At 44.8% G+C, this 45,563-nt stretch carries 30 protein-coding genes and 1 pseudogene (1 of these 31 running past the window's edge); 4 read left to right on the top strand and 27 right to left on the bottom strand.

Annotated features, from left to right (window positions below; translation table 11 throughout):
• From G636_RS0102470 to uxuA, 7 genes are all read right to left on the bottom strand, one after another.
• On the bottom strand, positions 1-2,191 hold the 5' portion of the coding sequence (locus tag G636_RS0102470; RefSeq protein WP_026506729.1) for a hypothetical protein. The gene continues 983 nt to the left of window position 1, outside the view; the window shows 2,191 of its 3,174 coding nt (coding positions 1-2,191); its start codon is at positions 2,189-2,191; the stop codon falls past the left edge of the window.
• A 159-nt stretch (positions 2,192-2,350) separates the two neighbouring features.
• The gene (locus tag G636_RS0102475; protein WP_026506730.1) at positions 2,351-3,310 is read right to left on the bottom strand and encodes an AraC family transcriptional regulator; all 960 of its coding nucleotides are present in this window, start codon (positions 3,308-3,310) and stop codon (positions 2,351-2,353) included.
• A gap of 170 nt (positions 3,311-3,480) precedes the next feature.
• Complete coding sequence (gene uxaC / locus G636_RS0102480) at positions 3,481-4,890, bottom strand: glucuronate isomerase (protein ID WP_026506731.1); 1,410 nt, start codon at positions 4,888-4,890, stop codon at positions 3,481-3,483.
• A 79-nt stretch (positions 4,891-4,969) separates the two neighbouring features.
• Positions 4,970-6,067: a sugar kinase gene (locus G636_RS0102485; RefSeq protein WP_026506732.1), complete on the bottom strand. Its 1,098-nt coding sequence runs from the start codon at positions 6,065-6,067 to the stop codon at positions 4,970-4,972.
• Between the two features lie 27 nt (positions 6,068-6,094).
• Positions 6,095-6,769, bottom strand: coding sequence for a bifunctional 4-hydroxy-2-oxoglutarate aldolase/2-dehydro-3-deoxy-phosphogluconate aldolase (locus tag G636_RS17025; RefSeq protein ID WP_051226414.1), 675 nt, complete (start codon positions 6,767-6,769; stop codon positions 6,095-6,097).
• A 232-nt stretch (positions 6,770-7,001) separates the two neighbouring features.
• Positions 7,002-8,663: a mannitol dehydrogenase family protein gene (locus tag G636_RS0102495; protein WP_026506733.1), complete on the bottom strand. Its 1,662-nt coding sequence runs from the start codon at positions 8,661-8,663 to the stop codon at positions 7,002-7,004.
• Between the two features lie 9 nt (positions 8,664-8,672).
• On the bottom strand, positions 8,673-9,746 hold the full coding sequence (gene uxuA / locus G636_RS0102500; RefSeq protein ID WP_026506734.1) for a mannonate dehydratase: 1,074 nt from the start codon (positions 9,744-9,746) through the stop codon (positions 8,673-8,675).
• Positions 9,747-9,972: 226 nt separating this feature from the next.
• Here uxuA and G636_RS0102505 point away from each other — a divergent pair, with 226 nt between their 5' ends.
• Positions 9,973-10,872, top strand: coding sequence for an AraC family transcriptional regulator (locus G636_RS0102505; protein ID WP_026506735.1), 900 nt, complete (start codon positions 9,973-9,975; stop codon positions 10,870-10,872).
• 8 nt (positions 10,873-10,880) lie between these two features.
• Here the strand turns inward: G636_RS0102505 and G636_RS0102510 are convergent, their stop codons facing one another.
• The 16 genes from G636_RS0102510 to G636_RS19285 form a co-directional block, all read right to left on the bottom strand.
• Positions 10,881-12,482 carry a Na+/H+ antiporter NhaC family protein gene (locus tag G636_RS0102510; protein WP_026506736.1) on the bottom strand — a complete coding sequence of 534 codons (1,602 nt, stop codon included), beginning with the start codon at positions 12,480-12,482 and terminating at the stop codon, positions 10,881-10,883.
• A gap of 221 nt (positions 12,483-12,703) precedes the next feature.
• Positions 12,704-17,074: a family 16 glycosylhydrolase gene (locus G636_RS0102515; protein ID WP_026506737.1), complete on the bottom strand. Its 4,371-nt coding sequence runs from the start codon at positions 17,072-17,074 to the stop codon at positions 12,704-12,706.
• A 291-nt stretch (positions 17,075-17,365) separates the two neighbouring features.
• Positions 17,366-18,073 (bottom strand): SGNH/GDSL hydrolase family protein, encoded by a 708-nt coding sequence (locus tag G636_RS17030; RefSeq protein ID WP_051226415.1) that lies wholly within the window; start codon positions 18,071-18,073, stop codon positions 17,366-17,368.
• A 103-nt stretch (positions 18,074-18,176) separates the two neighbouring features.
• A complete protein-coding gene (locus tag G636_RS17035; protein WP_051226416.1) occupies positions 18,177-18,824 on the bottom strand; it encodes a PBECR4 domain-containing protein in 648 nt (215 codons plus the stop codon).
• A gap of 520 nt (positions 18,825-19,344) precedes the next feature.
• A complete protein-coding gene (locus G636_RS0102530; protein ID WP_026506738.1) occupies positions 19,345-21,387 on the bottom strand; it encodes a methyl-accepting chemotaxis protein in 2,043 nt (680 codons plus the stop codon).
• Between the two features lie 381 nt (positions 21,388-21,768).
• Positions 21,769-23,010: a DUF1015 domain-containing protein gene (locus G636_RS0102535; protein ID WP_026506739.1), complete on the bottom strand. Its 1,242-nt coding sequence runs from the start codon at positions 23,008-23,010 to the stop codon at positions 21,769-21,771.
• A gap of 187 nt (positions 23,011-23,197) precedes the next feature.
• Complete coding sequence (locus tag G636_RS0102540; protein ID WP_026506740.1) at positions 23,198-24,367, bottom strand: phosphoglycerate dehydrogenase; 1,170 nt, start codon at positions 24,365-24,367, stop codon at positions 23,198-23,200.
• A gap of 28 nt (positions 24,368-24,395) precedes the next feature.
• On the bottom strand, positions 24,396-25,478 hold the full coding sequence (gene serC / locus G636_RS0102545) for a 3-phosphoserine/phosphohydroxythreonine transaminase (RefSeq protein WP_026506741.1): 1,083 nt from the start codon (positions 25,476-25,478) through the stop codon (positions 24,396-24,398).
• 1,007 nt (positions 25,479-26,485) lie between these two features.
• Positions 26,486-27,856: a TrpB-like pyridoxal phosphate-dependent enzyme gene (locus G636_RS0102550; protein WP_026506742.1), complete on the bottom strand. Its 1,371-nt coding sequence runs from the start codon at positions 27,854-27,856 to the stop codon at positions 26,486-26,488.
• A 262-nt stretch (positions 27,857-28,118) separates the two neighbouring features.
• A complete protein-coding gene (locus G636_RS19280) occupies positions 28,119-29,606 on the bottom strand; it encodes a L,D-transpeptidase (protein ID WP_026506743.1) in 1,488 nt (495 codons plus the stop codon).
• 7 nt (positions 29,607-29,613) lie between these two features.
• Positions 29,614-31,296, bottom strand: coding sequence for a biosynthetic-type acetolactate synthase large subunit (gene ilvB / locus G636_RS0102565; RefSeq protein ID WP_026506744.1), 1,683 nt, complete (start codon positions 31,294-31,296; stop codon positions 29,614-29,616).
• A gap of 130 nt (positions 31,297-31,426) precedes the next feature.
• On the bottom strand, positions 31,427-33,100 hold the full coding sequence (gene ilvD / locus G636_RS0102570) for a dihydroxy-acid dehydratase (RefSeq protein ID WP_026506745.1): 1,674 nt from the start codon (positions 33,098-33,100) through the stop codon (positions 31,427-31,429).
• A gap of 96 nt (positions 33,101-33,196) precedes the next feature.
• A complete protein-coding gene (gene leuB / locus G636_RS0102575) occupies positions 33,197-34,288 on the bottom strand; it encodes a 3-isopropylmalate dehydrogenase (RefSeq protein WP_026506746.1) in 1,092 nt (363 codons plus the stop codon).
• Between the two features lie 434 nt (positions 34,289-34,722).
• Positions 34,723-35,070, bottom strand: coding sequence for a preprotein translocase subunit YajC (gene yajC / locus G636_RS0102580; RefSeq protein WP_242826902.1), 348 nt, complete (start codon positions 35,068-35,070; stop codon positions 34,723-34,725).
• Between the two features lie 112 nt (positions 35,071-35,182).
• A complete protein-coding gene (gene tgt / locus G636_RS0102585; RefSeq protein WP_026506748.1) occupies positions 35,183-36,364 on the bottom strand; it encodes a tRNA guanosine(34) transglycosylase Tgt in 1,182 nt (393 codons plus the stop codon).
• Between the two features lie 272 nt (positions 36,365-36,636).
• The gene (locus tag G636_RS19285) at positions 36,637-37,791 is read right to left on the bottom strand and encodes a M15 family metallopeptidase (protein ID WP_081668231.1); all 1,155 of its coding nucleotides are present in this window, start codon (positions 37,789-37,791) and stop codon (positions 36,637-36,639) included.
• A 413-nt stretch (positions 37,792-38,204) separates the two neighbouring features.
• On the opposite strand from G636_RS19285, the gene aroC reads away from it, so the two are divergent.
• Together aroC and G636_RS0102600 are read left to right on the top strand one after the other, a co-directional pair.
• Positions 38,205-39,314: a chorismate synthase gene (gene aroC / locus G636_RS0102595; RefSeq protein ID WP_026506749.1), complete on the top strand. Its 1,110-nt coding sequence runs from the start codon at positions 38,205-38,207 to the stop codon at positions 39,312-39,314.
• A gap of 178 nt (positions 39,315-39,492) precedes the next feature.
• Complete coding sequence (locus G636_RS0102600; RefSeq protein WP_026506750.1) at positions 39,493-41,175, top strand: methyl-accepting chemotaxis protein; 1,683 nt, start codon at positions 39,493-39,495, stop codon at positions 41,173-41,175.
• Positions 41,176-41,359: 184 nt separating this feature from the next.
• Here the strand turns inward: G636_RS0102600 and G636_RS0102605 are convergent, their stop codons facing one another.
• The 4 genes from G636_RS0102605 to nadA are packed head-to-tail and all read right to left on the bottom strand — an operon-like array spanning position 41,360 to position 44,969.
• The gene (locus G636_RS0102605) at positions 41,360-41,887 is read right to left on the bottom strand and encodes a transcription repressor NadR (protein WP_026506751.1); all 528 of its coding nucleotides are present in this window, start codon (positions 41,885-41,887) and stop codon (positions 41,360-41,362) included.
• Between the two features lie 11 nt (positions 41,888-41,898).
• Positions 41,899-42,750: a carboxylating nicotinate-nucleotide diphosphorylase gene (gene nadC, locus G636_RS0102610; RefSeq protein WP_026506752.1), complete on the bottom strand. Its 852-nt coding sequence runs from the start codon at positions 42,748-42,750 to the stop codon at positions 41,899-41,901.
• The gene (locus G636_RS0102615; RefSeq protein ID WP_026506753.1) at positions 42,750-44,057 is read right to left on the bottom strand and encodes an L-aspartate oxidase; all 1,308 of its coding nucleotides are present in this window, start codon (positions 44,055-44,057) and stop codon (positions 42,750-42,752) included. Before G636_RS0102615 ends, nadC begins: the two co-directional genes overlap by 1 nt.
• Positions 44,058-44,060: 3 nt before the next feature.
• Entirely contained in the window at positions 44,061-44,969 is a 909-nt protein-coding gene (nadA, locus tag G636_RS0102620) for a quinolinate synthase NadA (RefSeq protein WP_026506754.1), read from the bottom strand.
• A 379-nt stretch (positions 44,970-45,348) separates the two neighbouring features.
• Here nadA and G636_RS0102625 point away from each other — a divergent pair.
• Positions 45,349-45,563, top strand: a pseudogene (locus G636_RS0102625) (IS21 family transposase); the annotation flags it as partial.

Below are 45,563 nucleotides of genomic sequence, written 5' to 3' on the forward strand. Positions count from 1 at the left end.
CCCCTTCTGATCCATCTGTTATATCGCCGCAGAGTATAGCATTCTCCACACCAGTGCTCATAGGATCCAATCTTAGCAGCAGGCTGTCATGCTCATAGCACTGCCTCTCCAGGATAGTCCTGTCCCCTTCATATTTGCAGCTAAGAGGATATATCTCTCCTGTCAGAGTATCATAATAGGTCAGCCTGTATAGACCCTGCAGGATTATAGTGATCTTCTCCATTCTGGGAACATCCTTATTTCCGGGTTTCTCTCCATGGGCTATAAAGAGCCAGCTACTTTCACCGTCGTCTCTTAGCTGGTAGATGAGATCATCGGTCCTGGTGCCATTATCCCTTCTGATATCTATGCTGCGGCATGGATCAAGGGCTCTTAGTATCTCCATTTTCTGATAAGGAACATTCACTGCCAGCTCAGCCAGGGCAGAGGGTCTGTATGAAGGCCTGGCATCTACCAGCTTTGGTACAGCACCGGCTATTATCACCTTCCCGCCCTCTGCTGCAAAGGCTTCAAGTATGTCCAGGGTAGAAGACCTGACAGTAATAAGGTCAGGCATAAGGACCATATCGTAGGTCATTTCTCCCACCTTAAGGCGGGCGTCCTTAGTCACCCTGATCTCCAGGCTGGGAAGCAGAGATTCTGCCAGAAAATCAAAATCCATCAGGCCAAAGAGCAACCATTTGGTCAGGTCTGTGAAATTCTCATCCCTTTGTCTGCGGATATCTCCTGTCTGTTCATCATTGCCCCAGCATAGCCAGAAGGATTCGATAGGATGGATCACAGCTACTCGCACCTTGGCTTTGCCCCTGGTCATAGCAGTAGCCACGCGTGCAAAATGATCTTCCACTCCTTTATATTCCCTGTACCAGGGTGACTGATAGCTGATAGATGCAGGATAATCCCTCTTGGCTTCACCTGCCATGGAAGTCCAGGATAAATGCGGCACCCTGACTGTCACTCCCAGAGCTGCCTGCCAGTCTCCCTGCAGCTTGTGTCCTCTAAAGTCAAAGTTATAGCCTGTAACACCATATAGCTCACTAAGTACACCGGGAGCTCCAAACTGCCTGGCTGCACTCTGAGCCTGCTTTGCAGTAGTATACTCTCTAAAGTCGCAGAGCATATCTATTCCGGGCATGCCAAAGGATCTGTAGGAACGCATGGCTTCACCAAGAGCTGCAGTCTGCGAGGTCAGGGTAGGCTCTTCCATCATGTGTCCTGTGAGCAGTATCCCGTGCTCTTTGCACCAGCTGCCAATATTGTCAGCAAAAGCTTCTGTAAAGCGTTCGCTCACAAAGTCATGATATTCGTATCTGATCAGGGAATAAACATCTTTTCCTTTTTCCCAGAAGAGCTCAGGAAGTCCTTCAAGGAGGCTGTGACCGTATCTTTTTGTAAAATCTTCTTCAAAGTCATCTGAAAAAGGTATGGTCACATCCTTTTCATCAAGTGCATAGCCCATCCTACGTTTGAAGGAAAACTGAGGTTCATCTGTAAAAATAGCAGGAACATCTCCACCAAAGCTATCCCCCAGGGTCTTGTAATATCTCTCGTGAGTAGTTTCTATAAAGCAGTCTATAGCCTTCTTATCCAGGGTATTCACATAAGCCTGATCATTAAACCAGGGGCTGTCTCCGGACACCTCAAGATATGCATACCACTCTTTGCCGCTATCTGCGGCGCTCTCCCCTTCTTTTAGAAGCCTGTAACCCTCCAGATATCCATCTGCCAGCTTAACTTCATATCTGGCAATGAGCTTTCTCTCACCACCTGAGACCACCTCTGCAGATGTGCAGTAGTTATTTTCTTTACTGACAGGCACTTCCGGAGCCTTTCTGCTAAATACCAGGTACCTGCTCCTATTGGCATGATCCCTGGTGACCAGGCCCCCTGCTGCCCCTGAGGGCCATCTGTCCTCATCATAGAGCCAGGTCAGCATATCTTTCTTTGCAAATTCTTCATGAGCAGTCCTGACCAAGTCCATATATTCTTCGCCCAGATATTCATTGGCCATTCCCGTCCTGCAATGTATGTGAGCTCCTCCCATACCCATATCCTGCATGACAGAGGTCATAAACTTAACATTATCCTTTGTCATTTTTGTATTCCATGCCCAAAATGGCGCCCCTCTGTACCGGGAAGTGGGATTCTCAAATAGCTCTTTGGTCAGCTTCTTTCCTTGATGATATAACATAATACCCCCCATTTCTTTAACGTTCCATGACTTTGTCATCCCTTAATTCTCCAAAGATATCGTATCAAAAAAAGAGCATAAAAAAAGGACGCTTTTTGTTCAAAAAACTGTCCTTTTTTGCCATGGCAAACAGAAGAATAAACCGGCTCTTTACCGCGCTTATTTTCGGTCTCTGTACTTCTTGGGAGTCATCCCGTACCTTTCCTTAAAAATCCTATGAAAGTATCCCATATTCTCATATCCAACCGCAGCACCTATATCAGCAACAGGCATTGAAGTGCCGGTGAGAAGATACGCAGCCCTGGATAATCTTTTGTTATGCAATAACTCAGTATATGTGTGACCGCTGCGCTTTTTGATCTCCTTGGAGAGCCAGTAGAGATTGTAATGAAGCCTCTTTGCCAGATCATTTATGCTGCCATCTCTGTAATGCTCCTCTATATATCCAAGTACTGTCATAACAAGCTTATGTCCCTCATCCTCCGACTCTATGTCAGAAGCTCCTGTATATTCCAGAAGTTGGAGGAATAATAGCCCCATGGTGATCTTATTGATACTGTTATCAGAATTCTGCCTATTCATAAGTGTCCAGATCAGATTCTCCACCAAATTCTGGACAGGGAGTATATCAGCCACCTTGAAATGTATATAACTACTGCTGGCCTGCTCCCCTCTAAGGCACTCTATCACAAAATTCCTTAGAGGATTCTCATCCATATCTATCATGGGAAGGACTGCATCAAAGAATTCGGGAAGAATGATAAAATTCACAGCCAGGTCATCCCGACCAGCCTCCTCTATCTCCTGCACGGCATTCTGACTCATAAACAGAAGCTCACCTTGTCGAAGATACAGATCCCTGCCATTGATCCTGTGATGGACCATGCCGCTGCATACATACATAACTTCCACATAATTGTGTGTATGTGCAGGAAAAGCTATAAATCTGGTATGCTTTCTGATGGATATCAACTCCCCCGCTTCCAGGAGCCTTGAGGCTTCATATATCTGATCCCCTCCGCTTTGATAAATGGTATTATCCACCTGCCTGCGCCCTTTAAGGATCTCTTCTTCCTCTTTGGTAACCTTCTGAAGTTCTGATATGATCAGCTGATGCAAATGCTTGTCCCCTCTTTCGCCTTCAATAGGCGTTTATCAGACTGCCTTCCCCCATTCTACAGCTTTTTCATCAATCTTTCACCATATACGGTTAGTACCGCTGCGCTGGCGTGCAGAGCGAGAGCGTCCCCGTATTGGACACATAAGCCGCCCCCGTCTTAAGAGTATCTTCACTTATTACAACAGAAGTCAAAATAATTTTTGGCATTATAGTAGCTGATACCTTTTACTATTGCTTCCAGACGTTTCTCGTCTGCAGGATACTCTCCATTTTCAACCCAGACCCCTATGAGGTCACACATGATCCTACGGAAGTACTCATGTCTGGTATATGAAGTAAAGCTTCTGGAGTCTGTGAGCATACCAATAAAATGTCCAAGAAGGCCCAGACTGGCCAGGCTCTTTAACTGCTCTGTCATCCCCTCCTTGTGATCATTAAACCACCAGGCAGCGCCGTGCTGGAGCTTTGATACAGAAGAGCTGTCCTGGAAGCATCCTATGACAGACCCTATAGCAGCATTATCATTAGGGTTAAGAGAATAAATAATGGTCTTTGGCAGTTCTCCCGTCTCCTCAAGGGAATTTAGAAAGCGCCCCATTTCCACAGCAGATGAGCTATCGCCTATAGCATCTATGCCTGCATCCGGTCCCAGTGCCCTGTATATCCTCTTATTAAGGTCCCTCTGGACTCCATAGTGAAGCTGCATCACAAAGCCTCTTTTATGGGCAGCCCTTCCCTGATGGAGCATAAATGCCGCCCTGTATTTTCTGATCTCCTGATCTGTAAGAGCCGAGCCTTCAAGACGTTTCCTGATGATGGCATTTACTTCAGCATCTGTATGATCTTCATAGTGTATCCCGGAAAGTCCATGATCGGATACCTTGCAGCCATTTGCTGCAAAGAAGTCCATACGCTTATCCAGCGCAGTCAGGAGGCTGTCAAAGTCTGTGATATCAACTCCTGACACTTCACTAAGCCTTGCTATATAATCCGCAAAACCCTCCTTGTCTATATTCATAGCCTTATCCGGGCGCCATGCAGGTAGAACCTGCACCTCAAAAGCATCCTTCCTGATCTTCCTGTGCCATTCCAGGGAATCTATAGGATCATCTGTGGTACATATCACCTGAACCTTAGATGCCCTTATAAGGTTCCTTGCTGACATCGAAGGGTCCCTTAGCTTCCCTCTGGTAAGCTCCCATACCTGCTCAGCGGTATCGGTATTTAATATGTCTTCATAGCCAAAGTATTTTTTTAGCTCCAGATGAGACCAGTGATACAAAGGATTGCCTATGGCCATTTCAAGAGTCTCTGCCCATTTTATAAACTTATCTTTGGCCGGAGCATCTCCTGTGATATATCTTTCTTCCACTCCTGCCCAGCGCATCTGGCGCCATTTATAGTGATCGGCACCCAGCCAGAGCTCTGTGATATTGTCATATCGCACATCCTCATATATTTCTCTTGGAGAGAGATGGCAGTGATAGTCTATGATAGGCAGATCCTCGCAAAGATCATGATAGAGGTGCCTTGCAGTATCATTAGATAATAGAAAATCTTTATCCATAAACTTCTTCATTTGAACATCCTCTTTTTTTCTATTATTCCACTGACAAACAAAGCCAGGGAATTAATTTATTTCCGCATAATGATCTATACTATCTCTGTACCCTGGCACCGGCGCCGCCCATCAAAGCTTCAACCTCTTTGCAGGAAGCCATAGAGGTATCACCGGGAGTAGTCATTGCCAGTGCTCCATGAGCAGCACCGTAGTTCACAGCTTTCTCCGGATCAGCTGTAGTCATGAGTCCGTAGAGCAGACCGGATGCAAAAGAGTCTCCTCCTCCTACCCTGTCCATGATCTCCAGATCCTTATAGTCCCTTGCCTTATATATCTCACCGTCGGCCCAGCACAAAGCGCTCCAGTCATTGACAGTAGCAGTTTTAACAGTCCTTAAGGTAGTAGCTATACACTTCATATTGGGATAGGTCTTTACAACTTCACCTATCATCTTCTTATAGCCCTCTACATTGAGCTCTTTAAGGTCCGCATCATTGCCCTCTACCTCAAAGCCAAGGCATGCGGTAAAGTCTTCTTCGTTACCGATCATGATATCCACGTAGCGTGCTATCTCTTTATTGACTTCTCTTGCTTTATCAATGCCTCCGATAGCGCTCCACATAGAAGGACGATAGTTAAGATCATAGGATACCAAAGTGCCATATTTCTTTGCAGCCTTTATCACGTCGATGACTGTCTGCGAGGATGTCTCTGACAGCGCAGCATATATACCGCCTGTATGTAATACTCTTACACCCAGCTCTCCAAAAATATGATCCAGGTCCCAATCCTTAGCAGTCGCTTTAGATATAGCTGTACCTGCTCTGTCAGAGCAGCCCACTGCTCCCCTGATGCCAAAGCCTCTCTCTGTGAAATTAAGACCGTTTCTGCAGATACGCCCAATTCCATCTGTCTTCATCCATTTGATAAGAGAAGTATCAACGCCACCCTGGAGTATGAGATCCTCCATGAGCCTTCCCAGTTCATTATCTGCAAAGGCTGTAAGTACGCCGCTCCTCATGCCAAAGCATCTTCTAAGGCCTCTGACCACATTGTACTCTCCTCCGCCTTCCCATACCCTAAAGCTTCTGGCAGTACGTATCCTGCCTTCACCGGGATCCAGGCGCAGCATCACTTCTCCCAGTGACAGCGCGTCATATCTGCACTCCGATTTATCCTTAAACTGTAAATCCATCTTGATCCTCCCTAGAATAACTATTTATTATGCTTTCAGGCACATACATTCCTGCTTTTGAACACAGCCCCTGATCTCTCTGACAAGCTCCGCTGCTTCTCTGGTCAGCTCTCTTATCCTGTCATAATCACCGGATTCTATAAGCTCCCCTTTTACCATCCAGCTGCCACCGCAGGCCAGGATACGGTCATACTCCAGATACTCCCTGACATTTGACGCATTTATGCCGCCTGTTGGCATGAATCTCACACCGGTATAAGGCGCAGCCACTGCCCTTATATATTTCAGACCACCTGCTGCTTCTGCAGGAAAGAATTTGACCACATCAAGGCCATGCTCAAGCGCTTCTTCGATATTAGAGGGATTACAAGTGCCCGGGATTATAGTGATCCCTTTTTCCATGCAATGATCCACAACCTTGGGATTAAGACCGGGGCTTACTATAAAGCGTGCGCCTGCTTCTACTGCCCTGTCCACCTGTTCAGTAGTGAGCACTGTCCCGGCACCTACGAGCATCTCAGGATAGTTTTCGGACAAGCTCCTGATAGCATCCTCTGCAGCTTTTGTCCTGAAGGTCACCTCTGCCGCAGGAAGACCTCCATCTATAAGCGCTCTGCCCAAAGGGATCGCATCTTCTGCATCCTCTATTACCAGGACCGGGATAATGCCTATCTGTCCTATTCCTTCTATTATTTCATTCATCTGTTTATATTCCTCTCTTGTAATACTGATCGTTAAACTCGCAAACGCTTCGCTTTTTGCTCGTTATAAAATCACTGCTGACGCAGTTCTACGGGTACGGGGCTTATAACCCCGCACCCGTAATCAAGATATTCCCACCACCTAAAGGTGGTGGGTTATCTTGATTATTTTATATATAGATCTTTTGCCCCATATGAATCAGGTAAGATATTCTCCTGGCCAAAGTATTATCTCAGCTGAGCCACTCTCTCAGCACAGCTCTCACTGCGCCTTTCCCCCGTGTCATCTTTATAAACAGCTCTGTCACTGTATCAGCCATACAAGTAGCTTCAAGATCAATGCCAAATATCCTCTCATCTGTCAGGATGCTGCTAAGCCCGGCCCTTGCATCAGCTAAAGCTTCCCGAGATACGACGGCTTTATCTCCTTCCGGCGAATAAATGGCCTTGTCATCTACTGCAAATGCTGACATATGATCGGTAAGCTCTTCCAGCATAGGATCCGGGGACAGTTCAAAGCTACTGCCCTCATCATCTACTGCCATCAGATATCTGAGCCAGCCTGCAAATACCAGAGGTATAGCCTTTAAGCCTGTAATATCCCTTCCGTCTTTTATGTAATTTTTGATAGTCTCACCATATCTGATAGAGAGCTTTTGGGAAGTATCCGTTGCTATCCTTTGTGGAGTGTCAGGCATGAAGGGATTGGGTAGCCTTACCTTTACCACAGTATCTATGAATTCCCTTGGAGAGAGGACTCCCGGATCTGTAACCACAGGCAGGCCTTCCTTATAGCCAAGGATATCTACAAGCTGTATCAGGTCATTATCCTTCATTTCATCAGATATCTTCTTGTAACCCAAAAGGCAGCCAAATACTGCCAGTGCAGTATGCAGGGGGTTGAGACAGGTGCAGACCTTCATCCTCTCTACCTTGTCCACAGTCTCCCTGTCAGTCAGGATAAATCCTGCCTTCTCCAGATCAGGTCTTCCGTTTGGAAATGAGTCCTCTATGACCAGATACTCTGTCTCCTCTGCATTTACAAAGGGCGCCACATAGGTATTCTTTGATGTGACCTCAGGCTCTAGGCCTTCAAGGCCGTCGTCCCTTAGCATTTTTTCCACTTCCGGATCAGGTCTTGGTGTGATCTTATCGATCATGGTCCAGGGAAAAGACACCTTGGAGCTGTCATTAACATACGCAGCAAAGCCCTTCTTTGCCTTTCCGCCACTCTCCCATTTATCTGCAAATTCTGTCATAGCCTGCTTTAACTTATCTCCGTTATGGGAGCAGTTGTCTGTACTTACCATGGCAATAGGCTTTGCACCAGCCATAAAGCGTGCATATAAAAGCTCTGCCACCTTTCCCATATAGCTGACGCAGTGGCTGGGTCCATTTTCAAAGTCTTCTAAAACCTCAGGCTGATAGGCACCAGCGGACCCCTTTAGGCAGTAGCCTTTTTCTGTGATGGTAAATGTGGCAAGCTGCAGAGAGCCTTCTTCAAATATCTCTTTTAATCTGCCCATCTCTGCGACATTTGTACTGTCCAACTTACAGGACTCAGCTATAGCCCCCACTACTGTCTTATTGACGGCGGCGTCTGACTTTAACGTAACCAGGATGGAATAGTTGTCCGCAGGCCTGTATGCCTTATCTATGATCTCATAATCATAGCCCTCGACCACAGTGATACCCCTGTCTATGACGCCCGCTTCCAAAAGCCTGTCAGCTGCCGCAGCATGGAAAGCCCTGAAGATATTACCTGCTCCAAAGTGCACCCAAAGGGGGGCTTTAACCGTCTGATATATCATTTTCTCCCTGTCATAGGAAGGGAGCTTATAGCCCTTCTCTTCCCAGAGATTTCTTTCCCTTATACTTTTCTCATTAAGCTTCATGACCACCTATCATCCCCTCTTATGTGCCTTATCTATTGCTTCCCAGAGACCGTTCAGATATGCAGCTCCCAGTGCTCTGTCATAGAGGCCGTATCCCGGCATAGCCTTTTCTCCCCAGATCATCCTGCCATGATCAGGGCGAATAGGTCCGTCAAAGCCTATATCATAGAGAGCCTTCATGATCTCATACAGGTCAAAAGAGCCATCGGAAGACAGATGAGCAGCTTCCTCAAAATCATCAGTCGAGTTGAATTTCAGATTTCTGACATGGGCAAAATGTATCCTGCCCTTAAGGGAACGGATCATATCCGGCAGGTTATTCTCCAGATTGGTACCATAGGAACCGGAGCAGAAAGTCACGCCATTATGAGGGTTATCCACCATCTTCATCATGCGCAGGATATTCTCCTTATTGATGATGATCCTGGGCAGCCCAAATACGCTCCATGCAGGGTCATCAGGATGAATAGCCATGTTGATGTCGTACTTGTCACAGGTAGGCATGATGCGCTCCAAAAAGTATTTCAGGTTAGCAAAGAGCTTCTCATCATCCACATCCTTATACATCTCAAAGAGTTCTTTGACATGAGCCAGCCTCTCAGGCTCCCAGCCAGGCATGATAGAGCCGTTCATATCACCTGCAATGGAATCAAACATCTCTTCCGGTACCAGCGCATCTACAGCCTTTTGTGTATATGCAAGCACCGTTGAGCCGTCCCATCTCTTTCTTGCCAGTTCAGTTCTGGTCCAGTCAAAAACAGGCATAAAGTTGTAGCAGACCATATGTATATCTTCCTGGCCAAGATTCTCCAGGCATTTGATATAGTTTTCGATATAACGGTCCCTGTCAGGGCTGCCTATCTTGATCGCATCATGAACATTGACGCTCTCAATGCCTGCAATATGCATACCTGCAGCCTCTACTTCATCCTTAAGAGCGCGAATCCTCTCCCTTGTCCATACATCTCCGGGCTGAGTATCATAAAGCGTTGTGATCACACCCTTTACCCCGGGAATCTGCCTGATCTGTTCCAAAGTCACAGTATCAAAGCCCGTTCCATACCATCTAAGTGTCATCTCCATAAGATTTCCTCCTCTTAACACGCCTTTGATATAACAGATAAGAGCCTTATCAAAGGCAGTTCATTAACGTATATGCTAATAGGAGTATATTAAAGAGAATCAGGAAGCAGAATTGCAGAGATTGTTGTACACATTGCAAAACTTGTGCCAGTAAACTATTATTATATATACGCGGGACTGTATGACAAAATATCCTTTTAACCAGCGGATGGAAAGAGATAGGAATATGAAGAAAAACCTCCAGACAACCTTTAGCACACGCCAGTACATGCTTTCTAAGGATTTCGAGATATATTATTACAGTGACAGAGACCTCCAAAATGTACGATACCATGCACATGATTATTATGAGTTTTATTTTTTCCTGGAGGGTAATGTGGAAATGGAAGTTGGCGGAGCCAAAGTAAGACTGACTCCCGGAGATATGATCCTGATACCTCCCCACCAAAAGCACAGACTAAGCGTGATATCAGCGCCCGATAATAAAGGACAAACTACTGTTAGTCCCTATAGACGTTTCGTCTTTTGGATCAGCAAAGATTATCTGACAGACCTTATGAAATTGTCAGGAAGCTACGGCTATGTAATGCAGCAGGCATCTATCAAAAAGAAATACATTTATCATTTTGATATATTCACCTTTAATGAGCTTCGAAGCCGGATTTTCAGCCTCATAGAAGAACTCAGGTCAGACCGCTTTGGCAGGGATGCCCGCTCCTGCCTGTTGGTAAATGATCTGGTTTTTAGCATCAACCGCTATGTATACGAGCTGGACCATCCAAACAGTCCTAAAGAAGAGCACTCATTATATCAGAATCTCCTGTCATATATCGAAGAGCACATAGATGAGGACATCAGTCTGGATGCTTTGGCCGCTGCCTGCTATGCCAGCAAGTTCCATATTGCTCATATTTTTAAAGACAATCTGGGCATCTCTGTCCATCAATATATATTAAAAAAGCGTCTCTCATTATCGAGAGACGCCATAATGTCAGGCACTGAGATCACCAAAGCATATCTCATGTGCGGCTTTAAAGATTATTCAGCTTTTTTCAAAGCCTTTAAAAAGGAATACGGTATGTCCCCAAAGGAATATAGGGATATTTATACCATGAATATGGAATAAAACAATTATTAATTCTGCTTGTTCCTACTACCCATAAGGATGCAGAAGCCTACTGTCAAGATAATTCCCACAGGAAGAGATATCCACGCCGACCTCGTAATACCAGCCAGCAAATAAGTGATAAAGGAAATGGCTGCACAAGTCATAGCATAGGGCATCTGAGTGGATACATGATCGATATGATTGCACTTGGCACCTGCAGATGACATGATAGTGGTATCGGATATAGGCGAGCAATGATCACCGCATACAGCGCCTGCCATACATGCAGACATGGAGATGATCATCATAGTATCATCCACACCTGAGAAAATAGTAACTACAATAGGTATGAGAATACCAAATGTACCCCAGCTGGTACCTGTAGCAAAGGCAAGGAAACAAGCTACAAGGAAGATAATGCCGGGCAGGATCACCAGCATACTGCCTGCAGAATGCTCTACCAAAGCTGCCACATACTCTTTGGCTCCAAGAGAATCTGTCATAGACTTAAGGCTCCATGCCAGTGTCAGGATCAGTATGGCAGGTACCATTGATTTGAAGCCCTCAGGAATGCATTCCATACAATCTCTAAAGCTCAGTACTCTCCTTATGAAATACCAGCTGATGGTCAGGATCATACCTGCAAAGGAACCATATACAAGACCAACAGAAGCATCACTTCCTGCAAAAGCATTGATAAAGCTCTCGCCTTCAAAGAAGCCGCCGGTATAGATCATTCCAAATATACAGCATACGATCAGAGCAACAACTGGCAGGATCAGATCAAGCACAGTTCCTTTTCCCTTGATATCATCCTCAGAATCTGCACCCTCTTTCTGCTTGCCATGACCAAATACATCCCCCTTCTCAGCTGCCTCCAGTTCAAACCTGGCCATAGGGCCATAGTCAGCCTTAAAGACCACTATGGATACCATCATGATAATAGTTAGGAGTGCATAGAAATTATAAGGAATGGTCTTTACAAAGAGGCCAATGCCGTTCTCACCTTCGACAAAGCCGGAAACTGCAGCAGCCCAGGAGCTGATAGGTGCAATAATACACACAGGAGCTGCGGTTGCATCAATAAGATATGCAAGCTTTGCTCTTGATACCTTATACTTGTCAGTAACAGGTCTCATAACGCTTCCCACTGTGAGACAGTTAAAATAATCATCAATAAAGATCAGCACACCCAGCGCGATAGTAGCCAGCTGCACTCCCACTCTGCTCTTTATATGCTTAGAAGCCCATTCTCCAAAAGCAGCAGAGCCGCCCGCTTTGTTCATGAGCGCTACCATGACACCCAAGATCACAAGAAAGCAGAGTATACCCACATTGTACTCATCACTGAGCACTGCTCTGAGACCATTTGTATAAAGGTGATTCACTCCTGCTTCGACATTAAAATCAGAATATAGAAGAGCTCCCGCTACTACTCCCAAAAAGAGAGAGCTGTATACTTCTTTGGATATCAACGCCAGTATAATGGCGATAAGCGGCGGAACAAGCGCCCAGAAAGACTCCTGAACAGTATCCGCATTGGTAGCCACTGCAGCCACTGCCATTAGTGCTACCATCACACAAAACAAAACAATATGTACCAGGTAATAACGATTTCTTTTATCCATCTCTTCCCCCTTATCTAAATAAATACCTAATAAAGATTTTAGTGTAGTAACGTGTTACAAGCAAGATGCATTAGAAAAATAATTATTCTTTTCAATACAACTAACTGTTCACTAACCAATAATAATCGCGATACAGCAACTAGATAATCTAATATACAAAGAGGTGCATAGAAATCTATGCACCCCTCCGCTATTACTATATCTTTATGAGGTTTACTTATTTACCATCTAAAACCGAAGAGTCCCTTTAAGATGGAAGAAATTGCCTTAACAACAGTCTTAACAACCTTAACCACTACCTTTACGATCACTACTACAGGCTGAGGAACATGGTGATGTCCGGGATCTGTAGGTTCAGGATCTGTAGGCTCAGGATCTGTGGGATCTGTGGGCTCAGGATCTGTAGGATCTGTAGGCTCAGGATCTGTAGGATCTGTGGGCTCGGGATCTGTAGGATCTGTAGGCTCAGGATCTGTAGGATCTGTAGGTTCGGGATCTACAGGCTCTTCTGTTCCGGGTTCTGTAGGATCTGTAGGTTCAGGATCTACAGGATTCTGAACAAAGAGATCATCATCAACTGTATCATCGTTATCTGTGCTGCCGCCTTCGCTAGCTTCCTTAACAAGATCCATATGGATATTCTTGAAAGAGAATGTAGCATCGCTGGCCTGGCTGTCACCAAAGCCGAAATCAAAGTGACAATCATCAAGAGTTGCGTTTGAAGTAAATACTGTCTCATAAGAGATGTATCCATCTTCGTCTGCTGTCTGACCGTTGGAATCCACTTCAACGATATCATGAGCCACTGTCCAGCTTCCGCCGTTCTCCTGAACGATATATTTGAACTTACCGTTGTTGGTACCTGTAAACTTGTAATCAAAGGTCAGCTTATACTTCTGGCTAGCCTGTACTGAGAAGTTGCTGCTGCCCAGCTGAGGTGAATACCATGTACCGCCGCTGGTGATTCCTCTCATGGTGATAACACCATCTGCTTCTTCAAGAGCAATAGCAGAACCTGCACCATTATCTCCTGTCCAGGTGATAGTCTCATCAATGGGATGCTCACTTACTGTAGAAGCCTGGTTCTCACCCTTCATCACTACATTATCGATCTGAACAGATGTACCCTTTGCAAAGCTCAGTACCAGAGCTCCATTAGAGAGATCTTCTGATGTTGTCATGGACAGAGCATATCTTCTTACGCCGTCTCCAGCCTTATATGCAGCCTTTGCGCTTGCAAGCTCCTTGCCCAGTGTTACAGTTCCATCCTCAGCTGTATTTACAGAGTAGATAGCAGCCTTAACAGCTGAATCTGTTTCTGAATACATATCAAATGCAACTGTGTATGTATCAGCGGTCATCTTGATGCCGGGCTGATAGATTGTAGGAACGCCTGCCTCAGCGGCAACCTGTCCTCTACGCTCATAGTACTTGATTCCGTCTGCGATCTGCTCGTAGTTGGTCATGGAAGCAATATCCTTGACTCTTACATCAGAATCCTTAAGTGCCTCAGTTGTGTATCTGGGAACATTAAGTGTAGTTCCACCTACTACTGCCCAGTAACCTGTGTGGTTATTGCCCTGGTCAAATGTTCCATTGAATACCATGTTGCCATCAGCTGTTACGCCATGTGCTCCGGAAGGATCTGTAGCTCCGATCAGCTCAGGATCAACAATCTCAACCTTAACATTTGATACATATACTGTACCTGTTCCCTGTCCACCGATATTGAACTCAATACGGCAGTTGTCAAAATCTTCAGACTGCTGGAAGATAAAGGAATTAGATGCAGGTGAATCTCCAAGAGTAAATGTCTGAACACCATATGTGCTCCAACCTGCATACTCCTTGGAATCGCAGTTAACCTGCTTACCTACCATGCCGCCTTCTGCGTATGCATCATAGGATACCTTGTATACATATCCCTTCTTGGCATCATAGTGACCGATCAACTGTACGCCGTAGTCCTGATTGCCCTGAGATGATATATCAACCTTAGCCCAGGTCTTGCCTGCAGCATCTGTTACTGTCTCTGCTGTAGCAGCAGCATTATCCTGGTTGGAAAGATACCATTTGCCGCTTCCTGCTGCAGCGCTGTCATTGTGTCCGCCGCCTGTTACATCCAAGTTATCAGCTGTGATCTCTGCGATCTGATTGATTCCCTGGAACTCTGTCCAATCCTTAAGAGCAGAGCCGTCAGCCGTCTTTACAACTGCATCCGGATAACCGTCTGTTTTCTGGAAGCAACGGATGTAGTCAACATACATGTTGATATCATCCTGGAACTTTGCCTTATTGGCTGATCCGCCGAACTGTCCGCTATCAACAGCCAGGTTCAGGATCATGTAGAAAGGTGCATCAAAAGGTGCATCAAATCCAAGTGTATCAGATGCTCCGGGAATGGTGCTTGCCCAGTTGCTGGAGGAGTAGATCTCCTGACCGTCATAATAGAAGGTCATCTTGCCGGGCTCCCAATCTACTGCGTATGTATGGAAGTATCTTACATCAGAATTCAGTGCTGTGTAGCCGCTTCCCTTATATACATGGCTGGGAACGCCCCAGTGCAATGTTGAGCAAGCCTGATTGCTCTGAGTACCTGTAGTCTCCAGGATATCGATCTCACCGGATACAGGCCATCCGCCATAAATAGCTGTGCTCTGAGGCAGCATCCAGAATGCAGGCCAAGCACCGGCTGTCTGAGGAAGTGATATTCTTCCTTCAATGTATCCGTATGTAGAATTGAAGAGTTCCTGTGTATGTGTTGTAGTACGGATCCTTGCGGATGTGTAATTCTTCTTGCTCTCTGAAGCGTAGGTATAACCATTCTTCTCATAGGAAGCTGTCAGACGAAGAAGTCCGTCGCCTTCACCGTCTCCATCAAGGTCTTCGTTTACAGAGATATTCTTGGCATCACTGGTGTAGCACTCAAGCTCGTTGTTGCCCCAACCGCCATTACCGCAGTCAGTACTTCCATCACCCAGCTGATAGCCCCAGTTATTAAGGTCAAGACCTGTATTAGCATCAACTGTGTCATCACCGTAGTTGCCATCAAACTCGTCTGCCCAGATCAGAGTATAACCGTCTTTGCTTCTTCCGGGATCAGCATAGTCATAAAGTGCATTGTCCTCGGCTGAGAAATCATACTCAGGTCCCTTGGCTCCAACTGCTGTTCCGCCGCCAAGTGTGATATAGTTGCCTTTAGAATCACAGATTCTCAGGTTCTCGATAACGAGAGATCCTGTAAGATTGGCTGCTTCACCGTCCATAGCACCAAGTGCAAAATAGAGGTTATTGTTAGCCATATCACCTACAGTCACTTCCTTGCTGTACTCATAAACTTCACCGGCAGGCATATCAACTGTATCATAGATATGTCCGTTATCATCCAGCTTGATCCTGACTTTCTTGTCTATGGAAGATGTCAGATCAGCGGATACTGTGTAGGTCTCACCAGCTACCAGTCCAAGATTGTGAATGATATACTGAAGACCCCATTCGCCGTTCCAACCATAGCTGCCAACAGTGAAATTAGCTTTTGTGCCTGTCTCCTTGACATCTGCATTGGTTCCCGCCCAGTCACTGCCAACATAAAGCTCTGTTTCAGCATCTGCCAGGCTGATAGCACCTTCCTTAACTCCTGCTTCCTTGTGAGGAGTTACCTTAAGATTAGAGATCACCATGGTATTCTGGTCACTGCCCCACTTGCTGCCAAGTGCAAAGAGGACCATCATATCATCAATATCTACTTCTTTATCTGTGGTGATGCTGACCTTGGTCTTGCCTGCAGGAACCTGTATAGACTGTTCTGCATAAACAGTACCGTCATTATGAAGATCACCAAGCTTTACAAATGCTTCTCTTTCAACTTCAGAACTGATATTGAAGGAAACATCATATTTCTCAACTGTAGGAGTGGAGATGACTTCTTTGAGCTGGATCTGCCAATGAGAATCATTTCCCCAGTCATTACCCCAGTCGCTTCCTGTTACAATAGCCTTAACGCCCTTATATTCAACAGTTACATTAGTACCACCGTCGATATAATCAACACTGTGATCAAGTGTCTCAAAATCGATTCCGGAGAGATCCTCTTCCTCGGGAGTCTCAGGTGTCTCGGGTGTTTCAGGTGTTTCAGGAGTCTCGGGTGTTTCGGGTGTTTCAGGCTCCTGAGGTATCTCAGGCTCTTCGGGAGTCTCGGGTTCCTCTGCAGGATTACCAATAGTAACAGTTGCTGTAGCAGCTGCTGACAGCTCTCCGTCTCTCTGACCCTGGAGCTCGATCAGGTACTCACCGTCTGCATAATCATCAGGATACCAGTGATATCCCAGTGTCTGATCAGCATAAACTTTCTCGTAGCCTAATTTTTCGCAGGAAATTGTGACAGTATACAGGTCGTATCCTGCTGCCCCCCATACAAAGCCGATACCCTGGTCCTCATTGTAATCAGCTACCTGGCCAAAAGGTACCAGTAACTCTTCGTTGACAGGTCCCTGTGCTGCCAAAGACTGCAGACCTGCCGTCACAGGTGACGACAGAGAAAGAGCAAAGGCGATCGCCAGCGCCAGTCTGCTCTTACCGTTCCGCTTTTTCATAAAAAATGCACCTCCTTCAAAATAGATCCAATAACCATCATTGAATCTAATTCTAAAGGAGGCGCATTTCTTTTTTCAGTGCTTTATTTTTATTATGGTATCTTTTTTCGATATTTATAGTGACATTGTATAGCTTGTATAAATAACACAAGGTATATATGAGCATTATGCCGATAGCCTTTTTGCATCGCTATAATTCTTCCGTCATATGCCACTATAAGAGCAGCAGATCAGATCAGCTATCACAGTTTCCGTATCAAGCTTATAATACGCATATCCCGGATAGGAGTTTTACTGATCCAGTGCCCTCTTGATCACAGGCTCGATCTTGGGAAGCCACCAAACCAGGTATCCTGCCTGGGTAGGATGAACGGGATCAGCCATATAGAGATCATAGCTCTCCTTATCATTCCGGATCAGCTCACCCATCTCATCATCATGCCACAGGTCAGCCAGAAGGATGCCCCACTTATCCCTGATCGCTACGATCAGCTCTATCATCTGAGAATAGAGCTCGCTCTCAAAGAAGCTCCCTGTGTAGAATACAACAGGACAATGATATGTCTCTTTTGCATAAGCGATGATATATTCAATGGCACCTGCTATAGTCTTGGTATCAAAGCTGTCAATATCCTTAGAGTCTGACACCTTGCCAATATCAAGCCCCCTTGCAGCATCATTGGTAGAAAGCTGGCATACAAAACAGTCAAACTTCTCATCCTTACTGATATTTCTCTTCATCCTGCTGATATAGGACTCATCATCCACATCAGCAAGTGTAGTGCCGTTCACAGCCTCTTTTACGTAGCTGCAGCCAAGTCTCTTGGAAATATAATCCGCAAAGGACACATCCATAGACCTGGCACCCAGGGTTACAGATGAGCCCAGAAAGCATATTCTTTTGCCCTTGTAAGGACTATCTGCCAGCGCCTCAACGTTTTCAAGATGATACTTGGAATCATTTCCCGGAAAGTCTTCCATTTTCATTTCTTCAGCCATAATTGCCCCCTTGAAAATATAATAATGAATACTAAATATAATACTACCATTTAAACCTATATAAATACTATTTATGACTACTCAACTATGATATTTGAAGTTTTCAAATATCAGCATAGTTGTGTATTCCTTCAACTCTTCTGAGCTCGATACTTTTATCACACTTTTCAATAACAGTATATTTATCATCAGAATAATTTTTGCTCATAATGGCAAACACTTTCTGTTGTGGTTTAACCGATACATCTCTTACATCTTTTTTTAAAAGCGTATTGGGGACATTCTGCTTTGTATAGCTATCTGCGACAAATCCCATACATGCACAAATGTTACCTGCAACCTTCTCCGAATAAAGCTTAGGGCCTCGATCAGTAAAATCTCCAATCATTGCAGCTGTTTTTTTGATATTCATCATTTTTAATATTACATCTAATTTCTGATCTGTAGTGCCATCTCTTGATAGCATAAAATCATTTTCAGATAATCTACCATCAATACATTTCTCATAAAAATTTATAGCAGATCTGGTTGTTTGCCTGTTTAAGATCACGCCTGTCAAATGTAGAAAATTAGATCTATGAAAGACTACCTCATAATAATCCAACCCGCTTATTACATTGACTTTTTGAAATAACTGCTTGTTGATAACAGCCGGAACGCCATAAATAAACAAAAGCTTCTGATCCTCAAGGTTTTCGTGATATAGTTTTGCCGACTTTGTAATAATAGATATTGCCTTTTTCTTGTCCATTAAGATCTAAAAAATCCTTTACTGCAATTTAAAATGGGAATGTCATCGCCGCAGCAGTTAACATTCCCATTTAGTGGTTGATTTTTCCGTTGTCTGCCAACCTCCAGCACCTATGTCTGGATAATATCAGGTTTTTCCGTTGCCTGCCAACCTCCGGCACCCAAGTCCGGAAAAAGTATCAGATTTTAGGTGTCAACCCACCAAGGCTTCAGCCTTTTCTTATCTATATCATATATCGGTCCATAAATAAATACAATGTACATTATATCTAAAAATCGTCATGTTGCACGAACATTCGGATTCCGCTCCTTGCTTCGCAAGGGCTACTTCCTCATCTTGATTGATTTACACTTAGTGATATACACGAATTGCTCCGCAGCGTTGCTGCTCCCGCAATTCTACGAACATTCGGAATCCGCTCCTTGCTTCGCAAGGGCTACTTCCTCATGTTCGTGCGGGTCAAAAAAGCCCCGGGACATGCAAGCAAGCTTGCAGTCCCGGGGCTTTTAGACCCTGTATATCAGATCGTAAACCTATCCAGGTTACCGTTGATCGTGTCTACTGCCTCTGTTACAGAGTTTGCAGCCTGAGCAACCTTTTCGGATGAGGATGCAACACCTTTAGCAGCTTCTGTTACATGCTCAACATTTTCTGCGATCTCCTGAGTGGATGCTGACTGTTCCTCGGATACGGAAGCCATATTAGCTGCTACATCGTTAACAGTCTCCATCTGACCGGCCATCTGACTTAGGATATCACTGGCCTTGGACAGCTCAGAGGTGATCTCTTCAAAGGTGCTTGCAGCCTTATTAACTGACTCGGAACTGTTGTTGATCAGCACCGAGTTGGACTCGGATTTTTCTGAGAGCATCTGTACTCTTGCGGACATATCCTTGATAATGCCTGCAATCTGATTAGTAGCTTCTGCAGAGTTTTGGGCAAGTGTTCCGATCTCATTTGCAACAACTGCAAAGCCTTTACCCATCTCACCTGCTCTTGCAGCTTCGATAGAAGCATTGAGGGACAGGAGGTTGGTCTGGGAAGAAATGGAGTTGATCAGGTCGATGATCTCGTTGATCTTATCAGCTGCATCATTAACTGAATTAACTGCTTCTGACATATCGTTCATGGAGCTTACGATATCGTTCATTCCGCTTGCGACTGTTGCCATATCCTTCTGACCTGCATTAGCCTTTACTACCAGGTCATTCATGGCATTCTCGATCTTCTTCTCATCTTCTGTAACATCAGCAACTGTCTGGGCCAGTACTGTTGCATTCTCTGCAACTTCGTTAACTGCACTCGCCATATTGTCGATGTTCTCTCTGATCTGGGTCATGCTCACAGACTGGTTATTAGCCGCATCTTCCAGACTCTCTGCTGTAGTCTTGGAGGTATTGGCATCATCCTGGAGCCTTCCGGATACATCCTTGATCTCTCCAAGGGATGATCTCATGCCTTCTACAAACTCGCCCATGGCTCTGTTCATATAAGCAATCTCATCGTTACCGTCAGAAGTTATATTGATAGCAAAATCACCGTTGGATATCTTTCCAATGTTATCAGTTAGGGCAGTTACAGGATCCTTGATGATCTTCTTTAGTACTATGTTAAGGATGATGACGATGATGATAATGGCGATAAGGAGTCCCACAACCAGGATGATGGTCAGTCTTGTCAAGCTACCCATAACCTCATTCTGATCAGCATAGAGAACCACTCTCCAGTCAGTTCCACTGATATTATATGAAGTCATGTAGTAATTTACCTTACCAACCTTTACTGATGATACTTCAGGCGTATCTTTGCCGGCTTCAGAAGCCACAAATTCTCCTGCAGCAACAAGGAAAGGATTATCTGTGATATCAGCGGTCTTCTGGCCATTGTATGAAGAATCTGCAGAATAAGACAGGATCAGTCCCTGCTCAGTTATCATCATATAACCGCCGGTCTTATAACCTGTGTCCTCGTTCAGCCTCTCCTGGGATGATGCCAGCATCAGGTCTGCTGCAAAGCAGCCATCCCTGCCGTCCTTCATATGGATATGACGGAGCACTGTAGCACACAAATCTCCTGTAATGGTATCGAAATAAGGTACATCATAGAAATAGAACCAGCTGTTGGTAAAGCCGATACACTGCTGATACCACGGCTTTTCCAGAATATTTTCCATGGTAAAATCCGGATCAGGAGCATAGATAAAGGTCTCATCCTCCAGTGTAAGATAAGCACCTGTAGGGATCATCTCATATCTGTTTATAGTTCCTACAAGATAATCCACAATCGCCTGTCTGTCCTTGAACTCATTTTGTTCAATGGCATCAGCAACACCATTCAGATAATAGAAGGTTGAAGACAACTCTTTGTTGATCTCAATAGCCTTCTCGCCCACCTGATTGGTAAGGGATTTATGAGTCAGCTTGGACATCATATTATAGCTGACACCCAGAGTAACAGACTCAGCTATAGCAATGGTTATGATCAACAATGCTACAAAGAGAAACGACAACTTGACGCTAATAGCTTTTGGTGATTTAGTATCTTTTGAATCAACTTTGCTCATCAATCCGAACCTCCGTATTCACATGTTTAAAGTTACTAATACTCACTCTCCGTATTTCGGATTGAAACTATATACAAATAATAGTTTTTTAATAATTATTTATATGACGTAAGGGTCAAAAGTCATTTCGATTCGAGCTTGCTCGAAATCGAATATGAATTTATGACCCGCAAAACATGAGCAAAGTAGCACGTAGTGCGGATTTGCGAATGTTTTAGGATTGTGAGAGTTTCGAAGAAACGGAACAATCCGTTAGTCATAAGGTGTCAAAAGGAACTTTTGACACCTACCTCATTTATATAGATGGTCAATAAATAACAGTCCCTCCTCCCCTGTCTTCAGGGGAAAAGAGACTGTTATGTCATCATTGCAAAAAGATTTTTATTTCAGCTTATGGATAAAGAGTCCGGATAAAAGCTTCGGCTCAAACCATGTAGATTTGGGGGGCATGAGCCTGCCGGCATCAGCCACATTAAAAAGTTCCTCAACCGAGGTGGGATACATTGCAAAGGCCACCCTTCCATCGAGCCTGCATCTTCTCTCCAGCTCTTCAAGGCCTCTGATACCACCTACAAAATCAATTCTTGGATCAGTCTTGGGATCTTTGATGCCCAGTATCTTGTCCAGTACTTCATTCTGCAGGATAGAGACATCAAGGCCGTCCACAGGATCATCAGATCTGACCTCATCTCTTGCAGTAAGCTTGTACCATGATCCATCCAGGAGCATTCCTGTTTCATATTTCTTAGAAGGCTTAAAAGGACTGCTGACCACCTTTTCCACTTCATAGCTTGCAGACAGAGCAGTTATGAATCCCTCACTGTCATAATCCCCCAGATCTCTTACTACCCTGTTATAATCCATGATCATCAACTCATCTTCAGGAAATAGCACTGCCAGAAAATAGTCATATTCCTTTTCCCCTGTTGGCTCAGGATCCTGCGCTCTTCTTGCCAGACCCACCTTTACAGCAGAAGCACATCTGTGATGTCCATCTGCAATATATATGGAATCTATCTCCGAAAAAGCTCTGCTGATCTCATCAACATCTCCCTGATCAGCACATACCCAGACCTTATTGTCTGTACCGTCCGCAGATCTGAATTCATATACAGGAAAGCTGCCATACCTGACCTTATCCACTATCTTACTGATCTTATTATTTGATCTGTATCCCAGGAAAATAGGTCCTGTATGAGCATCACATGCGTCCACATGACGAATACGGTCCTCTTCCTTTCTTGCCAGTGTATTCTCGTGCTTCTTGATCACAGAGTTCATGTAATCATCAACTGATGCGCAAGCCGCAATACCTGTCTGAGTCCTGCCGTTCATGGTCTGCTGATAGATATAATAACAGGGTACGCTGTCACATACATAGGTGCCGTCTTCTATTCTCTGATCTAATATCTCTCTTGCCTTCTCATATACTTCAGGCGCATACATATCATGCCCTTCTTCAAAGGCAGTCTCCGGTCTGTCTATGGCAAGAAAAGACATGGGATTTTCTTCCACTCTTTTTCTTGCTTCTGCAGAATCAAATACATCATAAGGCAGATCAGCACATTGCTCTACCAGCTCAGGCTTTGGCCTGTATGCCATAAAAGGTCTTATCTTAGCCATCTCGTCCTCCCCAAGTCACATCATATTTTAGAAAAAGAATCAAGCAGGATCCTCCTGCATAGCATTATATGCCGGAAATGATCCTGCTCGATCATACCATATTTTACAAAATGAAGATAAAAAATATAGATAAATAAGCAAACGATTATTCTGTAAAGATCACCCTAAGCGGTCATCAAAGTTTTAATCAAAGGCTCTGACGAACAACTCTTACTCTGAATACGCCATCAATAGCTTCAAGCTTCTTGACTGTCTCCTCGCGGATATCCTCTTCAAAATCCATCATGGTGTAAGCAACATCATTCTTGGACTTATTCATCATGTCTGTGATGTTGACGCCCTCATCACCAAATTCCTTGGTAAACTTGGTGATCATGTTAGCTACATTCTTGTGGAAGATAGCAATACGAGGTCTGGTGCATACGCCCATTGTCACATTAGGATAGTTAACAGAATTGCTGATATTACCATTTTCAAGGTAATCCTGCATCTCCATAACAGCATTAACAGCGCAGTTATCCTCAGACTCCTCTGTAGAAGCTCCCAGGTGAGGGATTACGATGCAATTGTCATGACCTGCTGTTGTCTTGTTCGGAAAATCTGTTACATACTTTCTGATCTTGCCGGAGTTCAGGCCTGCAAGAACAGCCTCTTCATCGCAGAGTACATCTCTTGCAAGGTTGAGGATGATAACACCCTTCTTCATCTTTGCAATAGCTTCCTGACCGATAAGGCCCTTAGTGGACTCCATAGCAGGTACATGTACAGTGATGATATCACACTTGGAGAAAATATCATCCAGATTGGTCACATGATGTACATCAGAAGACAGATTCCATGCTGCATTTACAGAAAGGTAAGGATCATAACCATATACATCCATTCCCAGCTGCTTTGCTGCATTAGCTACTCTTACGCCAATAGCTCCAAGACCGATGATACCCAGCTTCTTGCCCATGATCTCGGTTCCGGCGAACTTCTTCTTGGCCTTCTCTGCCTGCTTTGCAATATCAGGGTCACCCGCATTGGACTTAACCCATTCTACGCCACCGATGATATCACGGCTTGCCAGCAGCATAGCTGCGATCACCATTTCTTTAACACCGTTAGCATTTGCACCGGGTGTATTGAATACTACGATACCCTTCTCAGCACAACGATCCAGAGGAATATTATTAACACCTGCACCTGCTCTTGCGATGCAAAGGAGCTTATCTGAAAACTCCATGTCATTCATAACAGCACTGCGGACCAGGATGCCCTCTGCATCATCCACATTATCAGTAACTTCAAAGTTCTCATTGAATTTATTAAGACCGATCTTAGCGATAGGGTTGAGACATTTGTACTTGTACATAACTCTTATCCTTTCCAGAAAGAATGATTTATTTATTGTTCTTCTCAAACTGATCCATGAAGTTGACCAGTGCCTGTACGCCTTCCTTGGGCATAGCGTTGTAGATGGAAGCTCTCATACCGCCTACGCTCCTGTGACCCTTGAGGGATACCAGGCCATTCTCAGCAGCTTCCTTGATGAACTTGGCATTAAGCTCATCAGAGTCAGTAACAAAAGGTACATTCATCAGAGATCTGTCCTTCTTTACTACTGTTCCCTTGAACATGGATGACTGATCAAGGAAATCATAGAGGATAGCAGCCTTTTCCTCATTTCTCTTCTGCATCTGTGTAAGACCACCCTGAGCCTTGAGCCACTTGAATACCAGACCGCAGATATAGATAGCCCAGCAGTTAGGTGTATTGTAAAGTGAAGCTGCATCAGCCTGAGTCTTGAACCTGAGCATTGTAGGTGTGAAAGGCATCACATCATCTCTGATCAGATCCTCGCGGATAATGGAGATAACAAGACCAGCAGGACCTACATTCTTCTGAACACCGCCGTAGATGATACCGTACTTGGATATATCTTCAGGCTCAGAAAGGAAGCAGGATGAAACGTCTGCGATCAGATCCTTACCCTTGGTATCAGGCAGCTCATTGAAATGAGTACCATAGATAGTATTGTTCTTGCAGATATATACATAATCCATATCATCTGTGATAGGAAGATCGGAGCAATCAGGCAGATATGAGAAAGTCTTGTCTGCACTGGAAGCCAGCTCTACTGCTTCACCATAAAGCTTAGCTTCCTGATAAGCCTTCTTGGCCCACTGACCTGTGATAACATATCCGGCCTTCTTGTTCCTCATCAGGTTCATAGGGATAGCTGCAAACTGCTGGCTGGCGCCACCCTGAAGAAAGAGGACCTTATAGTTGTCCGGGATATTGTAGAGATCTCTCAGATCCTGCTCTGCTGTCTGAATGATACTGTCAAAGGTCTTGGAACGATGGCTCATCTCATTAACAGACATACCTGTTCCGTGATAATCAAGCATTTCCTTCTGTGCTTCAAGCAGAACCTCTTCCGGTAGTACCGCCGGGCCGGCTGAGAAATTGTAAACTCTGGACATCTTTCTAATCCTCCATACCTTTTCAAAATAATTGATTCATCATCGCATTGGCGCGTTAAAGTGCGTCATTAAATTCATTCTAAACGCGCAAGAAAAAAAGTCAATAGTTTCAGAAAAAGTTTTTGCGTTTTTGTAAAAATATTTTTTTGATCATCCCACTCCATTACATGTGTTATTATTAATCAACGCGTGCACGAATTCTTTGATAATCCTAGAGTTTTCTCAATTACATTCTTGAATAATTCCACAAAATCATGTAATTTTTCATTGATTATTCTTTGCTTTTCATATAACTTATCGCCAACTTTATATTTATTTTCAAGGCAAACATCAAAGTTTTTTTTAATAAAATCGGAGTATATATGCAAAAAATGTTTATCAGATATAAATCTGATAAGCCTTCTTCATTAACCGATTTATATTCTGCACCTGGATATCCAGGTGCATCAGGAGGTTTTATACCTAAGAAGCTTCATTTGGCACGCCTTAGGTATACTTTACACTTGCAAAACTCTGTGCATTAGAATGTTTTATACCTAAAAAGCCTTATTCGTAGCTCTTTAGGTATACTTTACACTTGTGTAGCCCAATGCATCAGGATATTTTATACCTAAGAAGCCTTATTCGTAACTTTTTAGGTATACTTTACGCTTACAGAGGTCTATGCATCAGGAAATACTATACCTAAGAAGCATTATTCGTAACTCTTTAGGTATACTTTACAATTGTATATGTTATTAGATGAAGCTTCAGAAACACGCATTTACTGCGTGTTTCGTGAGAACATGTTGCTGGCAAATAGGCCCAGCGGCCCTAGCCGCTCTCAAATGGCCTATTTGCATACATTCTTCAAAAGACTTGCGAACACAAGGCTTTTGAAGTACAACACTGTCATCCTTATTTAAAAATACCGGCTATAAAAAAGCGGCCTTGCAAAATCCCCCTTGCAAAACCGCCTTAATCAAACGCAAATCAATATTAGTGTATTTTTCCCGTAGACTTAATCTTTAAAGCTCAACCTTAGGAAGAGTATCAAGAGATTTCTGAAGATCTGCATCTGAAGGGATATAATCACTCATCTCTCCATCATTGTACTTCTGATAAGCTACCATATCAAAATATCCGGTACCGGTAAGACCAAATACGATATTCTTTTCTTCTCCGGTCTCCTTGCACTTAAGTGCTTCATCGATAGCTACGCGGATAGCATGACTGGATTCAGGAGCAGGGAGGATACCTTCCACTCTGGCAAACATCTCTGCAGCTTCAAATACGGAGGTCTGCTCTACGCTTCTGGCCGTCAGGATACCCTGGTCATAGAGCTCGGAAACAACAGAGCTCATGCCGTGATAGCGGAGTCCTCCTGCATGATTGGCTGAAGGGATGAATCCGCTTCCGAGAGTATACATCTTGGCAAGAGGACAAACCTTACCTGTATCGCAGAAATCGTATGCATACTTACCTCTTGTAAGACTGGGGCAGGATGCAGGCTCAACAGCTATTATCTCATAGTTATTCTCGCCTCTTAATATCTCACCTGCAAAAGGAGATATCAGACCACCCAGGTTGGAACCGCCGCCGGCGCAGCCAATGATCATATCTGCCTTGATACCATATTTATCAAGAGCTGCCTTAGTCTCAAGACCTATTACTGACTGATGGAGCAGTACCTGAGAAAGCACAGAACCCAATACGTATCTGTAGCCTTCCTGGCTTGTAGCAGCTTCTACAGCTTCTGAAATTGCACAGCCCAGGCTTCCTGTAGTACCGGGGAACTCAGCATTGATCTTCCTTCCTACCTCTGTCTCCATAGAAGGAGAAGGAGTCACCTTAGCGCCATAAGTCCTCATGACTTCACGTCTGAAGGGCTTCTGCTCATAAGATACCTTTACCATATATACCTGACAGTCCAGATCAAAATATGAACATGCCATAGACAGCGCAGTACCCCACTGACCTGCACCTGTTTCAGTAGTTACGCCCTTAAGTCCCTGCTTCTTGGCATAATATGCCTGAGCTATCGCTGAATTAAGCTTGTGACTTCCTGATGTATTATTACCCTCAAATTTGTAATAGATATGAGCAGGTGTTCCCAGCTTCTCCTCAAGGCAATATGCCCTGACAAGTGGTGAAGGTCGATACATACGATAGAAATTCCTGATCTCTTCGGGAATATCTATGTATCTGCTCTGATCATCAAGCTCCTGCTCTGCCAGTTCCTTGCAGAAGATGTGAGACAGTTCATCAATTGTAACAGGCTGTAATGTAGCAGGGTTCAAGATTGGCGCGGGCTTCTTCTTCATATCTCCGCGAACGTTATACCACTGCTTGGGCATTTCTGATTCTTCAAGATAGATCTTGTAAGGAATATTTGACATAAACCGTTTTAACCTCCCCTATAACACATTAGTACTGCAGCGCAGCAAAGTAACAACTATTAAATAATAGCACAATCCCGCATGCTTGTGAACTCACATAATAGATTAATTAAGCTTACCAGCCATCTGCGAGCATTATAAATGTCCTGAATACAAGGATGTATTTGGGCATGTCCTGAAGTGCATGGATGCACTTCAATGTCCTGAATACAAGGATGTATTTGGGCATGTCCTGAACAAAAGTCCATGTCAGAAGAAAAAGCTAATAGATCACCACTACAGTTCCCACACTGATGAGATCGTAGAGCTCTGCAGCCATCTCTGTAGGCAAGTTGATACAGCCGTGAGAACCGCTTGTCTGGTAAATATCTCCTCCAAACTCTTTTCTCCAGCTTGCATCATGGATACCCACGCCCTTATATACAGGCATCCAGTATTTCACAAAAGATATGTAGCCAGGTCCCTTCAGGTATCTGTTGCGAGCCTTGCCATATACGTAAAAGGCACCTGTAGGTGTATCTCTCTTTCTGGCCTTGTTGCCGGTGACTACATCCGTATCTAGGATAAGCTCGCCATTTTCATAATAATAGAGGTGCTGATTCTCAATACTGATCTCTACATAGGTATCAGTAATATCCGACGGGCCGGCAATTGGCGCCTTGCTATCATATACAGGCTCCCTTTCTCCCTTTATACCACGGGTCAGGGCATCTACCAGATAGTCATATTCACTGTCCAGATCTATTCTGCTGCCGTAGGTACCGCAGCTTACTACTATCTGCCTGCCGTCACTGGTCTTAAATTCGTGGCCCTCATTATAGGTATTGTAACCGCTGCACATAGCAGTCAGCTCTTCATATATCTTACGGCAGCTTATGAGGAGATGTCCCTCTTCATCCGTATAAAAGCCATTCTCCAATATGGCTCCGTCAGGAAAAGAAATAGTCTTATCCCCCGCGATGAAAAGCCCATCTCCTTTAGCTTCACCATCTGTCAATGATGCAGGGGTTTCCTCAGTCACCAGACATTCCGAGATAAATGCCGCTCCTATCTCCTGCTTGTCTTCGCCAAAATCATAAATGATCCCGGTGTCCTCCAAAGCCCTGATCTTGTCATAAGTAGCCTGCATAGACTTCATAGCTTTTGTAGGCTCAGCATCTGCATAGCAGCCGCTTATGGAGCCCAGATCTATCTCGCTCTTACCTCTGGCCGCAGCCAGAGTTATCTCATCCAGTATCTTGTCTTTTACAGGAAAAGACTTACTGTTATCCACCAAAGTCCAGCCATCCTCTATGACATTTACAAATTCAGAGGAAGGCTCAGAATCCTCGATGTCAGTAAAGCCCTGAGCCAAAAGACTTTCTTCTATAGCTTCCCTGTCCACGCTGATGTCTGCAGCAATCTCATAAGCTGAAGCCTTCCAGGCTCCCATGATACCGGTAAAGATATTCTGATTCTCCAGCATCCTTTCCAGAGCAGGATAATAATCCCCGCTGCCGGAAAGCTCATCTGCGGTCAAATGATAGATCCTGCCGTCTCCTGCTGTAACCGTAAGCTCTACAGGTGTAAACTCGGCGTTTAAGAGCTCTGCTGCCTCTCTTGATGTCATACCTGTAAGATAATGCCCCTCATACCAGGTCCCCGGAGCAAACCTCTTACTATAAAAGGCGGCGAGCAGTAAAAGCACTGCCGCCGCTGAAATGATTGATGTTATTATTATTCCTGCGATCCATCTGAAAAATGTCTTCATGATTTAATCAATTGGCCTTGGCTGCCAGATCCTTTTCATCAAAAGCTTCGCTGATAGGCTTTCCTGCAGGTACCATAGGGAATACTTTGTCATCCTTATCAACCACAAGGTCGATGACTACAGGTCCATTTGTATCAAGAGCTTCCTTGATAGCTGCTGCAACATCTTCTTTTTTGGTCACGCGTATAGCCTTACATCCCAGTCCTTCAGCCACCTTGCAATAATCAACCTTATCTGTGAGTACAGTACTGCTGTAACGCTGTCCATAGAAGAGATTCTGCCACTGTCTGACCATACCCAGCACTTCATTATCAACAATAACCTCTATGATGGGTATATTATAACGGGAAGCAGTAGCCAACTCGTTCATATTCATCCTAAAGCAGCCATCGCCTGCAATATTGATGCATACCTTGTCAGGACAAGCCACCTTGGCTCCTATCACAGCACCCAGGCCATAGCCCATGGTTCCCAGTCCGCCGCTGGTCAGGAGAGTTCTGGGCTGCTTGTACTTATAATATTGGGCCGCCCACATCTGATGCTGACCAACATCTGTAGTGATAACAGCATCTCCATCTGTGATCTTATAGAGCTCTTCCATAAAATAGGGGCAGGTGAGCTTGTCGTGGTCATAGCTGGCAGGATACTTTTTCTCCATCTCAGCTATCTCAGCGAGCCACTCATCATGAGCAGCAGGCACAACTACCTCATTAAGATCTGACAGAATATGCTTTAGATCACCAATAACAGAAAAATCAGTCCTCACATTCTTATTGATCTCAGCAGGATCTATATCAAACTGCAGGATCTTGGCATTCTTGGCAAAGGCCTTGGTATTGCCTGTTACCCTGTCTGAGAACCTGGCTCCGCAGGTGATGAGCAGGTCGCACTTTGACACACCAAAATTGGAAGTCTTGGTACCATGCATACCTATCATACCGGTATAGAGCTCATCTCTGCCATCAAAAGCACCCTTGCCCATCAAGGTATCACATACAGGCGCGCCTATCCTATGAGCAAACTCCATAAGCTCCTGACTGGCACCTGAGATAACTGCGCCTCCTCCCACGTAGATATAGGGCCTCTTGGACTTGCCGATCATCTCAGCTGCCTTTCTGATATCATCACTATTGTAATGATCAGCAGACTTGGGCTCAGAGATAACTGCTTTTTCATAATTGCACTTGGCAGCTGTCACATCCTTGGTAATGTCCACTACAACAGGGCCGGGTCTGCCGGATCTTGCTATATCAAAAGCTCTCCTTATGGTATCAGCCAGTTTGTGTACATCCTTAACAATGAAGCCGTGCTTGGTGATAGGCATAGTCACACCTGTGATGTCCACCTCCTGGAAGGTGTCCTTTCCAAGAAGGGGCAGATTAACATTACAGGTGATAGCAACTACAGGCACTGAATCCATGTAAGCAGTAGCAATACCTGTGACCAGGTTAGTAGAGCCGGGACCTGATGTGGCCATGCACACTCCCACTTTGCCGCTGGCTCTTGCATAACCGTCAGCAGCATGTGCAGCGCCCTGTTCATGAGATGTCAGGACATGCCTGATCTCATCGCTGTGCTTGTACAGCTCATCATATATATTAAGGATGGTCCCTCCGGGGTAGCCAAAAACAGTATCTACCCCCTGCTCCTGCAAACATTTGATAACAATTTCAGCACCGTTTAATAACATATTACTCCTCCGAACCCAGTAAATATTAGATAATTGCAAAATGCTTCGCATTCATTAAGTACCGGCGGCTCCAAAGCACCTGCTTATGGAATCTGTACAAGATGCATAAACCACTCATACTGTATATTCCTTAGTTTTCGCCCGGTATCTTCAGTATCGCTCCTGTATTACCGGATGTTACCAGCTTCTCATATCTGGCAAGATAACCATCTGTGATCTTGGGAGCTCTAGGCTGCCAGTTGGCACGTCTCTTCTCCATCTCCTCATCAGATATCTTGACATTCAAGGTATTCTTATTGATATCTATCTGGATGATATCTCCTTCCTCTACCAGCGCAATAGGTCCGCCTACTGCAGCTTCGGGAGATACGTGTCCTATTGAAGCACCACGGCTGGCTCCTGAGAAACGACCGTCTGTGATCAGAGCCACAGTAGAGCCCAGTCCCATACCTGCTATTGCAGAGGTAGGATTGAGCATTTCTCTCATTCCGGGGCCGCCCTTAGGGCCTTCGTATCTGATGACTACTACGTCTCCTGCCACGATCTTGCCGCCCAGGATAGCTGCTATAGCATCCTCTTCACAGTCAAATACTCTTGCAGGACCTTCATGTGCCATCATCTCGGGAGCTACGGCTGATCTCTTAACTATGCCTGTATCGGGTGCAAGGTTACCCTTGAGCACTGCAATACCGCCATTAGGAAGATAAGGATTGTCTATAGGACGGATAACTTCGGGATCCAGATTCTCTACTCCTTCAAGATTCTCACCCACAGTAGCTCCGGTACAGGTCATAAGATCTGTATGAAGGAGATCCTTCCTGGTCAGCTCCTTCATTACAGCATATACACCACCAGCCTCATTAAGGTCTTCCATATATGTAGGACCTGCAGGTGCCAGGTGGCAGAGGTTAGGAGTCCTGTCAGATATCTCATTGGCATATTCCATATTGATCTCAACACCCGCCTCATGAGCGATAGCAGGAATGTGGAGCATGGTATTGGTAGAACAGCCAAGAGCCATATCTACAGCAAGTGCATTCTCAAAAGCCTTTGCTGTCAGGATATCTCTGGGCCTGATATTCTTCTCCAAAAGCTCCATGATCTTGTAGCCGGCCTTCTTGGCCAGTCTGATCCTGGCGCTGTATACTTCAGGAATAGTACCATTGCCTCTAAGAGCCATACCTATAGCTTCAGTGAGACAGTTCATGGAGTTGGCTGTATACATACCTGAGCAGCTTCCGCAGGTAGGGCATACCTTTTCCTCATATTCGCAGAGCTTATCTTCAGTCATAGAGCCTGCTGTAACCTGACCCACTGCCTCAAACATGGATGAAAGGGATCTCTTCCTCTTATCCACATGTCCGGCCATCATAGGACCGCCGGATACAAATATAGTAGGGATATTTACCCTGGCTGCTGCCATGAGAAGTCCCGGAACATTCTTATCACAGTTGGGGATCATGACCATTGCGTCAAAAGCATGAGCCTTGGCAAGACACTCTGTGGAATCTGCTATAAGATCCCTGGTCACAAGAGAATACTTCATTCCCACATGTCCCATGGCAATACCATCGCATACAGCAATAGCAGGTACTACTACAGGCATACCGCCTGCTTCTGCCACGCCCATCTTAACGGCCTCTGCGATCCTGGCCAGTTCCATATGTCCGGGAATAATATCACTCTGAGAAGAAACAATACCTATCAGAGGCTTTCTGCGCTCCTCCTCTGTAAAACCAAGTGCATTAAAAAGACTTCTGTGAGGTGCCTGCTGCAGGCCTCTCATAACGCGATCACTGTTCATAATCTGCCTCCTGCCAAATATACAATTTCATCAACAATACCATTAATTACGAGCAAAAAACACAATACAATTATAACCTTTTTCAGCTTGGAGATGTTAAATTCGCTCCGCTATTCTATCACCCATATCAGAGCATGAGCAGATCTTATCCTTGTCTGTTTCAGCATTTGCAAGGTCTGTAGTCCTGTAGCCCTCGCTTAAGACCGCTCTGATAGCATCATCTATTGCATCTGCTTCCCCTAACAGATCAAAGGAGTATCTGAGCATCATAGCTGCAGATGAAATAGTAGCTATGGGATTGGCTATATTCCGGCCTGCGATATCAGGAGCGCTGCCATGACTGGGCTCATAGAGTCCAAAGCTGGTCTCATTAAGTGAAGCTGAAGGCAGCATTCCAATAGAGCCTGTGATCATAGAAGCTTCGTCTGAAAGGATATCACCAAACATATTCTCTGTAAGGACCACATCAAAAGCTGAAGGATCGCGTACAAGCTGCATAGCGCAGTTATCAACCAGCATATGCTCCAGTGTCACTTCGGGGTAGTCCGCTGCTACCTCATTTACAACCTTTCTCCAGAGCCTGGAGGAATCAAGGACATTGGCCTTGTCAACGGATGTGACCTTCTTACCCCTCTTCATGGCTACGTCAAAAGCCTTGATAGCGATCCTTCTGATCTCGTGCTCTGAGTAACAAAGTGTATCTGTTGCTACCATCTCTCCATTTACTTCTTCTGTCTTTCTCTCGCCAAAATAAAGGCCGCCTGTAAGCTCCCTCATGATCAGAAGGTCAAAACCCTTATCAGCAGAGGCTTCCTTTAAAGGGCATGCATCCTTGAGCTCAGGATAAAGATATGCAGGACGAAGGTTGGCAAAGAGTCCAAGAGCCTTGCGGATAGCCAGAAGACCTGCTTCAGGTCTCTTATTGGGAGGCAGCTGATACCAGGGGGATGTAGAGGTATTGCCGCCTATGGAGCCCATAAGCACGGCATCTGCAGCCTTTGCTTTATCAATAGTCTCCTGGGTAAGAGGCTCGCCGTACTTATCAATAGAGCAGCCTCCCATGAGTACATCTTCAAATACCATTTCATGGCCATATTTCTCAGCCACTTTATCCAATACCTTCTTAGCCTCTCTTACAATCTCAGGACCTATCCCGTCTCCGGGTATACAAGTGATATTAAGTTTCATACTATTCCTCCCTCATGAATATTTATGATTTGATATGTTATTAGACGTACCTTCAGAAACACGCATTTACTGCGTGTTTCGTGAGAACATGTTGCTGGCAAATAGGCCCAGCGGCCCTAGCCGCTCTCAAATGGCCTATTTGCATACATTCTTGGATGTTTTATCCAAGAATGCATTAATATTTATATACGAATTTTATGCAAAAATCTACTACAAAAAAGAGGATGACAGGAAAGCTCAAACTTCCATGTCATCCCCATCTTAACTGGTACAAAATAACAAATCCGGGGTTAAACTCGCAAACGCTTCGCTTTTTGCTCGTTATAAAATCACTGCTGACGCAGTTCTACGGGTACGGGGCTTATAACCCCGCACCCGTAATCAAGATATTCCCACCACCTAAAGGTGATGGGTTATCTTGATTATTTTATATATTATTTTTTGCTGCTCTCAGGCTTAACTGCGTCCTGAGGCTTCTCAACCTCAACAATAGCCTCTTTTACCATAGGGATACGGCAGTTCTTGTTATTACCGAACTCGATGATAACCTTGTCATCACGGATATCAATGATAGTACCGATAAAGCCGCCTGTAGTCCTTACTGTATCTCCCATCTCAAGAGAAGCCATCATCTGAGTCTTCTCCTTCTCCTGCTTGCGCTGAGGACGCAGGATCAGGAAATACATAGCTCCCAGCATTACTACAATCATCAGAATGGATGAATAGCCTGCTGCTGTACTTGCTGCTGCATCAAGTGCCATAGCTCCGTTGTAAAATAACATCTTAATACCCTCCAAAATTCCTCTTTAAAAATCTCTTACGGCAATAGCCGTCTTATCAATGATACACAATTAAAAAGACGGATACAAGAAAAACTTTTACGATTATCCGTTATCAGCCCTTCTTCCAGTTTTTGGCGATATCTCCGCCGGGAGCGCGCTGCTCCTCACCGTACTCTCTCATGGATTCCAGCATATCCTTTTTGTACTGTGCAAATCTTCCTTCATCCAGAGCAGTCCTGATCTCTTCCATAAGATTATTGTAGAAATAGAGATTATGCATTACACACAGGCGCATTCCCAGCATCTCACCGGATTTTAGCAGATGTCTGATATAGGACCTGGAATATCTCCTGCAGGCAGGACAACCGCAGCCCTCTTCTATAGGTTTACTATCCAGCTCATATCTGGCATTAAGGAGATTCATCTTGCCGCGCTTTGTATACACATGGCCGTGTCTTCCGTTTCTGGAAGGATATACACAATCAAAGAAGTCTATGCCTCTCTCTACGCCCTCAAGAATATTGGCAGGAGTACCAACTCCCATCAGATAGGTAGGTTTATCCTGAGGAAGGTAAGGCACCACCTCTTCCAGCACATGATACATCTCATCATGGGTCTCACCAACTGCAAGACCGCCCACTGCATATCCGTCCAGCTCAAGCTCACTGATTCTCCTGGCATGCTCTATCCTAAGGTCATCAAATATAGCGCCTTGATTGATGCCAAAGAGCAGCTGATGAGGATTGACGGTATAAGGCAGTGAATTTAGCCTGTCCATCTCATTCTTGCAGCGGATCAGCCACCTGGTTGTCCTATCCACGCTCATCTTTACATAATCATGGTCAGCCCTGGCAGAAGGACATTCATCAAAAGCCATGGCTATGGTAGAACCAAGGTGAGACTGTATCCTCATGCTCTCTTCAGGCCCCATAAAGAGCTTGTGTCCATCTATGTGGCTATGGAAATACACACCCTCTTCCTTGATACGCCTGTTCTGAGCCAGTGAAAAGACCTGAAATCCGCCTGAATCAGTGAGTATAGGCTTATTACAGGACATAAACTTGTGAAGTCCGCCCATCCTGTATACAGTCTCATCTCCGGGACGAAGATGGAGATGATAAGTGTTGCAGAGCACCACCTGATTCTTGATACCCTCCAGGTCCTGTGTAGATACGCCGCCCTTGATAGCCGCTACTGTTGCCACATTCATAAAAACAGGAGTCTGTATCGTGCCGTGGACCGTCTGAAGTTCAGCCCTCTTGGCCCTTCCTTCCGTCTTAAGGATCTTATACATAAATCAATTCCTCGTATTATAAAGTCATACCGATTCTTAACCTATTTGAAGAAATCAGGTATGCTATTAATGATACTGCGGATTGTTTTGTTTCTTTAAACAACTGCAATCCCAAAATATGATACCATATTTCCTTCTGCCATGAAACAAGCCGCAGCTATGGTAGCTCATATGTCTGCCAAAGCTGCGGCTGTATGTTCTGATCATATAGCATAGGCCCGAAAGCTGCCTGTATTAAAGCTCAAAGAACGGAAATTCCGAAAATGCTGCATTTATCTGTACAGGTATTCGTCCCAAAATTCCTCCAGGCAGATGCCCTCTGAATGCATGATCTGTGCAGCTGCTATGCCCACATATCTGATATGCCAGGGTTCATATTCAATGCCGGTGACAAGTTCCTTGCCCTTAAGATAGCGCACTACAAAGCCATATTTATAGGAATTGTCGGCCAGCCACTGACCGGCAGCTGTATCACCAAAGCCCTCATCCAGAGAACTGTAGTTACTGCTGATGATGTCAAGAGCGATGCCTATCTCGTGCTCGGATGATCCGGGAAGAGTCACTGCCTGAGACGCCAGAGAATAGGAATCCATGTAATTGTAGCCCTGCTCCATATAGGATTCTACCTTGTTGTCAAAGAGCACTTCCTGCCTGGCATTACTGCGATAGGGCGAACATACTACAAGTTCTACTCCGTCGGAAGCGGCACTGTCAAACATCTCCTTCAAGGGAGCCACGATCCTCTCATCACACACCTTGCCGCCTCCGGATACAGAAGCTACTTTAAACTCATATCCCTGAGGTATGGGATGCTGCTTGTTGATCAGGATCAGCTTCCAGTCAGCAGGATCAAAGGTCACTTCATCAGCGGAGTTATCCACTTCTGATTCCTCGATATCATCACCGTGCTCATCTATGCCATCTGCAAAATCGCTGATATCCAGACGGTCGGCATCAGCAACTTCACCAAGGAGTTCTCCGTTATCATCATAGACCTCATCAGTAGAAGCTTTAGTCTCTGCCGCAGGAATAATGTCTGCAGCAGGTGCCACCTCATCATATATGCTGATACTAATATCATATACGGCGTCTAAGACGGCTTCGTCATCTGTCAGAACAACTCTCTCATTTTCAATAGGGGCTCCGATATCCCTGCGAACCGAATCAGTATCAAAGCTGATACCCAGATTGACGTCAGGATATGCAAAGGAACTGGCAAGAATAAAGAAGGCGCAGGAAAGAGACATAGCCAGAAGACGCTTCCTGTTCCTTGAAAAAAGGTCTGCAAAGGCAGTTACGATAACTACCAGAGTAACTGCAGCAACGCAAGGGTAGTACATTTTTTTGTGCTTTTTTACATATAAGCCTATCTGTTTAATGCATCGTTCTCTAACAGAAGGCTGTAATCCGTTATTATGCCTAGTCATTAGTCAAATGCTCCCAGATATTATTTTTACACCCTTTCGTATTATTATACACCATTTTTTCGTTTGGGTGTTTATGTAACGCGCGATATTGTTCAAAATACAAATATTCAGTATTCTAAAGAAATACAGCTTTGTTGTATAATAAAAAGACGCATATCCTAGCATGTTTTTAAATCGTTATATATAAAATAATCAAGATAACCCACCACCTTTAGGTGGTGGGAATATCTTGATTACGGGTGCGGGGTTATAAGCCCCGTACCCGTAGAACTGCGTCAGCAGTGATTTTATAACGAGCAAAAAGCGAAGCGTTTGCGAGTTTAACAATTCTTTATAGCTGGCAGCATATTCCCCTAAAACATGGCAAAGGGTAAATACATTTAAATAAATTTGCAGTTATCACGGAGGTCTATATGGCAGGTTCTGTTTTTGGCAATCAGATCAAAATATCAACTTTTGGTGAATCCCACGGCCCGGGCTTGGGTGTGGTAATAGATGGTTTCCCCGCAGGCATGGAGCTAAACGAAGAGGATATCCAGAAATACCTAGACAGAAGAAAGCCAGGCACATCTTCTCTCACAACGCCGCGCAAGGAGGACGACAAGGCAGAGATACTATCCGGAGTATTTGAGGGTAAGACTACCGGCTGTCCTATTGCCATCCTGATACGTAATACCTCCCAGAGATCCGGGGATTATTCCAAGATCGCAGATATATACCGCCCCGGGCACGCAGACTATACCTTTGATGCCAAATACGGTTTTAGAGATTACAGAGGTGGCGGAAGATCATCGGGAAGAGAGACCGCTGCAAGAGTGGCTGCAGGCGCTGTATGTGCCAAGCTCTTGTCGGGGATGGGCATTGATATCACAGCCTATGCAGCAGCTATAGGTCCTGTCACAGCAGATCTGTCTGTTATAGACAAAAAGACCATACTCTCCTGCCCCAGCTGCATGCCTGATCCCGCAGCTGACAAGAAAGCGGTAGAATATATTGAAAGCTGCAGACAGGACACAGATTCCTCAGGAGGAATAATAGAATGCAGGATCACAGGAGCACCTGCAGGTATTGGAGATCCCGTCTTTATGAAGCTGGACGCTCTTTTTGCAGGAGCACTCATGAGCATAGGTGCTGTTAAGGCGGTAGAGATAGGTGACGGCTGCGCGGTATCCGGCATGAGGGGGTCAGAGGACAATGACGGCTTTAGATATGACGAGGAAGGCAAGCTCTATAAGACCTCAAACCACGCAGGAGGCATAATGGGAGGCATCAGTGACGGCTCAGAGATCCTTCTTCGCTGCCATGTAAAACCAACTCCCTCAATTTCACTTCCTCAGAATACTGTGAGTAGAAATGGAAGCAATGAGAATATAGTGATCGGAGGGCGCCACGATCCTGTCATAGTACCCAGAGCTGTAGTTGTAGTAGAAGCAATGGCTGCAATAGTACTCCTGGACTCCATGCTGTCCAATATGACCTCAAAGGCCTCCAAAGTCATAGAATTCTACAGCAATGATCAGTGAGATCTATAGAAGATTAATTTTTACAAAATAGAAAAATATTCATTACAGCTCTTATTAAAAAGCCGGAAACTGCCGATATATACTGTGGTTTCCGGTTCTTTTTATTTTATAAAAAAAGGATCATTTTTATATTTCAAATATTTCATCGGTTCTATTTCATATCTGCAAGGAGGTCTTCATGAACAAGCTGGCATTAAAAACCAAAATCGTCATAGTTGTAGACATTCTGTTTGCTATAAGCATAGCAGCTGTACTATTCTTAAGTATCCGCCAGGCCAGGAGCAAGATCACTGAAGCCATGACCGAACAGTTTATCAACGAGGATAAACAGATTGCTCGTCAGGTTGAGATCATATTGGAAAATGGCGGGGACGTTGAAGCATTGCAGAGCTTTGTGACTGACCTTATCTCCAAGAACTCTCATATTGCTTATGCAGTTGTTGTGGACACAAATGTAGAAGCTATCGCACATAGCGATACCGAGAAGATTGGCAAATCCTATGCAGACGATACAAGTTATACAGTGCCTGCTTCTCAGCAGGGCGTGGTCATGACCAGCCAGTTCTGGGCAGATGTTCAAAAGGCCTGGACCTATGATGTAATGTATCCCATATACCAGGACGGCAAGCTCTTTGGTTCCATGGATGTGGGTATCTATAATTCAGGCGTGGATTCTGTTGTAAACGGACTTAAGAACGTATCCATTCCCATGGCTATTGCAGTCATTGTGATCATTTCCGTTGTCATCTTCCTAGTTATCAAATTCCTCTTTAACGTATTTGAAGACCTGATCGCATTCTGTAACGAGATTTCCAAGGGTAATCTTACAATAATGCTGGATAACAAGATATATAACAGAGAAGATGAGATCGGTAAGATCGCCAAATCCATGGCCAATATGAGAGACAGTCTAAAAGGACTCCTCATCAATACCAGCAATAGCTCCTCCAAGATAGAGAATATAGCAGACAAGCTCAACACCACTGCAGAGGAGACCAAGAGTAAATCCCTGGATATCGTTGATAAATCCGCAAACGTTACTGAGAGTACTGTCAACCAGAGTGATCTCACCAAGAGAAACGCCACCATGGTGGAGGAGATCACAAAGGGCATGGACAATATCGCAGAGAGTATCCAGCATATCACTGAGGACTCCTCCGCTACAGCCAAGGATGCAGAAGAAGGCAACCGTCAGCTCATGGAAACTGTAGAACAGATGAATGTAATAGATCAAAAAGTATCTGTTACCTATGACAAGATCCAGCAGCTATCCGATATGTCCGGTACTATCGAAGACGTAGTAAAGCTTATTGTGGATATTTCCGGTCAGACCAACCTCCTGGCACTCAACGCCTCCATCGAGGCTGCCAGAGCAGGCGAGCAGGGCAAGGGCTTTGCAGTTGTAGCAGGTGAAGTAGGTAAGCTGGCAGACGAATCAGGCGTTGCAGCTCAGAAGATTGCCAGCATCATCAATGACATCAGAAGCAGTATCCAGGAATCAGTTGCTCTCATGGATGAAGGCAATAAGTCAGTGCAGCAGGGTATCGAGCTTACCCAGAAGGCCAGAGATTCCTTTAGCGGTATCAAGGAGAGAATCGAGAATGTCACCCAGGATATCACCAATGTGGCTGCTGTAACCCAAGAAGTATCTGCCAGCACATCAAATCTCTGTGCATCTATGGACCAGATCGCAGATCTGGCTGAGACAGTAAACAGCGACACAGACGAAGTGAGCGGCATGGCCAAGGTACAGGAAGAAATGATGGATGAGATCTCAGGCGGCGTAGCATCCCTTCTTGATACAGTAGGAGGCCTTAAAGATTCACTTAGTGCATTCAAGCTGGACGAGACAGTGGTTTAAACGCACTGTGATCAATTTTCCCTATCAAAAGCTCTTGTTCAAAAAATATGACATGTCATGATCGCTGATCGCGAAAAAACTTTATACATGAATAAAAAATCCAGCCTCCTGGCATTGGGTCTATGGCCAAATGCCCGGAGGCCGGTTAATTATGTATGTGATTCTAAGTATTCTTCTGCATCTGCTACTGCAAAATCCAATCATCAAGAGGAAGCCAGTAGCCTTTCTCCTTAAGTTCTTCCTCGATTATATCCAAAGTTTTCTCATCATCTGCACTGATAATATGATAGTGGTAGCCACTGGTAGCAGAGCTTAGTGATTTGGACTTGCCGGATTTAATAGCATCCATAAACTCTTTTGCCTCACGGCGTGAGCTGACACCAAGGGGCGCCTCAAGGCGGTTGTAGTACCTATGATTGATAATGACATTCTCCGCCACTCCACCATTGTCCACAATGGTGAAAAGCTCATCAAGGATCTCGTCATCAGTGTGACAGCTCTTAATAATGCGCTTGCAGACCTTGGACTGACTGATAACATAGCCCCTGTTGGTGGAGGTAATGTCTATGCCGTTTGCTCTGATAAGGGCGATATCCGTCACCACAACCTGGCGGCTCACCATAAGCTCCTTTGCAAGAGCTGTTCCGGATAAAGGTTTATCAGATTTTTCTAACAGTTCAACTAATTTTAGTCTTCTAGCCTGTCCGTCCATAGCATCTCCCATTAAACGGCTCTTAAATTCTTCATAGAGATATCCAGGATCGGTGCTGAATGTGTCAGTGCACCGCTGGATACATAGTCAACTCCACTATCTATGATATTTGAAATATTCTCCCTGGTCACGTTACCGGAGCATTCTGTCTTTGCTCGTCCATCTATAATTTTAACAGCTTCCTTCATGGTCGCAAGGTCCATGTTATCCAGCATGATTATGTCAGCACCTGCCTCTACTGCTTCCCTGACCTGTTCAAGAGTCTCAGTCTCGATCTCGATCTTGCGAACAAATGGAGCATAAGCCTTTGCCATCTCAATAGCCTTTGTAATGGAGCCTGCTGCACCGATATGGTTATCCTTTAACAGGATGCCGTCTGACAGATTATAACGATGATTCTGGCCTCCGCCGCACTTTACAGCATACTTCTCAAAAATACGCATATTGGGGGTGGTCTTTCTGGTATCAAGGAGCACTGTCTTACTGCCGGACAAAAGGGCTGCCACCTGATGGGTATATGTAGCGATGCCACTCATTCTCTGAAGATAATTAAGAGCCACACGTTCTCCGGAAAGAAGGACACGAATATCGCCCTTTACCTTTGCCATGAGCTGCCCCTTCTTAACCTCATCCCCGTCCTTAACATATTTTTCAACCACGGTAGCTTCATCAAGAATCTTGAAAACCCTCTCATAAACATCCATACCACAGATGATGCCGTCCTGCTTGCAGATAAGCTCAACCTCTCCCGGCTGTGCGTCAGGCATTACAGAATTTGTAGACACATCCTCACTGGAAATATCCTCTCTAAGAGCCATCCTTATGAGCTCATCTGCGTTTAATGTCATTGTAATATTATTCATTATATCGCTTCCTTCCTGCGTCTTAAGTTTTCTTCCTTTTTGATCTCTCCCACCACCATGGCATGGTAATATTCCATAATAGAGGGCAGATCTTCATAGGCGTCTATATTTACAAGGTCACCAAAATCAATGGGCTGTTTGAATGAGGTGGTATTTGCTATATCTCTGGCAGCTCTTTTTGCAAATACCAGACTTTCCAACAGCGAATTGCTGGCCAGACGATTGCGTCCATGAACACCGTTGCAGCTGGTCTCACCCACAGCATAGAGCTGCTCCATGGTAGTCTTGCTGTCCCTGTCCACGTATATACCACCCATAAAATAGTGCTGGGCAGGCACCACAGGAACCCAGGTCTTAAGCGGATCATAGCCGGCTTCCTTGCAGCGCTTGTAAATATTGGGGAAATGACTTAGGATCTCTTCTTTTGGTATAGGCGAAAAATCAAGCCAGACATGTTCTGTCCCATCCTTTTCCATCTGCTCGTAAATAGCGCGGCTCACAACGTCCCTTGGCTGCAGCTCATCAGTAAATCTCTCGCCTGCCTTATTACGAAGGACTGCACCTTCTCCGCGGACAGATTCGGAGATCAAAAAGCTTCTTCCGCCCTGATTAGTAAAGAGCGTTGTGGGATGGATCTGAACGTAGTCGCAGTTTTGCAGCTTAACATTGTGATACATAGCAAGGGCCAGAGCATCACCGGATATATGGCGAAAGTTTGTAGAATGGGGATATACTCCTCCAAGGCCTCCGCAGGCAAGCACAGTCACATCACCCTGGATAGCTGTTGTCTTGCCGTCCAGATCAGCCACCACGATCCCGTAGCATACATTATCACGGCAAACCCAGTCTACCATTGTTGTGTAGGGCTTAAGAGTGATATTATCCCTCTCCTTTGCCCTGGCAAGGAGCTTACTTGTAATTTCCTTTCCCGTAACGTCCGCATGAAAGAGAATCCTGTTATTTGAGTGAGCCCCTTCCCTGGTAAAGACAAATTGCCCGTCTTTCTTCTCGAATTCAACGCCAAAGCTCTCCAGGTCATGGATCACATCCTGAGAACTTCTGATCATGATCTCCACAGACTCTTTTCTGTTTTCATAGTGACCTGCGCGCATTGTATCTTCAAAATATGCATCATAATCCGACTCATCTCTTAGCATACAAATGCCGCCCTGGGCCAAAAAGCTGTCGCAGCTATCCAGGGCCCACTTTGAGATCACAAGAATCCTTTTATCCCTTGGAAGACTAAGGGCACAATATAAACCTGCAACCCCGCTCCCAACTATGATCACATCATATTTTTTATCCATAATTTATACCGCCGCCAATTCCAGCATTTTTTTCAAAGGCTTTAATGATCTTTCTCTCTTGTCATCATCAACTTCAACTACGCCGCTTCCATCTCTGAGGCAATCACGGATCTTCTCCAGTGTGACCTTCTTCATGTTGGGGCATATCTGAGCGCCACCTGCAGAATAGAAAAGCTTGTCAGGATTCTTCTGTTCTAACTGGTAAAGCACACCAAGCTCTGTGCCGATTATGAACTCTTTCTTATCAGAGCTTGTTGCATGCTCTATGATCCCTGAAGTACTTCCTATGTAGTCAGCCATTTCCAGCACATCCAAAGTGCACTCGGGATGTACAAGGACTTCTGCCTCAGGATGTCTCTTCTTTGCATGCTTTATCATATCTGTTGTTATATTTTTATGCACATGGCAGAAGCCATCATTGAAGATGAAATTCTTCTCCGGAACCTTCTCTGCAATATATCTGCCAAGATTCTCGTCCGGAATAAAGTAGATATTCTTATTGGGAAGCTCCTTTACAATCTTAAGTGCATTGGCACTGGTGACGCAGACATCAGAATGCATCTTAAGCTCTGCTGTGGAATTGATATAGCAGGCAACAGCCACGTCTTCATATTCTTCGCGAACCTTCCTGATACGCTCCACATCAGCCATGTGTGCCATGGGACAATCAGCTGTGATATCGGGCATAAGTACTGTTTTGTCAGGATTAAGGATCTTTGCGGACTCTCCCATGAAGCTGACACCTGCAAAAACAATAGTACTCTCTTTGAGGTCTACAGCAACCTTTGCCAGATAGTAGCTGTCTCCAATATAGTCAGCGATCGCCTGCACATCGTCATTTACATAGTAATGAGCAAGGATCACTGCGTTTTTTTCCTTTTTTAACTTTTCAATCTCTTCTACCAGTGTCATAACCAATCTCCTTTTTTGTCATTGATGGCAGTATAGCATATGACTTTACCACTGACAAGACAGTTGTAAAAACAGATATTTTGCCACACCATAACTGTTCCCTCGATGCAAATGCTTGACTGGCGCTGCTGCAGAAGTTATTTTCCTCGTTCGCGGCACTCCAAATGGTGTTTTGCTAAATTCTTCAGAAGCCTTTTAAAGCGCGCCGCACTCGAAAGAACTCGCAGTGCCAGGGGTTGGGGGATGGTTGTTATTCAATGGTGCAAAATATAAAATAAGGATGTAGGAATTATAGCAAATAAAAATGCTGTAAAACCTACATCCTTATTTAGTATTTTAGCAACCATTGATACACTTTCATGAGGGAGGAGGTGTACCAGTGGAAAAAAATCTTAAAGGAGAACTGGCAGTAATGGATAGTCTTGATATCAAGCCAAACTATGCTGCCCTTGGTAGGAAATATGGCATGGATTGGAGGACTGTCAAAAAATATCATAACGGATACAAGGGCAAGCCCAAAACAAGAAATAAAGGCAGTAAACTTGATCAGTATAAAGACGAGATTTCGGATAAGCTGACCATCAGAAGATTAAC

Source organism: Butyrivibrio sp. MC2013, from assembly GCF_000424585.1.
Classification (GTDB): Bacteria; Bacillota; Clostridia; order Lachnospirales; family Lachnospiraceae; genus Butyrivibrio.

What these genes read in the sequence shown, in the direction of transcription:
- G636_RS0102535 (WP_026506739.1), bottom strand. Translation starts at nt 23,010, where the DNA reads ATGGCTAAGATAAGACCTTTTATGGCATACAGGCCAAAGCCTGAGCTG.
- G636_RS0102605 (WP_026506751.1), bottom strand. Translation starts at nt 41,887, where the DNA reads ATGGACGGACAGGCTAGAAGACTAAAATTAGTTGAACTGTTAGAAAAA.
- G636_RS19280 (WP_026506743.1), bottom strand. Translation starts at nt 29,606, where the DNA reads ATGAAGACATTTTTCAGATGGATCGCAGGAATAATAATAACATCAATC.
- G636_RS0102505 (WP_026506735.1), top strand. Translation starts at nt 9,973, where the DNA reads ATGAAGAAAAACCTCCAGACAACCTTTAGCACACGCCAGTACATGCTT.
- ilvB (WP_026506744.1), bottom strand. Translation starts at nt 31,296, where the DNA reads ATGTTATTAAACGGTGCTGAAATTGTTATCAAATGTTTGCAGGAGCAG.
- G636_RS17025 (WP_051226414.1), bottom strand. Translation starts at nt 6,769, where the DNA reads ATGAATGAAATAATAGAAGGAATAGGACAGATAGGCATTATCCCGGTC.
- G636_RS0102600 (WP_026506750.1), top strand. Translation starts at nt 39,493, where the DNA reads ATGAACAAGCTGGCATTAAAAACCAAAATCGTCATAGTTGTAGACATT.
- G636_RS0102495 (WP_026506733.1), bottom strand. Translation starts at nt 8,663, where the DNA reads ATGAAGCTTAATGAGAAAAGTATAAGGGAAAGAAATCTCTGGGAAGAG.
- G636_RS0102485 (WP_026506732.1), bottom strand. Translation starts at nt 6,067, where the DNA reads ATGGATTTACAGTTTAAGGATAAATCGGAGTGCAGATATGACGCGCTG.
- G636_RS0102615 (WP_026506753.1), bottom strand. Translation starts at nt 44,057, where the DNA reads ATGGATAAAAAATATGATGTGATCATAGTTGGGAGCGGGGTTGCAGGT.
- G636_RS0102510 (WP_026506736.1), bottom strand. Translation starts at nt 12,482, where the DNA reads ATGGATAAAAGAAATCGTTATTACCTGGTACATATTGTTTTGTTTTGT.
- nadC (WP_026506752.1), bottom strand. Translation starts at nt 42,750, where the DNA reads ATGAATAATATTACAATGACATTAAACGCAGATGAGCTCATAAGGATG.
- uxaC (WP_026506731.1), bottom strand. Translation starts at nt 4,890, where the DNA reads ATGAAGAAGTTTATGGATAAAGATTTTCTATTATCTAATGATACTGCA.
- G636_RS17030 (WP_051226415.1), bottom strand. Translation starts at nt 18,073, where the DNA reads ATGGCTGAAGAAATGAAAATGGAAGACTTTCCGGGAAATGATTCCAAG.
- G636_RS19285 (WP_081668231.1), bottom strand. Translation starts at nt 37,791, where the DNA reads ATGACTAGGCATAATAACGGATTACAGCCTTCTGTTAGAGAACGATGC.
- serC (WP_026506741.1), bottom strand. Translation starts at nt 25,478, where the DNA reads ATGTCCAGAGTTTACAATTTCTCAGCCGGCCCGGCGGTACTACCGGAA.
- uxuA (WP_026506734.1), bottom strand. Translation starts at nt 9,746, where the DNA reads ATGGAGATGACACTTAGATGGTATGGAACGGGCTTTGATACTGTGACT.
- aroC (WP_026506749.1), top strand. Translation starts at nt 38,205, where the DNA reads ATGGCAGGTTCTGTTTTTGGCAATCAGATCAAAATATCAACTTTTGGT.
- ilvD (WP_026506745.1), bottom strand. Translation starts at nt 33,100, where the DNA reads ATGAACAGTGATCGCGTTATGAGAGGCCTGCAGCAGGCACCTCACAGA.
- nadA (WP_026506754.1), bottom strand. Translation starts at nt 44,969, where the DNA reads ATGACACTGGTAGAAGAGATTGAAAAGTTAAAAAAGGAAAAAAACGCA.
- G636_RS0102540 (WP_026506740.1), bottom strand. Translation starts at nt 24,367, where the DNA reads ATGTACAAGTACAAATGTCTCAACCCTATCGCTAAGATCGGTCTTAAT.
- leuB (WP_026506746.1), bottom strand. Translation starts at nt 34,288, where the DNA reads ATGAAACTTAATATCACTTGTATACCCGGAGACGGGATAGGTCCTGAG.
- G636_RS17035 (WP_051226416.1), bottom strand. Translation starts at nt 18,824, where the DNA reads ATGGACAAGAAAAAGGCAATATCTATTATTACAAAGTCGGCAAAACTA.
- yajC (WP_242826902.1), bottom strand. Translation starts at nt 35,070, where the DNA reads ATGTTATTTTACAACGGAGCTATGGCACTTGATGCAGCAGCAAGTACA.
- G636_RS0102515 (WP_026506737.1), bottom strand. Translation starts at nt 17,074, where the DNA reads ATGAAAAAGCGGAACGGTAAGAGCAGACTGGCGCTGGCGATCGCCTTT.
- tgt (WP_026506748.1), bottom strand. Translation starts at nt 36,364, where the DNA reads ATGTATAAGATCCTTAAGACGGAAGGAAGGGCCAAGAGGGCTGAACTT.
- G636_RS0102550 (WP_026506742.1), bottom strand. Translation starts at nt 27,856, where the DNA reads ATGTCAAATATTCCTTACAAGATCTATCTTGAAGAATCAGAAATGCCC.
- G636_RS0102530 (WP_026506738.1), bottom strand. Translation starts at nt 21,387, where the DNA reads ATGAGCAAAGTTGATTCAAAAGATACTAAATCACCAAAAGCTATTAGC.